At 73.3% G+C, this 56,422-nt stretch carries 47 protein-coding genes, 4 tRNA genes and 1 pseudogene (1 of these 52 cut by a window edge); 29 read left to right on the forward strand and 23 right to left on the reverse strand.

The window, feature by feature from the left end; translation table 11 throughout:
• Positions 1–157 precede the first annotated feature (157 nt).
• Both orn and ACWGIS_RS14970 read left to right on the forward strand, forming a co-directional pair.
• Positions 158–760: an oligoribonuclease gene (gene orn / locus ACWGIS_RS14965; protein ID WP_453362827.1), complete on the forward strand. Its 603-nt coding sequence runs from the start codon at positions 158–160 to the stop codon at positions 758–760.
• Between the two features lie 106 nt (positions 761–866).
• Positions 867–939 (forward strand) — tRNA-His (locus ACWGIS_RS14970).
• 79 nt (positions 940–1,018) lie between these two features.
• Here the strand turns inward: ACWGIS_RS14970 and ACWGIS_RS14975 are convergent.
• Complete coding sequence (locus ACWGIS_RS14975) at positions 1,019–1,846, reverse strand: serine/threonine protein kinase (RefSeq protein ID WP_453362828.1); 828 nt, start codon at positions 1,844–1,846, stop codon at positions 1,019–1,021.
• Positions 1,847–1,871: 25 nt separating this feature from the next.
• On the reverse strand, positions 1,872–2,927 hold the full coding sequence (locus tag ACWGIS_RS14980) for a LacI family DNA-binding transcriptional regulator (protein WP_453362829.1): 1,056 nt from the start codon (positions 2,925–2,927) through the stop codon (positions 1,872–1,874).
• A gap of 326 nt (positions 2,928–3,253) precedes the next feature.
• Between ACWGIS_RS14980 and ACWGIS_RS14985 the strand changes: the two genes are divergently transcribed.
• The 4 genes from ACWGIS_RS14985 (at position 3,254) to ACWGIS_RS15000 (ending at position 8,041) form a co-directional block, all read left to right on the forward strand.
• Positions 3,254–4,570: an ABC transporter substrate-binding protein gene (locus tag ACWGIS_RS14985; RefSeq protein WP_453362830.1), complete on the forward strand. Its 1,317-nt coding sequence runs from the start codon at positions 3,254–3,256 to the stop codon at positions 4,568–4,570.
• A 5-nt stretch (positions 4,571–4,575) separates the two neighbouring features.
• The gene (locus ACWGIS_RS14990) at positions 4,576–5,592 is read left to right on the forward strand and encodes a carbohydrate ABC transporter permease (protein ID WP_453362831.1); all 1,017 of its coding nucleotides are present in this window, start codon (positions 4,576–4,578) and stop codon (positions 5,590–5,592) included.
• A gap of 12 nt (positions 5,593–5,604) precedes the next feature.
• Complete coding sequence (locus tag ACWGIS_RS14995) at positions 5,605–6,513, forward strand: carbohydrate ABC transporter permease (protein ID WP_453362832.1); 909 nt, start codon at positions 5,605–5,607, stop codon at positions 6,511–6,513.
• Between the two features lie 97 nt (positions 6,514–6,610).
• Positions 6,611–8,041, forward strand: a complete 1,431-nt coding sequence (locus ACWGIS_RS15000) for a GH1 family beta-glucosidase (RefSeq protein ID WP_453362833.1) — start codon at positions 6,611–6,613, stop codon at positions 8,039–8,041.
• Positions 8,042–8,163: 122 nt separating this feature from the next.
• Here the strand turns inward: ACWGIS_RS15000 and ACWGIS_RS15005 are convergent, their stop codons facing one another.
• From ACWGIS_RS15005 to ACWGIS_RS15015, 3 genes are all read right to left on the reverse strand, one after another.
• The gene (locus tag ACWGIS_RS15005) at positions 8,164–9,627 is read right to left on the reverse strand and encodes a cellulose binding domain-containing protein (protein ID WP_453362834.1); all 1,464 of its coding nucleotides are present in this window, start codon (positions 9,625–9,627) and stop codon (positions 8,164–8,166) included.
• Positions 9,628–9,847: 220 nt separating this feature from the next.
• Complete coding sequence (locus ACWGIS_RS15010; RefSeq protein WP_453362835.1) at positions 9,848–11,224, reverse strand: sensor histidine kinase; 1,377 nt, start codon at positions 11,222–11,224, stop codon at positions 9,848–9,850.
• Positions 11,225–11,258: 34 nt separating this feature from the next.
• Positions 11,259–11,963, reverse strand: coding sequence for a response regulator transcription factor (locus ACWGIS_RS15015; RefSeq protein ID WP_453362836.1), 705 nt, complete (start codon positions 11,961–11,963; stop codon positions 11,259–11,261).
• Between the two features lie 110 nt (positions 11,964–12,073).
• Here ACWGIS_RS15015 and ACWGIS_RS15020 point away from each other — a divergent pair, with 110 nt between their 5' ends.
• On the forward strand, positions 12,074–12,595 hold the full coding sequence (locus tag ACWGIS_RS15020; protein ID WP_453362837.1) for a hypothetical protein: 522 nt from the start codon (positions 12,074–12,076) through the stop codon (positions 12,593–12,595).
• A gap of 75 nt (positions 12,596–12,670) precedes the next feature.
• Here the strand turns inward: ACWGIS_RS15020 and ACWGIS_RS15025 are convergent, their stop codons facing one another.
• Positions 12,671–13,546: a spermidine synthase gene (locus tag ACWGIS_RS15025; RefSeq protein WP_453362838.1), complete on the reverse strand. Its 876-nt coding sequence runs from the start codon at positions 13,544–13,546 to the stop codon at positions 12,671–12,673.
• Positions 13,547–14,096: 550 nt separating this feature from the next.
• Positions 14,097–14,534, reverse strand: coding sequence for a hypothetical protein (locus ACWGIS_RS15030; protein WP_453362839.1), 438 nt, complete (start codon positions 14,532–14,534; stop codon positions 14,097–14,099).
• Between the two features lie 298 nt (positions 14,535–14,832).
• Between ACWGIS_RS15030 and ACWGIS_RS15035 the strand changes: the two genes are divergently transcribed.
• The gene (locus tag ACWGIS_RS15035) at positions 14,833–16,302 is read left to right on the forward strand and encodes a hypothetical protein (protein ID WP_453362840.1); all 1,470 of its coding nucleotides are present in this window, start codon (positions 14,833–14,835) and stop codon (positions 16,300–16,302) included.
• Positions 16,303–16,338: 36 nt separating this feature from the next.
• Here the strand turns inward: ACWGIS_RS15035 and ACWGIS_RS15040 are convergent, their stop codons facing one another.
• On the reverse strand, positions 16,339–16,935 hold the full coding sequence (locus ACWGIS_RS15040; RefSeq protein WP_453362841.1) for a histidine phosphatase family protein: 597 nt from the start codon (positions 16,933–16,935) through the stop codon (positions 16,339–16,341).
• A gap of 190 nt (positions 16,936–17,125) precedes the next feature.
• Between ACWGIS_RS15040 and ACWGIS_RS15045 the strand changes: the two genes are divergently transcribed.
• From ACWGIS_RS15045 to ACWGIS_RS15075, 7 genes are all read left to right on the forward strand, one after another.
• Positions 17,126–18,079, forward strand: a complete 954-nt coding sequence (locus ACWGIS_RS15045) for a phosphatase PAP2 family protein (RefSeq protein ID WP_453362842.1) — start codon at positions 17,126–17,128, stop codon at positions 18,077–18,079.
• Positions 17,976–19,193, forward strand: coding sequence for a hypothetical protein (locus tag ACWGIS_RS15050; protein ID WP_453362843.1), 1,218 nt, complete (start codon positions 17,976–17,978; stop codon positions 19,191–19,193). The genes ACWGIS_RS15045 and ACWGIS_RS15050 overlap by 104 nt, the downstream gene beginning before the upstream one ends.
• Complete coding sequence (locus ACWGIS_RS15055; protein ID WP_453362844.1) at positions 19,184–20,812, forward strand: hypothetical protein; 1,629 nt, start codon at positions 19,184–19,186, stop codon at positions 20,810–20,812. Before ACWGIS_RS15050 ends, ACWGIS_RS15055 begins: the two co-directional genes overlap by 10 nt.
• Positions 20,809–22,155 (forward strand): AAA family ATPase, encoded by a 1,347-nt coding sequence (locus ACWGIS_RS15060; protein WP_453362845.1) that lies wholly within the window; start codon positions 20,809–20,811, stop codon positions 22,153–22,155. Before ACWGIS_RS15055 ends, ACWGIS_RS15060 begins: the two co-directional genes overlap by 4 nt.
• Positions 22,156–22,608: 453 nt before the next feature.
• Entirely contained in the window at positions 22,609–22,995 is a 387-nt protein-coding gene (locus ACWGIS_RS15065; protein WP_453362846.1) for a hypothetical protein, read from the forward strand.
• A 183-nt stretch (positions 22,996–23,178) separates the two neighbouring features.
• Positions 23,179–23,853, forward strand: coding sequence for a bifunctional DNA primase/polymerase (locus tag ACWGIS_RS15070; RefSeq protein ID WP_453362847.1), 675 nt, complete (start codon positions 23,179–23,181; stop codon positions 23,851–23,853).
• Positions 23,844–23,917: transfer RNA gene (locus ACWGIS_RS15075), tRNA-Lys, on the forward strand. The genes ACWGIS_RS15070 and ACWGIS_RS15075 overlap by 10 nt, the downstream gene beginning before the upstream one ends.
• A gap of 198 nt (positions 23,918–24,115) precedes the next feature.
• On the opposite strand, the gene ACWGIS_RS15080 is transcribed toward ACWGIS_RS15075, so the two are convergent.
• Complete coding sequence (locus ACWGIS_RS15080; protein WP_453362848.1) at positions 24,116–25,645, reverse strand: M6 family metalloprotease domain-containing protein; 1,530 nt, start codon at positions 25,643–25,645, stop codon at positions 24,116–24,118.
• A gap of 355 nt (positions 25,646–26,000) precedes the next feature.
• Between ACWGIS_RS15080 and ACWGIS_RS15085 the strand changes: the two genes are divergently transcribed.
• Positions 26,001–27,965 carry a putative bifunctional diguanylate cyclase/phosphodiesterase gene (locus ACWGIS_RS15085; RefSeq protein WP_453362849.1) on the forward strand — a complete coding sequence of 655 codons (1,965 nt, stop codon included), beginning with the start codon at positions 26,001–26,003 and terminating at the stop codon, positions 27,963–27,965.
• Here ACWGIS_RS15085 and ACWGIS_RS15090 read toward each other — a convergent pair.
• Positions 27,941–29,035: an LLM class flavin-dependent oxidoreductase gene (locus ACWGIS_RS15090; protein WP_453362850.1), complete on the reverse strand. Its 1,095-nt coding sequence runs from the start codon at positions 29,033–29,035 to the stop codon at positions 27,941–27,943. The two genes, ACWGIS_RS15085 and ACWGIS_RS15090, sit on opposite strands and share 25 nt — an antisense overlap.
• A 246-nt stretch (positions 29,036–29,281) precedes the next feature.
• On the opposite strand from ACWGIS_RS15090, the gene ACWGIS_RS15095 reads away from it, so the two are divergent.
• The 7 genes from ACWGIS_RS15095 to ACWGIS_RS15125 all read left to right on the forward strand — a co-directional run bounded on the left by ACWGIS_RS15095 (position 29,282) and on the right by ACWGIS_RS15125 (position 34,736).
• Positions 29,282–30,241: a D-2-hydroxyacid dehydrogenase gene (locus ACWGIS_RS15095; RefSeq protein WP_453362959.1), complete on the forward strand. Its 960-nt coding sequence runs from the start codon at positions 29,282–29,284 to the stop codon at positions 30,239–30,241.
• Positions 30,242–30,433: 192 nt separating this feature from the next.
• Positions 30,434–31,357, forward strand: a complete 924-nt coding sequence (gene ehuB, locus ACWGIS_RS15100) for an ectoine/hydroxyectoine ABC transporter substrate-binding protein EhuB (protein ID WP_453362851.1) — start codon at positions 30,434–30,436, stop codon at positions 31,355–31,357.
• A complete protein-coding gene (ehuC, locus tag ACWGIS_RS15105) occupies positions 31,354–32,085 on the forward strand; it encodes an ectoine/hydroxyectoine ABC transporter permease subunit EhuC (protein WP_453362852.1) in 732 nt (243 codons plus the stop codon). Before ehuB ends, ehuC begins: the two co-directional genes overlap by 4 nt.
• Entirely contained in the window at positions 32,082–32,732 is a 651-nt protein-coding gene (gene ehuD / locus ACWGIS_RS15110) for an ectoine/hydroxyectoine ABC transporter permease subunit EhuD (protein ID WP_453362853.1), read from the forward strand. Before ehuC ends, ehuD begins: the two co-directional genes overlap by 4 nt.
• The gene (gene ehuA, locus ACWGIS_RS15115) at positions 32,722–33,555 is read left to right on the forward strand and encodes an ectoine/hydroxyectoine ABC transporter ATP-binding protein EhuA (RefSeq protein WP_453362854.1); all 834 of its coding nucleotides are present in this window, start codon (positions 32,722–32,724) and stop codon (positions 33,553–33,555) included. The genes ehuD and ehuA overlap by 11 nt, the downstream gene beginning before the upstream one ends.
• Positions 33,556–33,781: 226 nt before the next feature.
• Positions 33,782–34,540, forward strand: coding sequence for an IclR family transcriptional regulator (locus tag ACWGIS_RS15120; RefSeq protein WP_453362855.1), 759 nt, complete (start codon positions 33,782–33,784; stop codon positions 34,538–34,540).
• A gap of 122 nt (positions 34,541–34,662) precedes the next feature.
• Positions 34,663–34,736: transfer RNA gene (locus ACWGIS_RS15125), tRNA-Lys, on the forward strand.
• Between the two features lie 152 nt (positions 34,737–34,888).
• Here the strand turns inward: ACWGIS_RS15125 and ACWGIS_RS15130 are convergent.
• From ACWGIS_RS15130 to ACWGIS_RS15160, 7 genes and pseudogenes are all read right to left on the reverse strand, one after another.
• Entirely contained in the window at positions 34,889–35,542 is a 654-nt protein-coding gene (locus ACWGIS_RS15130; protein WP_453362856.1) for a response regulator, read from the reverse strand.
• Positions 35,527–36,771, reverse strand: coding sequence for a sensor histidine kinase (locus ACWGIS_RS15135; RefSeq protein WP_453362857.1), 1,245 nt, complete (start codon positions 36,769–36,771; stop codon positions 35,527–35,529). Before ACWGIS_RS15135 ends, ACWGIS_RS15130 begins: the two co-directional genes overlap by 16 nt.
• A gap of 227 nt (positions 36,772–36,998) precedes the next feature.
• Positions 36,999–38,660 (reverse strand): annotated as a pseudogene (locus ACWGIS_RS15140) (AMP-binding protein).
• 114 nt (positions 38,661–38,774) lie between these two features.
• On the reverse strand, positions 38,775–39,200 hold the full coding sequence (locus tag ACWGIS_RS15145) for a hypothetical protein (RefSeq protein ID WP_453362858.1): 426 nt from the start codon (positions 39,198–39,200) through the stop codon (positions 38,775–38,777).
• Positions 39,201–39,314: 114 nt separating this feature from the next.
• A complete protein-coding gene (locus tag ACWGIS_RS15150) occupies positions 39,315–39,932 on the reverse strand; it encodes a lytic polysaccharide monooxygenase auxiliary activity family 9 protein (protein WP_453362859.1) in 618 nt (205 codons plus the stop codon).
• A gap of 160 nt (positions 39,933–40,092) precedes the next feature.
• Positions 40,093–41,274, reverse strand: coding sequence for an SPFH domain-containing protein (locus tag ACWGIS_RS15155; protein ID WP_453362860.1), 1,182 nt, complete (start codon positions 41,272–41,274; stop codon positions 40,093–40,095).
• Between the two features lie 170 nt (positions 41,275–41,444).
• Positions 41,445–42,791, reverse strand: a complete 1,347-nt coding sequence (locus ACWGIS_RS15160; RefSeq protein WP_453362861.1) for a peptidoglycan-binding protein — start codon at positions 42,789–42,791, stop codon at positions 41,445–41,447.
• Positions 42,792–42,978: 187 nt separating this feature from the next.
• On the opposite strand from ACWGIS_RS15160, the gene ACWGIS_RS15165 reads away from it, so the two are divergent.
• From ACWGIS_RS15165 to ACWGIS_RS15175, 3 genes are all read left to right on the forward strand, one after another.
• A tRNA-Lys gene (locus tag ACWGIS_RS15165) sits at positions 42,979–43,052 on the forward strand.
• A 556-nt stretch (positions 43,053–43,608) separates the two neighbouring features.
• A complete protein-coding gene (locus ACWGIS_RS15170) occupies positions 43,609–45,570 on the forward strand; it encodes a glycosyltransferase family 2 protein (protein WP_453362862.1) in 1,962 nt (653 codons plus the stop codon).
• Positions 45,567–47,504: a galactose oxidase-like domain-containing protein gene (locus tag ACWGIS_RS15175; RefSeq protein WP_453362863.1), complete on the forward strand. Its 1,938-nt coding sequence runs from the start codon at positions 45,567–45,569 to the stop codon at positions 47,502–47,504. Before ACWGIS_RS15170 ends, ACWGIS_RS15175 begins: the two co-directional genes overlap by 4 nt.
• A 68-nt stretch (positions 47,505–47,572) precedes the next feature.
• On the opposite strand, the gene ACWGIS_RS15180 is transcribed toward ACWGIS_RS15175, so the two are convergent.
• The 4 genes from ACWGIS_RS15180 to ACWGIS_RS15195 all read right to left on the reverse strand — a co-directional run bounded on the left by ACWGIS_RS15180 (position 47,573) and on the right by ACWGIS_RS15195 (position 51,476).
• Positions 47,573–48,607, reverse strand: coding sequence for a glycoside hydrolase family 6 protein (locus tag ACWGIS_RS15180; RefSeq protein WP_453362864.1), 1,035 nt, complete (start codon positions 48,605–48,607; stop codon positions 47,573–47,575).
• 405 nt (positions 48,608–49,012) lie between these two features.
• Entirely contained in the window at positions 49,013–49,681 is a 669-nt protein-coding gene (locus ACWGIS_RS15185; RefSeq protein WP_453362865.1) for a class F sortase, read from the reverse strand.
• A 313-nt stretch (positions 49,682–49,994) separates the two neighbouring features.
• On the reverse strand, positions 49,995–50,582 hold the full coding sequence (locus ACWGIS_RS15190; protein WP_453362866.1) for a hypothetical protein: 588 nt from the start codon (positions 50,580–50,582) through the stop codon (positions 49,995–49,997).
• Positions 50,583–50,696: 114 nt separating this feature from the next.
• The gene (locus ACWGIS_RS15195) at positions 50,697–51,476 is read right to left on the reverse strand and encodes an HAD-IIA family hydrolase (RefSeq protein ID WP_453362867.1); all 780 of its coding nucleotides are present in this window, start codon (positions 51,474–51,476) and stop codon (positions 50,697–50,699) included.
• A 226-nt stretch (positions 51,477–51,702) separates the two neighbouring features.
• Here ACWGIS_RS15195 and ACWGIS_RS15200 point away from each other — a divergent pair, with 226 nt between their 5' ends.
• On the forward strand, positions 51,703–52,602 hold the full coding sequence (locus ACWGIS_RS15200) for a hypothetical protein (protein ID WP_453362868.1): 900 nt from the start codon (positions 51,703–51,705) through the stop codon (positions 52,600–52,602).
• Between the two features lie 297 nt (positions 52,603–52,899).
• Here the strand turns inward: ACWGIS_RS15200 and ACWGIS_RS15205 are convergent, their stop codons facing one another.
• Positions 52,900–54,063, reverse strand: a complete 1,164-nt coding sequence (locus ACWGIS_RS15205) for an ROK family transcriptional regulator (protein ID WP_453362869.1) — start codon at positions 54,061–54,063, stop codon at positions 52,900–52,902.
• 47 nt (positions 54,064–54,110) lie between these two features.
• On the opposite strand from ACWGIS_RS15205, the gene ACWGIS_RS15210 reads away from it, so the two are divergent.
• Both ACWGIS_RS15210 and ACWGIS_RS15215 read left to right on the forward strand, forming a co-directional pair.
• Complete coding sequence (locus ACWGIS_RS15210; protein ID WP_453362870.1) at positions 54,111–55,217, forward strand: Gfo/Idh/MocA family oxidoreductase; 1,107 nt, start codon at positions 54,111–54,113, stop codon at positions 55,215–55,217.
• Positions 55,214–55,687, forward strand: a complete 474-nt coding sequence (locus ACWGIS_RS15215; RefSeq protein ID WP_453362871.1) for a heme-degrading domain-containing protein — start codon at positions 55,214–55,216, stop codon at positions 55,685–55,687. Before ACWGIS_RS15210 ends, ACWGIS_RS15215 begins: the two co-directional genes overlap by 4 nt.
• A gap of 194 nt (positions 55,688–55,881) precedes the next feature.
• Here the strand turns inward: ACWGIS_RS15215 and ACWGIS_RS15220 are convergent, their stop codons facing one another.
• Positions 55,882–56,422 carry the 3' portion of a fumarylacetoacetate hydrolase family protein gene (locus tag ACWGIS_RS15220; protein WP_453362872.1) on the reverse strand. Its footprint extends 317 nt past the window's final position, so the window shows 541 of its 858 coding nt (coding positions 318–858); its start codon lies beyond the right edge, outside the window; its stop codon occupies positions 55,882–55,884.

Here is a 56,422-nt window from a genome sequence, read left to right on the forward strand (position 1 = left end):
GGGGCCCCCCGGCGCGGGGGGGGCCCGCCCGGCCCGCGCCGGGGCGGGGGGGGGGCGGCCCCGCCCCCCCCCGCCCGCCCGCGGGGGCCCCGGGGGGGGGGGGCCCGGGCCCCCACGGGCGGTCCGGCGGGCCGGAGCGGGCCGTAGGGTAAGACACATGAACGATCGCATGGTGTGGATCGACTGCGAGATGACCGGTCTCTCGCTGTCCGACGACGCGCTCATCGAGGTGGCCGCACTGGTCACCGACTCGGAGCTGAACGTACTCGGCGAGGGGGTGGACATCGTGATCCGCCCGCCCGACGCGGCGCTGGAGACCATGCCGGACGTGGTGCGCACCATGCACACCGCCTCCGGCCTCCTCGACGAGCTGGCCGCCGGCACGACCCTGGCGGACGCGGAGGCGCAGGTCCTCGCCTACGTACGGGAGCACGTCAAGGAGCCGGGCAAGGCCCCGCTGTGCGGGAACTCGGTCGGCACCGACCGCGGTTTCCTGCTCCGGGACATGCCGGCCCTGGAGAGCTACCTGCACTACCGCATCGTGGACGTCTCCTCCGTGAAGGAGCTGGCCCGCCGCTGGTACCCGAGGGCGTACTTCAACAGCCCCGAGAAGAACGGCAACCACCGGGCCCTGGCCGACATCCGCGAGTCCATCGCGGAGCTGCGCTACTACCGCGAGGCGGTCTTCGTCCCGCAGCCGGGCCCCGACTCGGACACCGCCCGCAAGATCGCCGCCAAGCACGTCCTGCCCGCCGAATAGCCCCGCGCCCGCCCCGTGGAAAGGCGGGCGCGAGCACCCCTTCGGACCCTGTACACTTTTTCTCGGCCGGTCGGGGAAACCCACTCTCGGAGAACCGCCGGTCATGGTGGGTGTAGCTCAGCTGGTAGAGCACCTGGTTGTGGTCCAGGATGTCGCGGGTTCAAGTCCCGTCACTCACCCTGAGTAGTCAGCCGGTGACCTGTTCGTACAGGTCACCGGCTGACTGCGTTTCCGGGGCCGTCCGCTCGGGTCCGCGGCTCAGGCGGCCCGGCCGGGGCGCACCGCCCGCCACGCCGCGGTGAAGGCGGCCACGTCCTCGTAGCGCTCCGCCGGGTCCTGCCGGGTCGCGCGCTCGACGACCGCCAGCTGCGGTGCCGTACCCCGCCAGGCCCGCTCCTCGTCCCCGGCGTCCAGGAACAGCCGGGCGGTGCGGCCCAGGGTGAAGACCGTCGTCCGGGCGTCGATCACCGCGCCGCGCTCGAACTCCTCGGGCGCCATGTACCGCCGGGAGCCCGGCAGCCGCTCCTCTTCGACGACGAAGGGGCCCGGACGGTACTCGTCGAGGTCGACGAGGTGGGCCACGCCGCCCGCGAAGTCGTAGAGCAGCGCCCCGTCGTAGAAGTCGACGGCGACGTGGCCGGCGCCCTCCACGGCGAGGTGGGCGTCCAGGACGCGGTCGAAGGCACGCAGGACGTCGGCGGTCGGCAGGGCGCGGAAGCGGGCCATCGGGGTGTGCGGGCTCGTGCGGTCGCGCTGCCCGGTGCCGGCGGGGTGGCAGAGCACCTCGCCCTTGCGCCAGGGCATCACGACCGCCCACGTGTCCCGTACCGCGATCCGGTGGACCTGCGGCACGATGGCCGCGTGCCGTACGGCGCGGTGGAACGCCCAGCCGCGCTCCAGCGACCGGCGGGCGCCGTCGGTGACCGCCTCCTTGACGAACCAGCACTGGCCGTCGAGCAGCCGCACCCCGTACGACACGCATCCGGAGTCCTGCTCCCGGAACGCGGTGAACACCTCACCCACCCGGCCCAGATACGGCTCCACGGCGGAGACTTCGTCGACTGCCAGCAAGGGATGGAGGACCATGCACGCCAGCTTGCCCTACCGGAGGTCAGGACGAAGCGCGCGCCACCAGTTCCGTCGGCAGGACCACCTGACGGCTCTCCAGATCGCGCGAGGCGACGGGCCTGCGGTCGGCGATCTCGCCGAGGAGCAGGTCGATCATCGCGCGGCCCATCTCCTCGATCGGCTGGCGCACGCTGGTCAGCGGGGGGTCCATGTGGCGGGCGATGGCGGAGTCGTCGTACCCGACCAGCGCCACGTCGTCGGGTATACGGCGGCCGACCTCGCGCAGCACCTGGCGGGCGCCGGCCGCCATGACGTCGGAGCCGGCGAAGACCGCGTCCAGGGTCGGGCAGCGGGCGAGCAGCTCGGTCATCGCCCGGCGGCCGCCCTCCTCGGTGAAGTCGCCGGCCACGATCAGGTCCTCGTCGACCTCGCGGCCCGCGGCGCGCAGGCCCTCGCGGTAGCCCTCGACGCGGCGCTGGGCGCCGAAGACGTCCATGCGTCCGGCCAGATGGGCTATGGTCCGGCGCCCCTGCGCGATCAGGTGTTCGACGGCGACCCGGCCGCCGCCGAGGTTGTCCGAGTCCACGGACGGAAGCGTCTCCCGGGCGGATCTGCGGCCGCTGATCACGGCCGGGATCTCCAGCTGGGACAGCAGGTCCGGCAGGGGGTCGTCGGCGTGGACGGAGACCAGCAGCACGCCGTCCACCCGGTGCGCCGCCAGGTACTGGGCGAGGCGCTGCCGCTCGCGGTCGCTGCCCGCGAAGATCAGCAGCAGCTGCATCTCGGTCTCGGAGAGCTCGGCTCCCACGCCCCGGAGCATGTCGGAGAAGTACGGCTCCGAGAAGAAGCGGGTCTCCGGTTCGGGGACGACGAGCGCGATGGCGTCGGTGCGGTTGGCGGCGAGCGCGCGGGCCGCCGTGTTGGGGACGTAGCCGAGTTCCGCGACGGCCGCCTGGACGGCGGCGCGGGTGGCGTCGCTGACCCGCGGCGAGCCGTTGATGACCCGGGAGACCGTGCCGCGGCCCACTCCGGCCCGCGCGGCGACCTCCTCGAGAGTCGGCCGTCCGCCGCTCCGGCCCCGCGCTCCGTGGCCTGCCATGGTCCGCCTCCCTTCCCGCCGCGTCACACCGCGTTGGCCTGGAATCTAACAGTCTTGATCCGCGCGCGACGCCCCGAGACGGGCCGCGGCCGGTCCGTCCCGGGGATTAGTTAACAGCCCGATAACCGAAGCGATATCTCGGCGTCCTCACCCTTGACACCCCCGCGTGAACCGACGACTCTTCAACACATCACTTGTGGGAGCGCTCCCACGGTACCTGACAAAACACATCCCGCACGTTCCCCGCCCGAGCCGCAGCGAGAACTAACGGGCCCAACAATGCAGTTGGCCGGGGGGTCGGCACGTCAGGGCAACAGGAGGATGCAATGCGAGCACGTTCCCTTACCGCCCGCAAGGCGGTGGTCGTCACGGCCGTCGCAGCGCTGGGCGCCGGGCTGCTGGCCGGCTGTGCCGACGACGGCGATGGCGACTCTTCGTCGGGCGGCGGCAAGGGCAAGACCACGATCACCCTGGGTCTGTTCGGCACGTTCGGCTTCAAGGAGGCCGGGCTGTACGACGAGTACGAGAAGCTGAACCCGGACATCAAGATCCAGGAGAACGTCACCGAGCGGAACGAGAACTACTACCCGGCTCTCGTCAACCACCTCACCACGGGCAGTGGTCTTGCCGACATCCAGGGCGTCGAGGTCGGCAACATCGCCGAGGTCGTCGACACCCAGGCGTCCAAGCTCGTCGACCTCTCGAAGGTCTCGGGCGTGAAGGAGGGCGACTTCCTCGACTGGAAGTGGAAGCAGGCCACCGCCAAGGACGGCGCGACGGTCGGCCTCGGCACCGACATCGGTCCGATGGCCATCTGCTACCGCAAGGACATGTTCGAGAAGGCCGGCCTGCCCACCGACCGCGACGAGCTCGCGAAGAAGTGGGAGGGCGACTGGAACAAGTTCGTCGACGTCGGCGAGGAGTACAAGAAGAAGGCGCCGAAGGGCACCACCTTCCTCGACTCCCCCGGCGGCCTGCTGAACGCGGTCCTCGGCAGTGAGACGGAGAAGTTCTACGACGCCTCCGGCAAGGTCATCTACAAGGACAACCCCGCCGTTAAGTCGGCCTTCGACCTGACCGCGGGAGCGGCGAAGGACGGTCTGACCGGCAACCTCACGCAGTTCCAGCCGACGTGGGACCAGGCGTTCGCCAACGGCAAGTTCGCCGCGGTCTCCTGCCCGCCGTGGATGCTCGGTTACATCGCGTCCAAGGCGAACAAGGAGACCAAGGGCCAGTGGGACGTCGCCAAGGCGCCCAAGGGCGGCAACTGGGGCGGCTCGTTCCTCGCCGTGCCCAAGGCCGGCAAGAACGTCGAGGAGGCCTCGAAGCTCGCCGCGTGGCTGACCGCGCCCAAGCAGCAGGCCACCCTGTTCGCCAAGCGGGGCAGCTTCCCGAGCGCCCAGAGCTCGTACGAGCTTCCCGAGGTGACCGGCGCCAAGAACGACTTCTTCGGTGACGCGCCGATCGGCACCATCTTCGCGGCGGCCGCCAAGGACAGCCCGGTCCAGGTGATCGGCCCGAAGGACCAGATCATCCAGCAGGGTCTGACCGACAACGGCGTGTTCCTCGTGACGAAGGGCAAGTCCCCCGCGGACGCCTGGAAGACGGCCACGAAGACCATCGACAACAACCTGGAGAAGTGACCGGTATGGCCACCCGGCACGACACCGCCGCGCCCCCCGTGAAGGAGGGGGGCGCGGCCCCGGCCGACCGCGTACCGGCCGTGGCGCCCACGGAGGCGGACATCCGCCGCCGGGCCCGGCTCTCGCGCCGCTGGCAGCGGGACCTCCGCTGGAGCCCGTACGTCTTCGCCTCCCCGTTCTTCCTGCTCTTCCTCGCCTTCGGCCTCTTCCCGCTGATCTACACGGGCTGGGCGTCGCTGCACACGGTCGAGCTGACGGCGCCCACCGACATGGAGTGGGCGGGCCTGCGCAACTACACGCGCATCTTCGACGACGAGTTCTTCTGGAACGCGGCGAAGAACACCCTGACCATCGGCATCATCTCCACCGTCCCGCAGCTGCTGATGGCGATGGGCCTGGCCCACATCCTCAACTACAAGCTGCGCGCCTCCACGTTCTACCGGGTGGCGATGCTCGCGCCGTACGCGACCTCGATCGCCGCGGCCTCCCTGGTGTTCGTCCTGCTGTTCGGCCGCGACTACGGCATGATCAACTGGGCGCTGCACTTCGTCGGCGTCGACAGCATCGACTGGCAGAACGACAAGTGGCCGTCGCAGATCGCGGTCTCCACGATCATCGTCTGGCGCTGGACCGGCTACAACGCGCTGATCTACCTTGCGGCGATGCAGGCCATCCCGCAGGACCTGTACGAGTCGGCCGCCCTGGACGGCGCCTCGCGCTGGAAGCAGTTCCTGCACGTCACGCTGCCGCAGCTGCGCCCGACGATCCTGTTCACCGTGGTCGTCTCGACGATCGGGGCGAGCCAGGTCTTCGGTGAGCCGCTGCTGTTCGACCAGAACAAGGGTGCCTCCGGCGGCGCCGAGCACCAGTTCCAGACGCTCGGCCTCTACCTGTACGAGCAGGGCTGGGTCAACCAGCACCTCGGGCGGGCCTCGGCCATCGCCTGGACCATGTTCTTGATCCTCATCGTGATCGGGATCGTCAACTACGTCATCTCGCGCCGGCTGCGCGCCAGTACCTAAGGAGAACCGGCCGTGACGACGACCCTGACGACCCCGCCCGCCGACGCCGTGCCCAAGGAGCCGAAGCGCAGTCGGCGCCCCAAGTCGGCGCGCGCGGGCGGACAGCTGCACGGCGGTCCCCTCGCCTATCTGATCCTCGCCCTGTTCACCATCGGCTCGCTGTTCCCACTGGTGTGGACGGCGATCGCCGCCTCGCGCGACACCAACCGGCTGGCGCAGACCCCGCCGCCGCTCTGGTTCGGCTCCAACCTGTTCAAGAACCTGGACCTCGCCTGGGGGGACGCCAACCTCGGCGAGGCGATGTTCAACACCACGCTCGTGGCGGGGATCTCGGCGGCGACCGTCGTCTTCCTGTCCACGATCGCCGGGTTCGCCTTCGCCAAGCTGCACTTCCGGGGCCGCAGCGCGATGATGCTGATCGTCATCGGCACCATGATGGTGCCGCCGCAGCTCAGCGTGATCCCGCTCTACATGATGGTCGCCAAGCTCGACTGGACCGACCAGCTCCAGGCGGTGATCTTCCCGTCCCTGGTGAGCGCCTTCGGTGTCTTCTTCATGCGGCAGTACCTGATCCAGGCGCTGCCCAACGAGCTGATCGAGGCCGCCCGGGTGGACGGCGCGAGCAGCTGGCGCGTGGTGTGGCACATCGTGTTCCCGGCGGCGCGGCCCGCGATGGCCGTCCTCGGCATGCTGATCTTCGTGCAGACGTGGAACGACTTCCTGTGGCCGTTCCTGGTCCTGACCCAGACCGGCAACCCGACGGTGCAGGTCGCGGTGGCGGGTCTCGGCCGCGGGTACACGCCCGACCAGTCCCTGATCATGGCCGGCGCGCTGCTCGGCACCCTGCCCCTGCTGCTCGTGTTCGCCCTGTTCGGCAAGCAGATCGTCGGCGGCATCATGCAGGGCGCCGTCAAGGGCTGACCCCTCTGCTCCGGGGGCCGGGTCATCGCCGCCCCGGCCCCCGCCTCTCCGTTTCTCTTCACCGTCGGTCTCCCCGACCTCCTATGGGAGCGCTTCCATGCCCGATTCAGTGACGCCCGTGACCTTTCCTCCCGCCTTCCTCTGGGGTGCGGCGACCTCCGCGTACCAGATCGAGGGGGCGGTGCGTGAGGACGGCCGGACCCCCTCGATCTGGGACACCTTCAGCCATACGCCGGGCAAGACGGCGGGGGGTGAGACGGGGGACGTGGCGGTGGACCACTACCACCGCTACCGCGACGACGTGAAGCTGATGGCGGAGCTGGGCCTGGACGCGTACCGCTTCTCGATCTCCTGGCCCCGGGTGCAGCCGACCGGGCGGGGCCCCGCGGTCCAGCGCGGCCTGGACTTCTACCGCCGGCTGGTCGACGAGCTGCTGGCGCACGACATCAAGCCCGCGGTCACCCTCTACCACTGGGACCTGCCGCAGGAGCTGGAGGACGCGGGCGGCTGGCCCGAGCGGGACACCGCCCTGCGGTTCGCCGAGTACGCGCAGATCGTCGGCGAGGCGCTGGGCGACCGCGTCGAACAGTGGATCACCCTCAACGAGCCCTGGTGCAGCGCCTTCCTGGGCTACGCCTCCGGTGTGCACGCCCCCGGCCGCACCGACCCGGCGGCCTCCCTGCGGGCGGCCCACCACCTCAACCTGGCGCACGGACTCGGCACGTCGGCGCTGCGCTCCGCGATGCCCGCCCGCAACACGGTGGCGGTGAGCCTCAACTCCTCGGTGGTCAGGCCGCTTTCGCAGAGCCCGGCCGACCTGGCGGCGGCGCGGCGCATCGACGACCTCGCCAACGGTGTCTTCCACGGCCCGATGCTGCACGGCGCGTACCCGCAGAGCCTGTTCGAGGCGACGGCCTCCGTCACCGACTGGTCGTACGTGCTCGACGGCGACCTCCAGCTGATCCACCAGCCGCTGGACGCGCTCGGCCTCAACTACTACACGCCCGCGCTGGTCTCGGCCCCCGAGGCCGAGCCGACCGGCCCGCGGGCGGACGGGCACGGCGCGAGCGCCTTCTCGCCGTGGCCGGGCTCGGAGGACGTCGCCTTCCACCAGACGCCGGGCGAGCGCACGGAGATGGGCTGGACCATCGACCCGACGGGCCTGCACGACCTGATCATGCGCTACACCCGTGAGGCGCCGGGTCTGCCGCTCTACATCACCGAGAACGGTGCCGCCTACGACGACAAGCCGGACCCCGACGGCCGCGTGCACGACCCCGAGCGCATCGCCTATCTGCACGGTCACCTCGCCGCGGTGCGCCGCGCGATCACCGACGGCGCCGACGTCCGCGGCTACTTCCTCTGGTCCCTGATGGACAACTTCGAGTGGGCGTACGGCTACGGCAAGCGCTTCGGCGCGGTCTACGTGGACTACGCGACCCTCGCGCGCACGCCGAAGTCGAGCGCCCTCTGGTACGGGCGGGCGGCCCGGACGGGCGCCCTGCCGTCGCCGGTCGCGGCCGAGTAGACCACCCCGCACGGGGGCGGGGAACGGGGGAAACGGGGGAAGCAGAGCGCGCCCCGGCCGGGTGGGGGGAGGTCCGGCCGGGGCGCGCTCGCCCCCGTGGAGGAAGGGCCTACTGGTGGGGGTTACTTGTAGGCGCCGAAGGCCTTGGAGAAGGCGTTCTGGTCCTGGACGACCGAGCTGCAGGTGGCGTCGGCGTAGTTCTTCGCCCCGCCGGCGCACTGCTTGTCGCGGGTCGCGGACCACATGGAGAGCCAGCCGAGCCCCTTCGCCTTGGCGAAGTTCACGAGCTGGGTCGCGTCGTCGACCTTGAAGATCTCGCTGGTGACGTCGTTGACGCCGATCATCGGGGTGACGGCGACGGCCTTCCAGGCCGCGCTGTCGGAGAGCCCGAGGACGCCCTTGACCTGGGCCTGGGTCGCGGTGGCGGCCTGCTCGGCGTAGGTGCCCATGTCGCCGCTGTACGCGGGCCCGTAGTCCATCGCCATGATGTTGACGGTGCTGACGGCCACGCCGTTCGCCTTGGCGTTGGAGAGCAGGCTCACGCCGTCCTGGGTCAGGCCCTCGGGCATCACCGGGAGCGTGAAGGAGACGTCGATGCCGGGGTGGGCCTTCTGGAGCTTGGCGATGGCCTGCGCCCGCCGGGTGTTGGCGGCCGTGTCCGGCAGCGCGCCGCCCTCGACGTCGAAGTCGACCTTGGTGAGCTTGTAGGCGTCCACGACCTTGCCGTACGCCGTGGCGAGCGCGTCCGCGGACGAGCAGGTGGTCGCCAGCTCCGAGCCGGCCGCGCCACCGAACGAGACCCGGACGTCGCCGCCCTTGGCCCGCAGCGCGCCGATCTGCCCGGCGACCGCGTCGCTGCCGAGGTCGGTGACGCCGCCCCACTTGGGGGTACAGCCGCCGCCGTCGGTGACGAAGGCGAGGTTGTAGTCCTTCACGCCGGTGGCCGTGGCGGTCGCGACGAGGTCGAAGGCCGGGTAGAGGGACGTGTCGACGTAGGGCGCGAAACCGGCGTTCGTGGTGGTGCCGCTGCCCGAACTCTGCGTGGGCGCCGGGCTGGTGGGGGCCGAGGTGCTCGGGCTCGGGCTCTTCGTGGGGGTGGCGCTCGGCTCGGGCGTCGCCGTCTCGGACGGGCGGCCGCTGGGCTCGGGCGTCGCCCCGCCGTCCACGGAGCACTTGGCGTCGTCGATGAGGCAGCCGCTCGGGTCGGCGGTGCCGCTGACGACGAAGCCGACGGTCACGGACTTGCCGGCGGCCAGGCCGTCCGTGTCCCAGGACGGCGGCGTCACGGTGACGTGCCGTCCGCTCACCTCGGACCGGCCGTTCCACAGCGAGCTGAGCTCGGCGCCGACGGGCAGGTCGAACTCCAGTGTCCAGTTCTTCTTGGCCTCGGTGCCGTCGTTGGTGATGACGTACTGACCCGTGTAGCCGGTGGACCAGTCGCTGGTCCTGGTGTACGCGGCGCCGACGCCGGCCGCCTGCGCGGTCCCGGTGAACAGGAGGGCGCCGCCGCCGATCACGGCCGCGGCGACGACGCCGCCTATCGCCTTGTTCCTGCCACTGACCTTGCGTCGGTGCGTACTGCTCATCGCGTGCCTGCTTTCGCGGTCTCACGGGGGGTGGGGTGCGAGCAGCACGCTAGCGACCGGCAAAGGGGCAAAACGCCTGATCCGGGCGGCGGCCGGGGATCTTAGGGTGCGCTTAAGGAAGGCATCGGGGACGGTTAAAGGTCGAGACCAATCCGGCCCGTCGCGGCGCCGCAGCGGGCCGGCGCCGCGAGGCCGTCAGCCCACGCCCGCGCCCGCGCCGTCAGCCCACGCCGGCGCCGCGCCGGCGGCGCCGGACCGATCCGCGGTGGCCGCGGCGGACCGGGGCGCGCCCGTCCAGCTGGATCCAGATCCGCACCTCGGTCCCGCCGAGCACCGAGGAGCCGATGCGCACGTCGCCGCCGGTCGACTCCGCGAGGCGCCGCACGATGTCCAGGCCGAGCCCGGTCGACCCGTCGCTGCCGGAACCCCGGCCGCGCGCCATCGCCGCGTCCGGGTCCACGATGCCGGGGCCCGCGTCGGAGACCAGCACGATCACCGCGTCCTCGCCGTTGTGCACGTCGACCGCGAAGGCCGTGCCCTCGGGGGTGTGCCGGAAGACGTTGCCCAGGAGGGCGTCCAGGGCCGCCACCAGGTCGGCGCGGGCCACCGGTATGCGCACCGGCCGGTCCACGCCCGCGAGACGGACCTTGCGGCCCTCGTCCTCCGCGAGCGCCGACCAGAAGTCCATCCGCTCCCGGACGACCTCGGACGCGTCGCAGCCGGCGCCCACGCCGATCGCCGCGGTCTGCGGCTTGGCCTCCCGGGCGGTGCGGATGATCGTGTCGACCTCGCGCTCCAACTGGGCGACGGCGGCCCTGGTCTGGTCGGCGGCCGGCCCGTCGCCGAGCGAGGCCGTGTTCAGCCTGAGCACGGTCAGGGGCGTGCGCAGCCGGTGGGAGAGGTCGGCGGCCAGCTCCCTCTCGTTCGCGAGGAGTTGGACGACCTGGTCGGCCATCGAGTTGAAGGCGACGGCGGCGAGCCGCAGTTCGGTGGGTCCCTCCTCCGGCACCCGGGCGCCGAGCTTGCCCTCGCCCAGCTCGTGGGCGCCCTCCACCAGGCGCTGGGCGGGCTGCACCATCCGCACGCCGAGCCGGTCGGCCACCGCGACCGAGCCGATGATCAGGGCGATGCCGACGGCGGCCAGGACCGCCCAGGCCGTCCCGACGCCGTTGCTCGTCTCGGACTCGGGGACGTACACCTCGACGACGGCTATCTCACCGGAGCTGAGCGCGGTCGGCTGGAGCAGCGTGGAGCCGCCGGGCACCCCGGTGGTGGAGGCCCGGCCGAGCTCGCGGGTGGTGGTGATGTCCTCGTCGGCGGCGCGCTGCCTGCCGAGGTCGACGGCCGGCGCGTCACCGGAGGCGGGGATGTGCACGGCCATCCCCGCGTCGGAACCGGCGGAGGCGACGACCCGCTCCAACTCGTCCCGGTCGGTGGTGATGGAGAGCGCGGGGGCGATGGCCGCCGCCTCCCGCTCCGCGTTCGAGAACGCCCGGTCCCGGGCCATCTCCTTGACGACCAGCCCGAGCGGAACCGCGAAGGCCACCACGACCATCGTGGTCACCGCCACGCACACCTTGACCAGCGCCCACCTCATCGCGGCCGCCCCACGGCGCCGGCCCGGCCCGCCGTCACGGCGCCGACTCCGCCCGCGGCGGCTCCAGCTTCACGCCGACCCCGCGCAGCGTGTGCAGATAGCGCGGCTTGGCCGCCGTCTCGCCCAGCTTCCGCCGCAGCCACGACAGATGGACGTCTATGGTCTGGTCGTCCCCGTACGCCTGCTGCCACACCTCGGCGAGCAGCTCCCGGCGCGCCACGACCACGCCCGGCCGGCCCGCCAGGAAGGCGAGCAGGTCGAACTCACGGCGCGTCAGGTCCAGCCGTACGCCGTCCAGTTCGGCCTGGCGGCGCAGCGGGTCGACCGAGAGGCCGCCGACCCGGATCACCCGGGACGGGGGCGCCTCGCCCACGGCCGCCCGCGAGCGCCGCAGGACGGCCGCCATGCGCGCCGACAGGTGCTCGACGGAGAAGGGCTTCGTCAGGTAGTCGTCCGCGCCGTCGTTCAGCAGCCGGACGATCTCCGTCTCGTCGTCCCGCGCGGTGGCGATGATCACGGGGACGTCCGTGATGCCACGGAGCATCTTCAGGGCCTCGGAGCCGTCCAGGTCCGGCAGACCGAGGTCCAGGATGACCACGTCGAAGGAGTGATGGGCGACCTCGCGCAGCGCCTCCAGGGCGGTGCCGACACTGCGCACGGTGTGCGCGGCGTCGGTCAGATGCCGGATGAGGGCGGAGCGCACGAACTGGTCGTCCTCGACCACGAGCACACTTGCCATGGGCGGCACCGTACGCCATCCGGGGGACGCCGGTCCGGCGCCTGTGGACAACCCGGTGCGGGACGCACCCGTGAGACACCGGTGGGGCGCGTTTTGCAGTATGGCCCGCGATGCACAGAGGTCTCGTACACGTACTCGCGTGGTCGCTCGCCACGGGCGCGGCGGTCACGCTGTCGTGGTGGGGTGTCCACACGGTGATGGCGGGGACCGCCTACGACCCGCCGCGCGCGCTGCCCATCACCGCGGCCGACGCCACCACGCAGGAGTCGAAGCCGCTGGCCTCCTCGACCAGCCGCCCCTCGCCGCCGAAGAGCGCCACGAGGAAGCCGCGGAGGACTCCCGGGCCGACCACGACGCCCTCCCCCGCGCCTTCCCGGTCGGCGTCCCCCGGCCCCGGGCCGAGCGCCTCCGGGCAGGTCAAGAGCTACGGCACGGACGGCGGGCGGGCCGTCTTCGACCTCGGGAAGACCTCCGCGACGCTGGTGTCCGCGACGCCGGCCCCGGGCTGGTCGATGCAGGTGTGGAAGACGGAGACGTGGATCCGCGTGGAGTTCGGCTCCGGCGCGGACCGGGTGTCGGTGTTCTGCACGTGGCACGACGGGCCGCCCCGGGTGGAGATCGGCACGTACTGAGGCAGTCCGCCGGTCGCGTGCGGCGCTCCCGCCCGCGACGCCCGTCGGTTCAACGCGGTGTCCGCGAGGCGGGCCTCAGCGGAACACGGACGGGGGCGGTGCGGGCGAGGCCACGGCCGACGCGTCCGTGACCGGGACCGCTCCGCCGGTGAAGTCGGCGAGCGCCCTGCCGTGTTCGACCCGGCCGGGGTGCGGGTCCGAGGCCGCGCGCCGGGTCAGTTCGGCCACCGGCAGCGGCAGCGCGGAGGCGACGAGGACGGCGTTCCCGAAACGCCTGCCGCGCAGCACCGTCGGATCGGCCACCAGGGCCAGCTCGGGGAAGACGCTCGCGGCGGTGGCGATCTGACCGCGCAGGTGCGCGAGCGGCGGCCCGTCGGCCAGGTTGGCGGCGTACAGTCCCGCGTCCCGGAGCACCCTGCGGACGTCGCCGAGGAACTCGACCGAGGTGAGGTGGGCCGGGGTGCGGGCGCCGCTGAACACGTCGGCGATCACCAGGTCCGCCCAGCCGTCCGGCACCTTGCCGAGTCCTTCGCGGGCGTCCGTGGCGCGCACCCGGATGCGGGCGTTCGGGTCCAACGGGAGTTCGCGGCGCACCAGTTGCACGAGGGCCCCGTCGCGCTCGACGACCTGCTGGGTGGAGCGGGGGCGGGTGGCGGCCACGTAGCGGGCGAGGGTGAGGGCCCCGCCGCCGAGGTGCACGGCGTGCACGGGTCTGTTGGGCGGGGCGGCCAGGTCGATGACGTGGCCGAGGCGCCGCTGGTACTCGAAGCCGAGGTAGGAAGGGTCGTCGAGGTCGACGTGCGACTGCGGCGCCCCGTCGACGAGCAGGGTCCAGGCGCGGGCCCGGTCCGGGTCGGGTATCAGCTCCGCGAGCCCGCCGTCGACCGGCTCGACGACGGCGTCGGCCCCCTGCCCGCGCCGCGCGCTCCTGCCGCTCTTCGACTTGCCCATCCCGTCATTATCGACGCGCGCGAGGAGGTCGGCCCACCGGCGGGCCCGCACGGCGGCCGGGGGGACATCGGGGGCGGCGGTGACGGAGTCCGGGTGCGAAGGCGCCGGGGGCGCAAAGGGCCTTCGCGGGCTCAGGAGTGCGGGGCGGCTTGTGCCGATCCGGGGAACCCGGGCGCGAAGGCGCCGGAGCCCGGGGCGCACTCGGTGAACCGGGAGTCCGAGGGGCTGCGCCGGTCGACGGCACGGAAGGCGCGGGTACCTCGGCGGACGCACGGTTCCGGGGTCGGCCGTGCCGAGCGGGAGAGGCGGGGAGGGCGGCGGCGGGCCGGCATCTGCGGGGCAGACGGCCGGGCCTGCGCTGTGGCCGGGGTACGGCGGGGCCGGGCGAGACCGGCGGGACCCGGGGTGACGCGCTCGGGTGCCGGGGCGGCCGGCTCGGGGGCGGAGCGTACGGCTGGGGGCGTCCGGTGGCCGGTACCACCTGCTCGGGGCGGGGGCGGTCCGGTGGGCGGGCGGTCGGCGCGGGGAGCGTACGGCTCGGGAGCCGGGGTCAGCGGCAGTTGTCGGCGGCCTCGATGAGGCGGGCGGCCTCCCCGAGCGCCGCGCGCAGCACCGCCGGGTCCGTGGCGAGGTCCGCGTCGCCCGGCGGGAGCAGCCAGTCGGAGCCCTCGACGGGCGGCTCCGGCGCGAGGCTCACCCCGCGTCCGTTGGTCTGCGTACAGGTGCTGCCCGGCAGGTCCCAGGCGTCCGCCGTGCCGGGCGGCACCAGGAAGCCGAGGGTGTCGCCGTTGTCGTCGTGCAGTACCGGTCCGACGGACTCGGAGGAACCGCGGCGGAGGATGTCGACCGCCTCCAGTCCCTGCCGCGCGGGAACGGTCACCAGATCCAGGTCGCTGTCCCGCCCCGGCGGGGCGGCGCACTCGGCGTGCGGTCTGGATCGCGCCGCGGCCGACGTCGTACGGAACTCGGTGCTCTGCCTGGTCTTCATCCCGGCCTCCAACACGGAACCCTCCTCCTGACGAGTAGGTCGGGAGTTCGGGCGGCTCCCGGTCCACCGGGTTCAACGCGTCAGGGCGTCAACGGCTACGGCGGAACTCCGCCGCAAAGGATGGCAGTTCATGGCAGATCGGGTATGGGATATCCGGTTTGTAGCCAAACCCCGGATATCGGGCCCGGCACAGCAGGTACGTTCTTGCCCGCCGGAACCAGAGCGACGATCGGGCGGTTAACGGACAACTCGCCTCGGGTCCGGCAGGGTTCGACGGTTCGCAAGAGAGGGCCCGGCCATGACGTCGTCAACGGTGACCTCGTCCGAGTACCCCCGGCCGCCACGGCCGAACCTCGCCTTTCGGCGGCTGCGCGGGCACCGCTCACCGGGCGAGTTCGCCGCCGCGGTGCGCAGGGCGGCGCGGGAGATCGGCGAGGGGGTCAGCTGCGACGCGCGGTACATCGGGCGCGTCGAGGCGGGCGAGATCCGCTGCCCCAACTACGCCTACGAACGGGTGTTCCTGCACATGTTTCCCGGCCGCACCCTGGCCGACCTTGGCTTCGCGCCCCGCTCGTCGGTGCGCGGCCGGGGGGCGCGTCCGTCGGACAAGGCGCCCCCCGCCCACCTCACGAGCCTGTCCCCCGCCCCGCTTGAGTCGGACGGGCTCCGGGACCCGTATGACCCGCAAGACACGTGCGCCGCGCACGAGTACCACGATCAGAACCACAAGGAGAGCGACGTGCAGCGTCGCGCATTCATGACCGGCGGCACCGCCACCGTGGCCGCCGCCTCCCTGAGCCCGCTGGGCCCCCTGGGGCTCGCCCTCGGCGCGCCCGCGTCGGCCGCGGACGGGCCGGTGCGCCGGGCCGGGACCCCCGAGGCGGGGGCGCTGGAGGAGGCCGTCCGCAACATCAGGCTGCTCGACGACCGGCACGGCGCCGACGGCCTGTACCGGAGGGCGGCCACCCCGCTGCGCACCGCCTACGCGCTGCTCGACGCCGGAACGATGCGGCAGTCGACCGCGGACCGGCTGTACTCGGGCGCCGGCGAACTGGCCATCTCCGTCGGGTGGCTGGCCCACGACTCGGGCCGCTTCGACGACGCGCGCTCGCACTACGCGGAGGCGCTGGCGACCGCCCGGATGTCCGGGGACGCCGGCCTGGAGGCGCACGCCTTCTGCAACACGGCGTTCCTCGCCCGGGACGCGGGCCGCCCCCGCGAGGCGGTGCGGGCGGCGCAGGCGGCGCAGCGCGCCGCCCTGGGCCTGGGCTCGCCCCGGCTGCTGTCCCTGCTCGCGCTGCGGGAGGCGGGCGGCTGGGCGGGGCTCGCCGACCGCACCGGCTGCGAGCGCGCCCTGGCCCGCGCGCAGGCCCTCTTCGCGCGGGGGTCCTCGGCGGCCGACCCCGAGTGGATGAGCTTCTACGGGGAGGCCGAGCTGGAGGTGCTGGAGGCGCAGTGCTGGTCGACGCTGGGCGACTGGCCGCGCGCGGCCCGGCACGCCCGGCGCGCCGCCCACCTCCAGGACCCGCACTTCACCCGCAACATCGCCCTCTACACGGCCGAGCTGGCCGACGACCTCGCGCGCGGCGGCCGTCCCGACGAGGCCGCGGCGGCGGGCTCGCGCGTCCTGGACCTCCTCGACGAGGTCCAGTCCTCCCGCATCCAGACGATGCTGGCGGGCACGGCCCGGGTGCTCCTCCCGCACCGGCGGGCGTCGGGGGTGTCGGCGTTCCTCGACCGGCACGCGAGCCTGCCGCGCACGGCGTGAACCGTGAGCGGGCGCCGCGGCGGAAGGGGCGGGAGGCTAGCCCGCCAGGTGGCCGCAGTCGTTCCAGGCCTCGATCGCGGGCTCGCCGTAGGCCCAGCCCAGGACGGACAGGGACGTCGGGTTGAGGCGGACGCGGGCGGCGAAGTCGATCGGCAGGCCGAGCCAGCGGGCGCCGATGGCGCGGAGGATGTGCCCGTGGGCGAAGACCAGGACGTCGCGGTCCTCGGCGCGGGCCCAGGCGACCGTCTCGTCCGCGCGCGCGGAGACCTGCTCCAGGGTCTCGCCCCCGGGGACGCCGTCGCGCCAGATGAACCAGCCCGGCCGGACCGCCTGGATCTCCGCCGGGGTCATGCCCTCGTACTGCCCGTAGTCCCACTCCATGAGCGTGTCCCAGGTGCTCGCGCGCTCACCGAAGCCGGCCAGTTCGCACGTCTCACGCGCGCGTGAGAGCGGACTCGTGCGCACTTCGAGACCCGGCAGAGCGCCGAACGGCGCCCGGTGAAGCCGTTCGCCCAGTAGTTTGGCACCGCGCCGGCCTTCCTCCAGGAGCGGGATGTCGGTCCTGCCGGTGTGTCTGCCGGACAGCGACCATTCCGTCTGTCCGTGCCGGGCCAGCAGGATGCGCGGTGCCATGAGGAGCCCTTCCGGGGGAAGTGAGAGGCGGATGACTCCATCATCGCGCACACTCGCACGGGGCAACCCGCAGGGCGATCCCGGCGTCTTCGAGGGCCGGGGGCGCCGCTCGACGGCGCGCACATACACCGTAAAGTGGACGAGCGGGCCATCGGCCCCAGGACTGCAGTAGAAGGGGGAGGGCGATCGGATGCCGCAGACCGAGGCACCCGGCACCGGGGCGATCGCACGTACCCGATTGCGCTGGTGGACCGAGCTCCCGCTGATCGTGCTGGTGTACGCGTGCTACTCGGCGGGCCGCCTGCTCGCCCGGGGCGACGTGGCCGGCGCCGTCGACCACGGTCTGGCGATCCTGCGCGTGGAGAAGGTCCTCCACCTCAACGCCGAGCATCCGCTGAACCGTCTCTTCACGCACCACGCCTGGATCGGCGTACCCGCCGACTTCTGGTACGCCTCCCTGCACTACCTGGTCACCCCGCTGATCCTGGTGTGGCTGTTCCGCTCCCGCGCGGTGCGCTACCGGGCGGCCCGCACCTGGCTGATGACGTCCACGTTCATCGGCCTGATCGGCTTCACGCTGCTGCCCACCTGCCCGCCCCGGCTGCTCGCGGCGAGCCACGGCTTCGTGGACACGATGGCCCAGTACAGCGACTACGGCTGGTGGGGCGGCGAGGCGAGCGCGCCGCGCGGGCTGGGCGGCATGACCAACCAGTACGCGGCGATGCCCAGCCTGCACGTCGGCTGGTCGCTGTGGTGCGGAGTGATGCTCTGGCGCCACGGCCGGACCCCGGCCGCCAAGGCCGCGGGCGTCGCCTATCCGCTGCTCACCACGATCGTCGTCATGGGTACCGCGAACCACTACTTCCTCGACGCCGTCGCGGGAGCCGCCGTGATGGGTGCCGGACTGGCGCTGACCCCGCTCGTGCTGCGGTGCGCGGAGTCCGCCAGGGCCCGGCTGGGATCCCGTTTCGCTCCCGTCGCACTGGTCTCGCGGGGCGCGGGTTCCTCGATTGTCAGTGGAGAGTGCAAGACTTCCGCGGGTGAGCGAATTCCCCGACAGCGCGAGTCCCGAACCGGACCGGGAGCCGAGCCGGACGCCTCTCCCGCCGACGCGGGGGAAGGCGCTGCGGCAGCGGCTCGCTGAGCTGCGCGGCCCGGACGTCCCGCCGAAGGCACTGGACGCACGGGCCCTCGCGGCGCTCGCCGCCAACCCCGGCTGTGAGCGCCGCGCCCTGCTGGACGGCGCGGGAGTCGACAAGGCGAGGCTGGCCGACGCGCTGGGTTCGCCGTCCGCCTTCGGCCAGTCGCAGTTCGCCTTCACGCGGGGCAACGCGTTCGAGGCCCGGGTGAAGGCCGACGGCGGCGCCGAACTGCTGCGGCTCGTGCACGAGACGCTGGACCCGCGGGCCGAGCCGCCCGCCGCCGGTGTCGTCCCCGACCTCACCGCCGCGGGCCCCGAGGGACGCGCGGCGCGTACGGCGCTGGCGCTGCGCGAGGCCACCGGGTCCGGGGCCTGGACCCTGCTCGACCATCCGATGCTCGCGCTGGACGTGGCGGGCTCCCCCGCCTTCCTTGAGCCGGACGCGGTGGTCGTGCACCCCGACGGCGGCTGGACGGTCGTCGAGATCAAGTCGTTCCCGATGCTGGACGGTTCGGCGGACCCGGCGAAGGTGGGCGCAGCCGCCCGTCAGTCCGCGGTGTACGTGCTGGCGCTGGAGCGCGTCGCCGCGCTGATCGACCCCGCCCCCGAGGTGCGGCACCGGGTGCTGCTCGTGTGCCCCAAGGACTTCTCGAACCTGCCGACGGCGTCCGCCGTGGACGTGCGCAAGCAGCGTGCGGTCACCCGCCGCCAGCTCGCCCGCCTCACCCGCGTCGAGGACATCGCGGGCGCCCTCCCGGAGGGCACCTGCTTCGCCCCGGACCGCCCGGCGCCCGACCTGACCGCGGCCGTCGAGGCGGTTCCCGCGGCCTACGCGCCCGAGTGCCTGGCCGCCTGCGAGCTGGCCTTCCACTGCCGGGACCGCTCGCGCGGCGAGAGCGCGGTGACGTCGCTGGGCCGTTCCCTGCGCGCCGAGCTGGGCGGCCTGACGACGGTCGGCGACGTGCTGGCCGCGGCCCACGGCGAGGCCGGCGACCCGCGGGATCCCGCGGTGGCCGCCCTGCGCAGGGCGGCAGCGCTCCGGGCCGAGGCGCTGCGCTCCCGCACCGTGCCCCACCAGGGCCAGGAAGCGCTTCCGGAGGTGGCCCCTTGTCGCTGATCACCACGCTGGCCCGCCTGGAGGCCGTCAGCAGCGGGCGCGCCCAGCCGGCCGCCACGGTGCGGCACCGGCACCTGTCGGAGCGGCCCCTCGTCTTCGTCCCGCTGACCACCGCGGGCGAGGCCGGTGCCCCGCTCGGAGCGCTCGTCGGCACCGACCGGGACGCGCCGCGCCTGCTCGTCGTACCGCAGCCCCGGGACCGTGACCTGCGGTTCGCGTTCCTGGCCGAACTGGCCGCGGTCGTCCTGCCGTACATCGACGCGTACGCCGGTGTGGTGGAGGCCGCCGAGCGCACGGAGACCGACCCGGAGACCGGCAAGCGCGTCAAGGTCGAGGTCGAACTGTGCGCGGACGCGCCCCAGTTGATCGTGCCGAGCCGGGCGGGCGTGGAGTTCGTACGGCTGCTGGGGCGCTCCATGCGGTTCCGGCGCACCGCCGAGGAGGAGCCCGAGGCGCCTCATCCGGCGCCGCCCCGGGTGCCGTTGCTCGGGCGGTGGCTGACGCACTACGGGGAGCGGGCGCGGGTGCCCGGTTCCTCCCTGCTGCTAGCCCTGTCCGACGTGCTGTCCCGGCACTGGGCGACCGGGCAGAGCAGCCTGGAGGACCAGCACCTGGGTGCCCTGCTCGCGTGGATCGACCCGGCGCCGGGCGAGTCCGGCGCCGAGGCGGCCCTGCGGGCGGAGCTGACGCGCGATTCCGGGGGGCAGCTGCTGTGCCCGCCCGCCGGACCGGCCACCGACCCCGCCTTCGACAACAAGCTGCTGGCGCCCGCCATCGAGCGCTACGACCGCGCGCGTACGGCACTGGCCGCCGCCGAGGACGGTCTGGAGGCCGACGACCGGCTCGGTGAACTGACCGCGGCCGAGGGGCGGATCCGCGCCCTGGTGGAGAGCCGGACCCGGCCCACCTGGGACGCGGTGTGGCGCGGACTGGACCTGCTGCGGGCGCTGCCCGAGGGGGCACACGTCGCCGACCGGTGGACCCGGGACCGCTGGTCGTTCACGGGCCACCGCGACCGGGTCGTCGCCGGCGAGCCCCCGCAGCCGCGCCGCGACGACGCCGTCACCGCCGCGAACAAGCTGGCCACCCGCGAGCGCGAACAGGCCCGCCTGGAGGCGCAGGAGGCCCTGGACGACCCGCTGGTGATGGCCGGACGGCGGCTCGCGGGCGAGGCGTTCGCGGGCGAGGTGACCGATGTCGTCATGGCGTACAGCGAGGGCAAGCGGCCCAGCCCGCGCCCCCTGGTGACCGTGCGCACCGACGACCGGCCTCATCTCGGGGAGCGTGCGAAGGTCTACCGCTCGCTCGGCGGCAAGCCGCAGGCCGCCGAGTTCGTGGGATACGAGGACCACGGGGAACGCGCGGAGCCCGGGGAGGCGGATTCCGGTGGGCTCGTGGTGCTGCGGATCGTCGACAAGATGGGGCGCGGCAAGGAGCCCGAGGCCGGGTCGGTGCCGGAGAAGGGGGACCTCGTCTGCTTCACCCTCTTCGAGCACGAGCAGCGCGGCGGGGCGAAACTGCCCGACCCGGAGGAGACGCCGTGGACCCACGGCGGCCCGCCGGGCGAGTCCGTCGCCGCTCCCGCCCCCGACCCGGTGACCGAGGAGGACGTCCTGTGACCGGCCTTTCCGCCGTCCCCACCGACCCGGGTGCCGCCGCCGGCCGCGCCACCGACGCGATCCTGCGCGACACCCTGCACGGCACGCACCGGGGGGTCGTCGTGGACTCGCCGCCCGGTGCCGGCAAGTCGACGCTGGTGGTGCGGGCCGCGCTCGAACTGGCCGCCGCGGGACGGCCGCTGATGGTCATCGCCCAGACGAACGCGCAGGTCGACGACCTGGTCCTGCGGCTCGCCGAGAAGAATCCCGAGCTGTCCGTCGGCCGCCTGCACAGCAGCGACCCCGACCCGTACGACAAGGCGCTCGACGACCTGGCGAACGTCCGCAAGTCCGCGAAGGCCGCCGACCTCGCCGGGCTGTCGGTCGTCATCTCGACGGCCGCCAAGTGGGCCCACGTCAAGGGCGTGGAGCCCTGGCGGCACGCGATCGTCGACGAGGCGTACCAGATGCGCTCGGACGCGCTGCTCGCCGTGGCGGGACTGTTCGAGCGGGCGCTGTTCGTGGGCGACCCGGGGCAGCTCGACCCGTTCTCGATCGTGGGGTCGGAGCAGTGGGCCGGCCTGTCGTACGACCCGTCCGCGTCGGCCGTGACGACCCTGCTGGCCCACAACCCCGAGCTGCCGCAGCACCGGTTGCCGGTGTCGTGGCGGCTGCCCGCCTCGGCCGCGCCGCTCGTCTCGGACGCGTTCTACCCGTACACGCCGTTCCGCAGCGGCACGGACCACGGCGACCGCCGGTTGGGCTTCGCCGTCCCCTCGGACGGTTCGGGCCCCGACCGGGTGATCGACGAGGCGGCGGAGGCGGGCTGGGGCCTGCTGGAGCTGCCCGCCCGGCACACTCCGCGCACCGACCCGGAGGCGGTCCGGGCGGTGGCCCTGGTCGTGCGCCGGCTGCTGGACCGGGGCGGTGCGGCCACCTCGGAGCGGTCGCCCGACCCGGTGCCGCTGACCGCCGACCGGATCGCCGTCGGCACGGCACACCGCGACCAGGCCGCCGCCGTACGGGCCGCCCTGACCGGGCTGGGCGTCACGGACGTCACGGTGGACACGGCGAACCGGCTCCAGGGCCGCGAGTTCGACGTGACGGTGGTCCTGCACCCGCTGTCCGGGCGGCCCGACGCGACGGCGTTCCACCTGGAGACGGGCCGGCTGTGCGTCCTGGCCTCCCGGCACCGGCACGCCTGCATCGTGGTGTGTCGGGCGGGTGTCTCGGACCTGCTGGACGACCACCCGTCGACGGAGCCCGTCCAGCTCGGCGTCACGGTCAAGTTCCCGGACGGCTGGGAGGCGAACCACGCGGTGCTGGCGCGGCTGTCGGAGCACCGGGTGGCCTGGCGGCCGTGATCGCCCCGGGGACGACCACCGCGACGCCGCGCGACCCGCCGGACGGAGTCCGGCACGCCGCCGCAGGCGGCCCATCGTCACAGCCCGGACGGCTGGGAGGCGAATCACGCGGTGCTGGCGCGGCTGTCGGAGCACCGGGTGGCCTGGCGGCCGTGATCGCCCCGGGGACGACCACCGCGACGCCGCGCGACCCGCCGGACGGAGTCCGGCACGCCGCCGCAGGCGGCCGATCGTCACAGCCCGGACGGCTGGGAGGCGAACCACGCGGTCCTGGCGCGGCTGTCGGAGCACCGGGTGGCCTGGCGGCCCTGATCCGGGCCTCCGCGGGCCCCGTTCACGGTGCCGTGGGCGGTCGCACACGAGTGCCAAGGGCCCACTTGCACCGTCGGGAGACAATGGACGGTGGCCCATGCTCGCCGCGGGGCCACCGGAACCGTACGAGGAGGAGAAGACATGGCGGAGCCCACGCCGCGTCATAACGAACCGCGGCTACGCCCCGCGCCCCTGCTCTTCGAGCCGGCCCAGGCGGCGGCCGACCCGGAGCACTTCTTCGACCTGGAGTCGATGGACGACCCGCGTGCCCTGCTGACGCGGGCGACGGAGCTGACCCAGGCGTTCCGTGCCGCGGCCGACCGGGCCGTGGAGTTCCAGGCCATCGCCGCCGCCCAGCTCGCCGACCCGCGCCGCTTCGACCGGCTCACGCACGCCGCGATCGCCGAGCGGGCGCAGTGGACCGAGGACTACGCGAGGAAGATGGTCGAGTTCGGCCGCGACCTGCTGCGCGGCGGTGACGACGGAGGCGGCCGGAGCCACGGCCACGGGATCAGCGACCACGCCTGACCCCGCCGCCGGACGGAGAGCCGCTCCCCCGGGCCGGAGCTCGCGCCGGAACACCCGGTCGACCGGTCCGCAAGGCGTCCTGGCATATGCCAGGCGGGCAAGATACTCCCCTCCCCGCCTCTCTGTCCCGGATTCCGGCAACTCTCCGAAACAGGCCGCTCACCCCCGGTAGATGTAGACGGCATGAGCGACACACGGAACCAGGCAGGCACCTTCCCTCGCGGCTCCTCCGTGGACGCGCCGACCCCCGGCCGCTTCGAGGTCACGGACGTCACCTCGGAGGGCGCCGCGTGGCTCGCCTCCGCCGGGACGTATCCGCGCAGCACGCTCGCCCTCTGGGAGGAGCGCCCCGGCGCCCCGGTGGCCCTGCCCTGCGGCGCCGCCTTCGACGTCGTCAACGCCCCCGCCGTCTTCGGGCGCCGGATGCTCGACCGGCTCTGGGACGAGGGACCCGGCTCCGGCCCGGTGGCCTTCTACCGGGGGCGCATGCTCCTCTTCGCCGCGCCCGGCACGGCGCAGCGCCTGCCCTCGCTCCTGGCGTGGGAGGACTGGGGCTCCCGAGCCGACGCGGGACCCGGCCGGTGCGGTGCGGTCCCGCCGCTGCTGTGTCACGGGACCGGAGACGCCGTCACCGTGCCCGCCCTGCGCCCGACGGTGGCCGGCGAGGGCCCTGACCGGCCGGAATCCCGCTGGCTCGTCGCTCCCGACTGCCGTCGGCCGTGGCTCCCGGGGCCCGAGATCCTGCTCTGGGCGGCCGTCCGCGCGGCCCGCGCCGCGGCCTCGGCGGCGGTGCGGATATCGATTTTTCCTCCCGCCGATCAGGATGCTAAGGTCTACGACGTCAGCAGGCGCCGCTAGCTCAGTTGGTTAGAGCAGCTGACTCTTAATCAGCGGGTCCGGGGTTCGAGTCCCTGGCGGCGCACGTTGTCGATGGCGAGACAAGTTCACGAACTTGTCTCGCCATCGTCGTTTCCGCCCCCGTCGCCGCCCGCCGCCCGCCGCCCGCCGTGCGGGACCACGAAGACGCCCTCCATCGCCGTCCGGCCCGCCGGATCCGCGGAGACGCCCCCAGGACGCGAGTGTCCGTCGCCGCGCGGCTCCCGACGCCCTCCCCCCTGCCTCAGCCGGGTGTGATCTTCACCGTCCAGGAGCCCGACGCCGTACGGTCCTCCACCTCGACCCGGACGTTCTCGCCCGGCACCGTGAAACTCTCGCCCAGACCGACCGGCGCGTCCGCCAGCGGCGGGTAGACCGAGTCGTCCCAGCACCCCTCGGACCGGGGATGCGCGTCGAGCACCTCGATGGGACCGCCGCCGGACTCGGTCTCGCTGCGGACGCGGTACACGAGGACGCCCTGCGTGCAGCTCGCGCCGTCGTTGCCCGCCGGGGCGCGCACCTCGACGGCGAGCGCGCTGTCCGGCCCCGTGCGCACCACGGCCAGCTTCGTGCCGCGCCCCGTCGTCAGTGTGCGGGCCCCCAGGCCGAGAGCGGGACCCCCGGCACCGGCCGGCTGCCCGGCGGTGCCGACGGTCCGCCCGCCCGCGCCGACGGACCGCTCCCCCGGCTCGGGGGTCCGGTGGTCCGGTCCTGCTCCTCCGGTGTCCGTGCCGGGGAGCTGTTCGTCCGCACCCGGGATCCGGGCGGCGGGCCACGGCCGGGCGCCCGGCATGCCGGGCTCCGCCGCGGCGTCCGCCGGCGGCGGGCCCGCGGCCGCCGTCCCCGCCGGCCCCGTGCCCAGCGGTTCCAGGGTGAGGCGCGTGCTGCCCGGCCCCGAGACGCAGCTGACCTGCCGGGGTTCGAGCCAGCCCAGTTTCCACTTGTGCCAGCCGAACAGGTCGGGTGACAAACCGAACTGACTGCCCATCAGGTCCCAGTCGCCGACATGGGTGTCCCAGTCGCCCTTGCCGTCGGAGGGGCGGTGGTAGAGGTCCGGCAGGTCGAAGACGTGGCCCGTCTCGTGGGCGAGGACCAGCCGGTCCGGCGGGTGCTTCTCGAACACCGTGACCACCCGCCGGATCTCCTTGCCGTCGGCGCGCAGCGGAGTGTCGAGGTTGACCACCTTCGTCGCGTCCGAGTCGACGCCCGGCGCGTCCGGATCGGCCACGAAGTAGACGATGTCGTAGCGCGAGAAGTCGACCCCGCCGTCGGCCGCCCGCAGCGCGTCGCGAAGGTAGGCGCCGCGGTGCGCGGCGTTCCAGTCGCGCTGTATGGCGTACGCCGTGGAGGGGCGGGGCATCCGGATCCACCGGCGCTGCGGATGGGGGCGCAGGGTGAACTTGCCGTAGGAGGCGCGCTCGAAGAACCGGGTCGTGGACGGGAAATAGTCGGCGGTGAGTTCGGCGGGTGTGGTCGTGGGCTCGGAATCGGGGAATGAAAGAAACACCATGACCGCGTCGAGGGCGCGGGTGGGGCGCGGATAGGAGGCGTTCCAGGTGTCGACGCCCTCCGAGTGGTGCGCCGGGGTCCGCTTCAGGACACACGGCGCCGCGAGCGGTTCGGCGAGTGCCGGAGCGGTGACCAGTGAGGTGGCGGCCAGAGCGGTCATCGACGTGAAGGCGGCCGCGGTACTGCGCAGGCGGGGCGCCCCGTCACGGGTGAGACTCCGCAGGGCCTCGCGAGTGAGCCCCTTCAGTGGCAGCGGACGCGGCACGTCGACCTCCGGATGCGGTTTTCAGGACACCGCACCCAGCCTGTGTGTATTTGTACTATTACGCCCTGTTTGTCTGCACCAGAAGAGTGAGAGTGCTCGGAGGGCGACACCCCGAGCACTCACAGAACGTCACAAGCGATCGCCGCAGGAAGGAAGCTGTCCAGGGGCGGGCAGAAACGATCTGCCAGAAGGGACGGTTCTGCCGCGACGCCGGGCGGTGGCTGGAAGGCCCCGGGGTCAACCTCTATGATCGGCACACTTTCCTGCACGGGCCCGGCTTGTGCGGCCGTCCCCCGTTCGGCCGAGTACCCCGACGAGACCCATACGAAGAACGAGTGCACTGCGGGAGCGAGCGGTGAGCGGAACGTCCGAAGGGCCGGCGACCGCGGCAGACCTCATCCGGCCGGCCGTCACAGAGCGTCACATCGACCCATCTCCTCGTACGCCCATGTCGTCCCACCCCGCGGCCGGCGCGCCGCCGGGCACGGCGACCGCGGAGGACCCGAGCGACCCCCAGGAGACGCTGCACGAGGCGGTCGCCGACGCGCCGCTCGACGCCGTGTCCGCCCTGCGGCCCGGCCGGACCTTCGGTGCCGCCTTCGCCGCCGCACCGCTCGCCATGGCCGTCGTGGACCGCGCGGACCTGGTGGTCGTCGCCAACGACACGCTGGGCCTGCTGCTGGGCACCGGCTCCGAGGCGCTCGTCGGACGGACCGCGTCCGACCTGGTGGACCTGGCGACCGACCCACGGACCTGGCACGCGTACCGCGAGGTGCTGGGCGGCCGGCAGGCACGGCTGCGCTGCACGCGCCGGATCAAGCACCCCGACGGCTACAGCCTCTGGGCCCAGGTCACGGTGACCCCGCTGCCCCAGGAGGAGACGGTCCTGATGTCCGTCGCCGACGTCAGCGCCCGGCGTGAACTCCAGGCCCGGCTGCGGCATTTGCAGATGCACGACCCGGTGACCCGGCTGCCCAACCGCACCCTGTTCTTCGAGCGCCTGACGGCCGCCCTCGAGGCGGAGGCGTACGAGGAGAGCGGCACCGGCCGGATCGGCCTCTGCTACCTGGACCTCGACGGGTTCAAGGCGGTCAACGACACCCTCGGCCACCGCGTCGGCGACCGGCTGCTGGCGGCCGTCGCCGAACGGCTCACGCGCTGCGCCGAACAGGCGGGCCACGCCCGGGCCGCCACGCCCCTGGTGGCCCGGCTCGGCGGCGACGAGTTCGCCCTGCTCGTGGAGGACTCCACCGGCACCGAACAGCTCGCCGACCTCGCCGAGTCCGTGCTGCGGGCGCTGGAGGCGCCCTTCGACCTGTCAGGACGGCGGCTGTCGGTGTCGGCGTCCATCGGCGTGGTCGAGCGGCACGCGGCGGGGACCACCGCGACGGGGCTGATGCAGGCCGCGGACACGACGCTGTACTGGGCCAAGGCCGACGGCAAGTCCCGCTGGACCCTCTTCGACCCGGAGCGCAACGCCCACCGCATGACGCGCCAGGCGCTGTCCTCCACCCTGCGCCCGGCCGTCGACCGCGAGGAGTTCGTCCTCGAGTACCAGCCGCTGGTGAGCATGGAGGACGGCGGGGTGCGCGGGGTCGAGGCGCTGGTGCGCTGGAACCACCCGCAGTTCGGGATGCTGACGCCGAATCGGTTCATCGGACTCGCCGAGGAGGACGGCTCGATCGTGCAGCTGGGCCGCTGGGTGCTGGCCACGGCCTGCCGGCAGGCCCGGCGCTGGCAGCTCGACCATCCGGACACGGAGCCGATCTTCGTCAGCGTCAACGTGGCGGTGCGCCAGGTGTGGGACTCGGACCTCGTCGAGGACGTGGCGCGGGTCCTCGCGGAGACCGGACTCGCCCCGCACCTGCTCCAGTTGGAGCTGACGGAGTCCGCGGTGATGGGCTCGGCCGGCCGTCCCCTGCAGACCCTCCAGGCGCTCAGCGACATGGGCGTACGCATCGCCATCGACGACTTCGGCACCGGGTACTCGAACCTGGCCTACCTCAGCCGGCTGCCGGTGTCCGTGCTGAAGCTGGACGGCTCCTTCGTCCGGGGCTTCCAGTACGAGAACCCCGACGGGGCGGACGGCCACCCCAACCCCGCCGACGAGGTCATCGTGGAGGCCCTCATCCAACTCGCCCACCGGCTCGGCCTGACGGTGACCGCCGAGTGCGTGGAGACCTCGGCGCAGGCGGGCCGGCTGCGCGGGATCGGCTGCGACACCGGGCAGGGGTGGCTCTACTCCCGCCCGGTGGCCCCGGACCGCATCGCCGAGCTGCTGACGGCGCCGTCCGTTCAGGCGGGCGCCGGCAAACCGTAGGCGTCCGCGATGAGTTCGTACGAGCGCAGGCGCACGTCGCCGCCGTGCGCGTTGCCCGTGATCATCAACTCGTCGGCGCCGGTGCGCTTCTGGAGGTCGTCGAGGCCGGCCCGCACCTCGTCGGCGGTGCCGTGGATGACGTTGGCGTTCCAGCTGTCGACGAACTCCCGCTCCATGGGCGAGAAGTCGTAGGCCTCCGCCTCCTCGGGCGTCGGGACCAGGCCGGGGCGGCCGGTTCGCAGCCGCACCATGTTGAGGGCGGCGGCGAGGACCTGGCGGCGGGCTTCCCGCTCGTCGTCCGTGGCGAGGGCGGAGACGCCGATGAGGGCGTACGGCGCGTCCAGGACGGCACTCGGCCGGAAGGACTCGCGGTAGAGGTCCAGGGCCGGGACCGTGTTCTGGGCCGAGAAGTGGTGGGCGAAGGCGAACGGGAGGCCGAGGACGCCGGCCAGCCGGGCGCTGAAGCCGGAGGAGCCCAGCAGCCAGACGGGGGGCCGGTGCGGGGACTGCACGCCGCCGGGCGAGGTCGCCTGGACCGGTCCGGGGACGGCGTGGATGCGGCCGTAGGGGTGCCCGTCGGGGAAGTCGTCGTCCAGGAAGCGGACCAGCTCCGCGAGCTGCTCGGGGAAGTCGTCGGCGCCCTCGTTCAGCCGGTCCGTGCGGCGCAGGGCGGCGGCGGTCGCGCCGTCGGTGCCGGGGGCCCGGCCGAGGCCCAGGTCGACCCGGCCCGGCGCCATGGCCTCCAGCGTGCCGAACTGCTCGGCGATCACCAGCGGGGCGTGGTTCGGCAGCATCACGCCGCCCGAGCCCAGCCGGATGCGGTCAGTGTGGGCGGCCAGGTGAGCGAGGATCACGGCCGGTGAGGACGAGGCGACGCCCGGCATCGAGTGGTGCTCGGCCACCCAGTAGCGGTGGAAGCCGCGTGATTCCGCGAGACGGGAGAGGGCGACGCTGGTGCGCAGCGCGTCGGTCGCGGTGCGGCCCGCGCCGACCGTGACGAGGTCCAGTACGGAGAGGGGTACCGGGGCGGTGCCCTGCGCCCTGCCTCGGATTTCGTCCGTCTCTGCCACCGGGGTGCCTCCTGTTTGCTCCGTCGCGTACTCCTCGTTGCACGAACAGGAGGGTGTCCCCGGTTATTCCCGGCGGCCGGGCGGCGGTCACGCCGGGCCGCTGTTTCCGTGGGTGGGCGAGGGAGCCCGCGGGGGCCGTGTTGACGAAGGCGGTCCCGGGTGCGAGCGTGAACGATCCGCGCATCTCGGGCGGCCTTTCCCCCTGTTCAGAGGAGCGGACGCGTGGTGCGAAACGGTGCCTCCCCGATGACCGGCGACCGGTCCGGGACGACCCTGCTCGTCCTGGACGCCGAGCCGCTCCCCCGCCTCGGCCGGCTGACCGGACGGGTGCGGATCGAGCACGCCGACGAGTCCACGCTGGCCGAGCGGCTGCCCCGGGCCGACGTTCTGCTCGTGTGGGACTTCACCTCGCACGCCGTGCGCCGCGCCTGGCCCGGCGAGGGCCCGCGACCGCGCTGGGTGCACACGGCGAGCGCCGGCGCGGACCATCTGCTCTGCCCCGAACTCGTCGCCTCCGACACCGTGGTGACCAACGCGCGCGGCGTCTTCGAGCAGCCCGTCGCGGAGTACGTCGCCGCCCTCGTCCTCGCGATGGCCAAGGACCTGCCGCGCACCTGGGCGCTCCAGCGCGAGCGCGAGTGGCGCCACCGCGAGTCCCAGCGGGTGGCGGGCACCCGGGCGTGCGTGGTGGGTTCCGGGCCGATCGGGCGCGCGATCACCGCGACCCTCAAGGCGCTCGGCGTCACGACCGCGCTGGTGGGGCGCACCCCCAGGACCGGCGTCCACGGCCCCGGCGATCTGGACCGGCTGATGGCGCGCGCCGACTGGGTGGTGGCCGCCGCGCCGCTGACCGGGGCCACGCGGGGCATGTTCGACGCGCGGCGCTTCGGGGTGATGCAGCCGTCGGCGCGCTTCGTCAACGTGGGGCGCGGTCAGCTCGTCGTGGAGGACGCGCTGGCCGAGGCGCTGACGAAGCGGTGGATCGCGGGCGCCGCGCTGGACGTCTTCGCGCACGAGCCGCTCGGCCCGGACAGCCCGCTGTGGGACGTCCCCGGGCTGATCGTGTCGCCGCACATGAGCGGGGACACCGTCGGCTGGCGGGACGAACTCGGCGCGCAGTTCGTGGAGTTGTTCGACCGCTGGGAGAGCGGGAGACCTCTGCGGAACGTGGTCGACAAGGAGCGCGGGTACGTACCCGGGCATTGAGGGCCGAGCGGGGTCACCGGCCTTAGGAGTCGCCGTCCCCGAGCGGGCCGGATTCCGTTCGCACACCGGACGTCCCGGGACGGCGGGGAGCCGTGCGCCGCACGGCTCCACCGGGGTCCGGGGGGCGCCTCCGCCCGCGAGCGGATGGAATCGGTCCGAATAACCCGGGTGGTCTCGGGTAGCCGCGCCGCCATGGCTCCACCACTTGAGAACGACACTCAGGACGTACACATAAGAAAACCCGGCCGGCGGTCGCTGCTCACGGGCGTTTCGGCGCTCGGCGCGGCCGCCGCGCTGGGGGCCGCCGGCTGCAGCCGGGTGGCCACGGCCTCCGCCACGGGAGGCGGTGACCTCCTCGGCCGGCTGAGGGCGCAGGGCGTCGTACGGCTCGGCATCGCGGGAGAGATTCCCTTCGGGTACATCGACAGGGACGGCGAGCTGACCGGCGAGGCGCCGGAGCTGGCGAAGGCCGTCTTCAAGCGGCTCGGCGTCGACCGGGTGCAGCCGGTGCCGACGGAGTTCGGCTCGCTCATCCCGGGGCTCAACTCCCAGCAGTTCGACGTGGTCTCCGCCGGGATGTACATCAACCCGGAGCGCTGTGAACAGGTCATCTTCTCCGACCCGGACTACCAGATGCTGGACGCCTTCGTCGTCCGCAAGGGCAATCCGAAGGGGCTGCACGACTACAAGGACGTCGTCGAGAAGAAGGCCAGGTTCGCCACCGGCACCGGGTACGCGGAGATCGCGTACGCCGTCGAGGCCGGTTACAAGGAGAGCGACATCCTGATCGTGCCGGACCAGGTGGCCGGGCTGAACGCCGTGGAGGCGGGCCGCGTCGACGTGTTCGCCGGTACGGCGCTCACCGTGCGCGAGGTGGTCAGGAAGTCCGCGAAGGCGGAGAGCACGAAGCCCTTCGCCCCGCTGGTGAAGGGCAAACCGCACGTGGACGGGGGCGGGTTCGCCTTCCGGCCGACGGAGACCCGGCTGCGGGACGCCTTCAACGCCGAGCTGAGGAAGCTCAAGGCGAGCGGCGAGCTGTTCCGCATCCTGCGGCCGTTCGGCTTCACGAAGGCCGAGATGACCGACATGACCGCGAAGGAGCTCTGCCGCGGATGACCTCGGGACTCTGGGAACTCGTACTGAAAGGCATCTGGACCACCGTCCAGCTGCTGGTGCTCAGCGCGCTGCTGGCCGCGGCCGTCTCCTTCACCGTGGGCATCGCGCGCACCTCCCGGCTGTGGATCGTCCGCTTCCTGGCGGGCTTCTACACCGAGGTGTTCCGGGGCACCTCCGCGCTGATCATGATCTTCTGGGTGTTCTTCGTGCTGCCGCCCGCGTTCGGCTGGCAGCTGGTGCCCCTGTGGGCGGGCACGCTCGCGCTCGGCCTCACCTACGGCGCGTACGGCGCCGAGGTGGTGCGCGGCGCCCTGAACTCCGTCGACCCGGCGCAGCGCGAGGGCGGGATCGCGCTCAGCTTCACGCCCTGGCAGCGGCTGCGGCTGATCCTGCTGCCGCAGGCCGTGCCGGAGATGATGGCGCCCTTCTCGAACCTGCTGGTGGAACTGCTCAAGGGCACCGCGCTGGTCTCCGTCATGGGCATGGGCGACCTGGCGTTCAGCGGCAACCTGGTGCGGCTGGCGCTCCAGGAGAGCGCGGAGATCTACACGTACGTCCTGCTGATCTACTTCGTGATCGCCTTCCTGCTCACCCGCGTCATGCGCGGCCTCGAGCGACGGCTGAAGGCGGGGCTCGGCCGGACGCCGGCGCCGAGGAACACATGGTCGCTGCGGCGTGACGCGGCGGACACCGCGACCGTCGGCGCCGGGACCGGAGGTGCGCGATGACGTGGGACTGGAGTGCCGTCGGCGACTTCATGCCGCAGTTCTGGGACGGCCTGCTGATCACCCTCCAGGCGCTGGTGCTCGGCTCGCTGATATCGTTCGCCCTCGGGCTGGTGTGGGCGCTGCTGATGCGCACGCCCTCCCGCTGGGTGCGCTGGCCGGTCGGTGCGGTCACGGAGTTCGTCCGCAACACCCCGCTGCTGGTGCAGCTGTTCTTCCTCTTCTACGTGCTGCCCGAATGGGGTCTCACCTTCTCCGCGCTGACCACCGGTGTGGTCGCGATCGGGCTGCACTACTCGACGTACACGATGCAGGTCTACCGGGCCGGTATCGAGGCGGTGCCCGCCGGCCAGTGGGAAGCGGCCACGGCGCTCAACCTGCCCCGCACGCGCACCTGGACCGCGGTGGTCCTGCCCCAGGCGATCCGCCGGGTGGTGCCCGCGCTGGGCAACTACGTCATCTCGATGCTCAAGGACACACCGCTGCTGATGGCGATCACGGTCCTGGAGATGCTCGGCGAGGCACGGCTGTTCTCGCAGGAGCACTTCCAGTTCACCGAGCCCCTCACGGTGATCGGCGTGGCCTTCATCCTCATTTCCTATCCGGCTTCCCTCCTCATGCGAGCCCTGGAGCGACGTCTTGTCCGCTGACACCCATTCCACGCACACCGCCGAGGACGCCCTCAAGGCGGCCAATCCGCCGGTGGACGGCAGCGAGCTGATCCGCTTCGACAAGGTCACCAAGCGCTTCGGGGACAACACCGTCCTCGACGGGCTCGACTTCTCCGTCGATTCGGGCAAGCACGTCACGCTGATCGGCCCGTCCGGCTCCGGCAAGACGACGATCCTGCGGCTGCTGATGACCCTGACCAGGCCCGACGAGGGCACCATCAGAGTGGGCGGCGAGTACCTGACCCACGAGGAACGCAACGGCCGACTGGTCCCGGCCGGCGAGAAGCACGTCCGCGAGGTCCGCAAGAACATCGGGATGGTCTTCCAGCAGTTCAACCTGTTCCCGAACATGAAGGTGCTGCGCAACCTCACCGAGGCGCCCGTCACCGTCCTCGGCATGTCCAAGGACGCGGCCGAGGAGCGGGCCCGGGAACTGCTCGACCTGGTCGGGCTGACCGAGCACCTGGACAAGTACCCGAGCCAGCTCTCCGGCGGCCAGCAGCAGCGGGTCGCGATCGCCCGGGCGCTGGCCATGCGCCCCCAGGTGCTGCTGCTGGACGAGGTGACGTCGGCACTCGACCCCGAGCTGGTCGCGGGCGTCCTGGACGTACTGCGCGACATCGCCCGCACCACCGACATCACGATGCTGTGCGTGACCCACGAGATGAATTTCGCCCGTGACATCTCCGACCAGGTGCTGATGTTCGACGCGGGCCGGGTCATCGAGGCGGGTCCGCCGGAGCGGATCTTCGGTGATCCGGAGCAGGACCGGACCCGGGAATTCCTCAGCGCGGTCCTCTGATCACGGGAAGTGAACAGGGCAAGGCGCGAGGTCCCGCGCCCGGGGCATGACCGCTGTGGATGACGGAGGCACATGCCAGGGTGGCGCGTTCCTGCTGAGCCAGGGGAACGCGCCATCAATCTCATCAACGGACGCTCTGCGCAAGCGCTTTGGCGGTTATCGTGAAGGGGAGCCCACTGTCCGGGCTCCCGCTCTCCGAGACGGCCGAAAAGCGCAGGGGGAAACCGTGGCGCTGAAGAACGAGCCGACCGCACCCCACCACTCGGCCCAGGACGCCCTGCGCGTCCTGGAGACGGTGGCGGGGCACACGACCGGCATCACCGACATCCGACTCGCCCGCCTGACCGGCCTCGGCCCGGAGCGCCTGACCACGCTCCTGCGGATGCTGCGTCGCGAGGGATACGTCGAGCAGATCACCGACGGCGCCTACGTCGCCGGTGCCGCCCTCGGCAGGCTCAGCTCCGCGCACGGCCGCGACCAGGCCCAGCGGGAGAAGCTCCAGCACACCCTGGACCGGCTGCGCGACTCAGTGGGCGCCGCCGTCTACATCAGCCGCTACATCGACGGCGAGGTGCACGTCACCCAGTGCGCCGAGGGCCCGGCGACACCCGCGGTCAACGAGTGGGTGGACTTCCGCTCGTCCGCCCACGCCAGCGCCGTCGGCAAGAGCCTGCTGGGCCAGCTCGACCTGAACGGGCGCCGCGACCATCTGGCCCGCCACAAGATGGCCCGGCTGACCTCGCGCACCATCACCAGCGAGCGGGCGCTGCTCAGCAGGCTGGACGCCCAGCCGCCCACGGTCCCGGTGCTCGACCTCCAGGAGTACGCGGTCGGCACGGTCTGCGCGGCCGTCCCCATCACCGCGGGCTCCTCGGTCGGCTGCCTCGCGCTGTCGCTGCCGGTCGAGCACGCGCACCGGCTCCGCCGGGCCGCGGACACGCTGAACCGGGGCGCGGCCCCGGTGCTCCTCTCCCTGGCCCTCTAGGGGTGACCGGACCGCCCGCGCGCCCGGTCGGCCGGGCCGGCGCCGGGTGGTCGGAAGCACCCCCGGGGACCAGGTATTATTTTTCATGTCGCCACCCCGCGAGAGCGGGAGGCGAGAGTCACGCGCCGCTAGCTCAGTTGGTTAGAGCAGCTGACTCTTAATCAGCGGGTCCGGGGTTCGAGTCCCTGGCGGCGCACATCGCCGATGGCGAGGAGTGTTCACGAGGAATCGTGGACGCACCTCGCCATCGCTGTTTTCCCGGCGACCCGCCCGCGCGTCTCCGCCCAGCCCGTGCGCGTCCGCCCCAGCCGTGCGCCTGCGACTCGGCCCCGCGCGGGCGTCCGCGGGTCAGCCGCGGAGATAGGCCAGCACCGCGAGGACCCGCCGGTGGGTGTCCTCCGCCGGGGGCAGGTCCAGCTTTCCCAGGATGTTCCCGATGTGCTTGCCGACGGCGGCCTCGGTGACGACCAGCTCCCGCGCGATCGCCCCGTTCGACCTGCCCTCCGCGACCAGCCCGAGCACCTCCCGCTCGCGGGGGGTCAGCGCCGCCAGCGGGTCACGACGGCGCCGCAGCAGCTGGCGTACGACCTCGGGGTCGACGACCGTGCCGCCGGCCGCGACCCGCTGCACCGCCTCCGCGAACTGCTCGATCTGCCCGACGCGGTCCTTGAGCAGATAGCCGACGCCGGTGCCGTCGCCGGTGTCGAGGAGGTCGGCGGCGTAGGCGCGCTGCACGTACTGGCTGAGCACCAGGACCGGCAGCGCCGGATCGTCCGCGCGCAGGGCGAGGGCGGCGCGCAGTCCCTCGTCCTGGAAGTCCGGGGGCATCCGTACGTCGGTCACGACGAGGTCCGGTGCGTGCTCGGGCACCGCCCGCCGCAGGGCGTCAGCGTCCCCGACCGCCGCGACGACCTCGTGCCCGAACCGGGCCAGCACGCCCACGAGTCCCTCGCGCAGCAGCACACTGTCCTCGGCCAGGACGACTCTCAGCGGGGCAGGCACGGGATCTCCAGGCACAGGACGGTCGGCCCGCCGGCCGGGCTCGTGACGGTCAGTGTGCCATCGAGGGCCGCCAGCCGGTCGGCCAGTCCGGTCAGGCCCGAGCCGCCCGCCGGGTCCGCGCCGCCCCGGCCGTCGTCCCGCACCTCCACCCGCAGCCGCCCCCGGGCGTGCCGGGCGGTGATCCGGGCCTGCCCGGCGCCGCTGTGCCGCCCGACGTTCGCTAGCGCCTCCCGCACCGCGAAGTACGCGGCCGACTCCACCGGCTCCTCGAACCTCGGCAGCTCCACCGCCACCTCGACCGGGACGGCGGACCGGTCGGCGGCGTCCGCGATCGCGTCCCCGAGCCCGTAGTCCGCGAGCACCCGTGGATGGATGCCGTGGATCAGCTCCCGCAGCTCCAGCAGGACGTGCTCCGACTCCCGCTGGGCGGCGGCGAGCCGGGCTGCCAGCTCCGGCGGGGCGTCGAGCCGCAGCAGCCCCAGGTTCATGCCGAGCGCCACCAGCCGCTGCTGCGCCCCGTCGTGCAGGTCCCGCTCGATGCGCCGCCGCTCCGCCTCGAACGCGGCCACCAGCCGGGCCCGTGACCGGGTCACCTCGGCAAGCCGCCGCTCCGCCTCCCGCGGGGCGAGCAGCAGCCGGGCGAGCGCGGCGCGGGCCCGGGCGTACCGGTCGAGCGGCCACAGCAGCAGAAGGAGGAGGACGATGCCGGTGGCGGCGCAGAGGGCCGCCGAGGCGTAGGAGTCGATCAGCCAGAGTTTGACGACGCGGGTGTCGCCGCCGGAGAGCGCGAGCTGCACGGGCGCCACGGTCAGGGCCGCCGGGATCACGACCGCCGCGGTCAGCACGAGCAGGTCCAGCGGCCACAGGACGGACGCGAGCAGCACGGTGTACGCCAGTTCGCGCCAGGTCGCCGGCTCGGCCAGCCGCAGCCGGGCCCACGCGGCGAGGCCCGGCTCGTCCGGGGTGCGGTGGGGACTCCCCCCGTCCGGCGGGCCCGACCCCGCGGACGCCGGTCCGGCCAGCCGCAGCCGCCGTCGCTCCACGGCTCCGACGGGCACGCCGGACAGCGCGAGCAGCACCAGCAGGGGCAGGCCCACCAGCAGCGGGGTGAGCGCGACGCCGACGGTGCCGAGGACCAGCAGGCACACCAGGAGCGGGGCGCCGAGCAGGACGCCGGTGACGAGATGGGCGAACGCGCGTACCGGGCCCCGGCGCAGGTTGCTGATCATGCGCCCACGGTAGGCGGCGGCGGGCGGCGCGGACCATACGCGCAGGGGGCGTCCCGGGGGTGGGGCCAGACCTACCCCCGGTGCCGGTCGCCGACGTCGCGCGGGGCCGGACGACGCCGTGCGCGGGCCCGCGTCCTGGTCGCGCGACCCGGCATCCCGGCCCCGGGGCCGTCACAATGCGCGACCCGGCGTCCCGGGCGCCGGAGCCGTCGTACCCGGGTCCCGCCTCACCTCCGCAGCAGTTCCTCACGGCCGCGGGCCCGGTACTCCTCCTCCAGGCGGGCCAGGTCCGGGGCCCGCAGTCTGCGGTAGGCGTCCCCGCCCGCCGGCCGCCACCAGACGGGGTCGGGGCAGCGGAAGCCCTGCCGCCGCAGCCCCGCCCGGTGGATCTTGTTGGTGGCGGTGACGGGCATGCGGTCGACGGTCCGCACGAACCGCGGGGCCATCTTGGTGCCGAGGTCCGGCTGGGCGAGCAGGAACGCGGCGAAGGCCCGCGGGTCGAAGGAGGCGGCGCCGGAGCGCAGGGCGAGCGCCGCCATCACCTGGTCGCCCGCCACCGGGTCCGGCACGGCGTAGACGGCGACGGCGGCGGCTTCCGCGTACCGGGCGAGGATGTTCTCGATCATCGCGGCGGCGAGGTTCTCGCTGTCGACGCGCAGCCGGTCGTCGGTGCGGCCCGCGAAGTACAGGAAGCCGTCCGGGTCGCGGTAGAAGAGGTCGCCGGTCCAGTACCAGCCGTCGCGCCGCCGGGCGCGGTCCGCCTCGGGGTTGCGCCAGTAGCCCTCGAAGGGGCTGGGCCCCCGGTTCACCAACTCCCCTATCGCCGCGTCGCCGTTGAGCAGCCGTCCGTCGGCGGCGAACCGTGCCGCGGGGCACTCCTCGCGGGTGCGCGGGTCGACCACGGCCAGGTCGTCGCCGGGTGCCGCCCGGCCGACGGCGCCCGGCGGGGTGCCCGGCGTCCACTGGACCGCCGCGCCGCCCTCCGAGGAGCCGTAGCCCTCCACCAGCCGTACGCCGAAGCGCCGTTCGAAGGCCGCCGCGTCGACGGCGCCCGCCTCGGTGCCGAAGCCGAGGCGCAGCGGGTTGTCGCGGTCGTCGGGCCGGGCGGGGGTCGCGAGGAGGTACTGGACGGCCCGTCCGACATAGGTGAAGTAGGTCGCCCCGCAGGCCCGTACGTCGGTGAGGAACGCGGAGGCGGAGAAGCGCCGGCGCAGCGCGACACCGGCGCCGGCCGCGAGCGCGGGCGCCCAGTCGGCGATCACCGCGTTGCCGTGGAACATCGGCATGCAGATGTAGTGGACGTCGTCGCGGCGCACCCCGAAGTGGCCGGCGAGCGAGAGTCCGGCGGCAGCCAGGCGCCCCTGGGTGCAGATCGCCGCCTTGGGGGCGCCGGTCGAACCGGAGGTGAAGTACAGCAGGAGGCGGTCGGACGCGGTGGCCCGGGAGGCGTCCGGCCGGGCGCCCTCGTAGGGGGCGAGCAGGGCGGCGTACGCGTCGGTGCCGGTCACCAGGACGCGTACGTCCGGGAGTTCGAGGCCGGCCAGCAGCGGCAGGTGCGCCTGTTCGGTGACCAGGACACGGCAGTCGGTGTGGCCGATGTCGCGGGCCAGTTCGGGGCCGCGCCGGGTCGGGTTGATCCCGGCGACGGCCGCCCGGGCGAGGGCCGCCGCGCCCAACCACATCGGGTACTAGGGGGTGTTGTCGAGCAGCACGGCCACGTGCGGTGGCGCGCCGGGCGGCAGCAGGTCGGCCAGCAGCGCCGCCCGGGCCGCCGCGCCGGCGGTCACCCGGTGGTGGCTGAGTACGCGGCCCTCGAACCACAGCCCGGGCCGGTCGTCCCCCCAGCCCGCTGCCACGAGCTCCGCGACGGTGCGCCTGATGGACCCCATGGCAGCGCACCATAACTGACGACGCGTCAGATGGCGACGGTCACGACGGCCCCGGCGACGACGAGGGCGAGGGCGACGGCCGTCACCGGACAGGGGCCGTCCGACGCCGCGGCCTCACCAGTACTCGGCCGCCACCTTCGTGAGGATGACGACCGCCACCCCGAGGACGACGAGACAGACCGCCGTCACGAACGTGTCCTTGCCGGGCCGGGGCTCCGAGGCGGTGGCCTTGTCGGGCTCGTCGCCCGCGTAGTACACGAGCACCTCACCGCCCGCGTCCAGGCCCGGAGGGCCTCCCGCCTCCTTGAAGCGGACGGCCACGCCGTCGGCCGTGGTGAAGTCGTACTCGTGCCACTGGGTGCGCTGCGGCACGTTGTTGACCATCCGGACGGTGACCCAGGCGCGCACCACCCGCGCGCGTGCGGTGAGCCCGCTCTCCCAGGCGGCGCGGCGTTCCCGCGTCCGGCGCACGATCGCCCAGGCGGCCCAGAACAGCACCACGATGAGCAGCGGGAAGACCATGTGGAAGACGAAATCCATGCGGTACGTACCCCCGTACGTGAGAAAGGGTTCCACGTGCGGCGCGACCGGAGCCGGTCACGGCGCACGCGGACCCTATCCCGAGCGTTGTCGGGAGCATGGCACCCGGGTGGCTCAGAAGGTGACGTCCGAGCAGGCGTAGAAGGCGTTCGTCGTGTCCGCCACGGTCCACACCGCGAGGATGACGTGGTGGCCGCTGCGCCCGCCGGGGATCGTGCCGCTGTGCGAGAGCGTGGACGGCGGGCGCTGGTTGTTGTAGGGGACGGTGAGGAACGGCGTGGTCTCCAGGTCCGAGCGGCTGAGCGCGTGGTTCTGGTTCCACCCGTTCTTCGTGATGTAGTACTTGAAGTCGGTCGTGGCGTGCATGGCCGTGAACTGCCACCGGAAGGTGTAGCTCTGGCCGCCGGTGACCCTGGTGGTGGGCCAGGCGCCGCCGCCGGGCTTCGTCGGCTGGTTCAGCGCGCCGAAGTTGGTGTGGTTCGCCGAGCAGATCTGGCCGTCGGCGGGCCCGCCCGCGGGGAAGCCCTTGGGGCCCTCGACGCTCTGCGGCTCCCACTGGATGTCACCGCACCCGCTCACGGTGCCGTTCTGGCAGAGCTTCTGCCGGCTGACGGGCAGGTCGGTGTAGCCGTGGCCGGTGGCGCCGCCGCTGGAGAGCACCAGCGCTCCGGTCGTGGCGAGACCGACCACGCCCGCGTACCACTTGGCTTTCTTGGTCGTCCGTATTCGCATGCTGCCGCTCCTGGAGAACGTGGGGGAGGTTCCGTGAGCCGTACGCGCATACCGCCGTGTTCAGGTCTAGACCAAGTCCCAGATTATTACCGGTAGTTGAACATGTCCATACCAATCTCGGCGCCGGTTCCCGCACCGGCGAGGCTGCCCCGGCCGCCGCTCAGTCCCCGTCGGCGGTCCGCCCCGTGCAGAACGCCACCGTCAAGTCCTTGACCAGCGCCTTGCGTTCGTAGTCGTCGAGGTCGACCAGGCCCCGCACGGTCAGCCGGGTCACCGTGTCCTCGACGGAGTCGACGACGGAGGTCAGCACGGAGTCTCGGTGCTGGGCGTCCAGTGCGGCGAGCCGGCGGCGCTGCATCCGGGACGCGACCTCCGGGGCGTACTCGACCCGGGTCGGCTGCACGGAGAACACCTCGATGCCCACCGGCGCCGTGTCCGCGGCCACCAGCCGGGTCAGCGCGTCGCCCGCCGCCTCGGTGTCCCGCAGCGTCGCACCGTCCTTGCCGAGCCCGCCGCGCCCACCGGCCGGCGGGTCCGCGGGCAGCCGGGACAGCACCCGGGACAGCGCCGCCTCCACGCACTCGCGCAGATAGCCCTCGTGGTCCTCGACGCCGAGCGCGGCCCGCGCGGTGTCCTTGACCCGCCACACCACGAGGACCACCACCCGCAGCGCGACCCCGTTCGCGTCGACCGCGGGCATCGGCTCGCTGCGCCAGTGCCGCAGCCGTACGTCGACCCGGCGGCGCAGCACCAGCGGGTTGACCCACATCAGGCCGGTGCGCCGGACCGTTCCCCGGTAGCGCCCGAACAGGCCGAGCACCCAGGCCCGCCCGGTCCGGCCGCGGGCCAGCCCGCCGAAGCCGAAGAGGGCGAGCGCGCCGGACGCCGCGTACCCGGCCCACTGCGCGGGACCCGGTCCCGCGCCCGCGAGGCCGGGAGGCAGCCCCGGCGTCACGGCGGCCGGCAGCACTCCCGCCCACCACGAGGTCAACAGGCAGCCGGCCACCCCGCAGACCCCGGCGAGCACCCCCGCGGCACCGGGCAGCACCCGCGCCGGGCGTTCCGCCAGGTCGGGGTCGACCTCCGGCACCGGGCGCGCCCGTACCGGCGCGGGGCGCCTGACCCGCGGCTGTTCGCCGGTGCCGCGCCGGCGTCCCACCACGGCGGGCGCGACCGGCACGGCGACCGGGTCGGGGTCGTCCCGGAAGAGCAGGTGGACGGGGATCTCCGTGGTCGCCTCGTTGTGGATGAGCCGGGCCGGCCGCAGCACGGCCTCGGCCGCCGCCAGGGATGCGGACGGCGCTCCCTCGGACTCCGGGGTGTGTGACGTCGTCGTGGTCATACGTGCCTCCATGCCTCCGCGCCTGGAAGGGTTGTCACGAGATGCGCCGGCACTCCGCCGGAACGGCACGGAGCCGTGCCGGTGCGGGTGCCGCCGTACCGGCACGGGGGCGCACCGGCGCGCGGGCCGGTGCACGGACGCGTGCCGGGTGGTGCGTCCTGCGGGATGCGTCAGGAGAACAGCCGCCGCCAGGTCTCCGGGCCCGGATAGCCGTCCGCCGCGCCGCCGCGCCAGCCCTGGGCCCGCTGGAACGCCTCGACGTTGCGCCGGTCCGCCTCGCCCCAGCGCGGCCCCGGGCCCTTGGTGTAGTGGGTGCCGAACCCCTTCTTGACCAGCCGCTCACCGAGCCGGGTGACGTAGGCGTTGACCGCCCCCGGCCGGAACAGCGCGCGGCCCGGGTAGCCGGGCACCCCGTGCGAGGAGGGGTCCGGTACCGCGGGTCCCGGCGTTCCGGCCGCCGGGATGTCCTTGCCCCGGTGGCCGACCAGGTAGGACCAGGTCGTCGGCCCCGGCAGCCCGTCGGCGTCCGCCCCGCTCCAGCCCTGGGCCCGCTGGAAGGCCCGGGTGGCCCTGCGGTCCGCGTCCGACCAGCGCGGGCCCGGTCCCGTCGTGTAGAAGCGGGCGCCGCCGCGCTCCACCAGGAGCCGACCCAGCCGGGTGACGTGGGCGTTGTCCGCGCCGGGCCCGAAGTAACCGGCGCCCGGGAAGCGCGCGGCCCCGCCGTCCTGCCCGTCGGGTCCGGTGGGCCCCGGGCCGCCCGCCGGCTCCTCGCTGACCCCCTTGGGGCGGTAGGCCACGTAACGGGCGGAGTTGTTCCAGTACGCGTAGGGGGTCGACTGCTTCCGGGTGTGCGGGCGGGTCTGCTCGTAGGCGATGTAGGAGGTGCGCGTGTAGTCGGCCCAGCCGCCGAAGATGACCACGTGCGAGCCGTTCTGCGGGTTGCTCGGGTTGTGGAAGAGCAGGATGTCGCCGGGCTCCAGCTGATCCTTGGACGTCCGGACGCCGTAGGCGGGAAGGCTGCCCGTCCACTCGTTGCCGTCCAGGCCCCAGGCCATCGAGACGAAGCCCGAGCAGTCCTGCCGGTACCCGTCCGACCAGAACGCGGTCATGCTGTACGGCACCTCGGCGGCGACCCACTTCTTGGCCCGGTTGATGATCTCGGCCCGGGTGGTGGCCGGTGCCGCGGCCAGGGTCGCCGGGCCGCCGGGGCGCGCCGGGCGACCGGACGGGCCGTGCAGCGGGGCCGTGCGGCCCTGCGGGGTGTCGGGTTCGTCCCCCGCCGGGACGCCGGGTCTGACGGGGGCGTGGGTGACGGCGACGGCGGGGGCGGGAGGGCCCGCCCCGAGGACGGTGCCCGCCGCCGCGGCGAGTGCGAGAGCCCCTCGCGCCGCGGGACGGACGGGACCGGACGCCGGCGCGCCGGGCGCCTGGGCACCCCCGGCACGGCGCCGGCCGGTACAGCCGGGGCAGTCGCAGTCGCTCGCGGGATCGAATTCCTCGAATACCGGAGTCTCCATGCGATGGCCCTCACACTCCAGGTGGAAATGTCCGCATTTCTGCACGATCGTCAGTTTCTCAACTGTCGGCCGTTGTCGCATGCTGACGGTCCGAATGATGTACGGCACCCTCCGTGCACGCCGACTCACCGGCCGTCCGCGGGCCGGACCACCTCTCGGAATCGGGTAGAGTTCTCCAGGTCAGCACGCGCCGCTAGCTCAGTTGGTTAGAGCAGCTGACTCTTAATCAGCGGGTCCGGGGTTCGAGTCCCTGGCGGCGCACAGACAGACGAAGAGGCCCCTCGCCGACGGCGGGGGGCCTCTTCGGCGTCTCCGCGGCCCGGCATCCCCACGGCGGTGGCGGAATCGTCTCCGCGGCGATGACAGGGACCCTTTTGCGACGCGGGCGGGGGCACTCCGCGACGCCGACCGGGACGCCTTCGCGACGGCGGCGGATCGTCCCGCAGCGGTGACGGAAGGCGCCGTTTTCGCACACACGTCCCCTTCGCGGACGTATGACTGATTGCCACCTCGTTGCGTAGCTTGCGATCATGTCGGGCGGGGAGAACCCTGGGGGACCCAAGGGGCTGGCGGTGCGCGGCGGTTGGGGCGCCCGGGCCGGATGTGCCGTCGTGAGGGATCGGGGGATTCGTCTCATGGACGGATGCCGAGGGGGGCATCATGCAACCGGAAGGCCGTCGTTTTATGTCCATAACGGCGTAAACGATCTGGTTGCGGCAGCCTGCAACTGATACGTCCGGGACGGTCGAGGGGGACCGGAGCGGACCACGGAGACCGACGACCACGCGTCCGAGGGCGCGTGCGGGGGGTATGACTCATGACGTCGACGCCGACGGGCGCCCGACAGGGCCTCGACCCGTCCGAGACGACCCGCCTGAGGGTGCCGCCCCACCGGACCGGCGGCTTCCGCCGGATACGGAGGGCGCTGCCCAGGTACGACTACGAGCACTACAGCCGGCTTGCGGGACCCCTCACTCAGCCGGACCCGGACAAGCCCTACAAGGTGCAGTACCGCTCGCTGCTCTCCCAGGAGCCGCACCGGCTGCGGGCCGCCCTGATGCTGGGCGCCGCCCCGCTGCTGTCGCTGGTCCTGCTCGGCTGGCTGCTCCAGCCCGACCACTGGACCGAACGCGACCACCCGGCCTACGACTTCCTGCCGGCGCTCGACATCGTGATGCTGGTCTCGATCGGCCTGATCGAGTTCTTCCGCTGCATGAACGTGCTGTCGAACGCGCACGCCACCCTGGTCGCCCGCGACCCCGTCCCCGTGGTCCCCGAGACCGGCACGCGCGTCGCCTTCCTCACCTCCTTCGTGCCCGGCAAGGAACCGCTGGCGATGGTCACGAAGACCCTGGAGGCGGCCGTCCGGCTGCGGCACCGGGGCCTGATGCACGTCTGGCTGCTCGACGAGGGCGACGACCCGGAGGTGAAGGAGGTCTGCGAGCGCCTGGGCGTGCACCACTTCTCCCGCAAGGGCGTCGAGAAGTGGAACCGGCCCCAAGGCCCGCACCGGGCCAGGACCAAGCACGGCAACTACAACGCCTGGCTCGACGCGCACGGCGACGACTACGACTTCTTCGCCTCCGTCGACACCGACCACGTCCCGCTGCCCAACTACCTGGAGCGGATGCTCGGCTTCTTCCGGGACCCGGACATCGGCTTCGTCATCGGCCCCCAGGTGTACGGCAACTACGACACGTTCGTCACCAAGGCCGCCGAGTCGCAGCAGTTCCTCTTCCACGCCCTGATCCAGCGCGCCGGCAACTTCTACGGCTCCCCCATGTTCGTCGGCACCTCCAACGCCGTACGCATCAGGGCCCTCAAGCAGATCGGCGGTCTCTACGACTCGATCACCGAGGACATGGCGACCGGTTTCGAGATCCACCGCGCCGAGAACCCGGCCACGGGCCGCAAGTGGCGCTCGGTCTACACGCCCGACGTGCTGGCGGTCGGCGAGGGGCCCAACGCCTGGACCGACTTCTTCACCCAGCAGCTGCGCTGGTCGCGCGGGACCTACGAGACGATCCTCAAGCAGTACTGGAAGGGCTTCTACTCGCTGCCTCCGGGCAAGCTCTTCAACTACACCATGATGATCATCTTCTACCCGATGTCCGCCCTCAACTGGATCCTCGCGGCGCTCAGTTGCGCGCTGTTCCTGGGCCTCGGCGCCTCGGGCGTGAACATCGACCCGACGATCTGGCTGATGCTCTACGGCAACGCCTCGGCGCTCCAGATCGGGCTGTACATCTGGAACCGCCGGCACAACGTCTCGCCGCACGAGCCCGAGGGGTCCGGCGGGGTGGCCGGCATGGCGATGTCCGCGCTGTCGGCGCCGGTCTACGCCCGCTCCCTGCTGGACGCCGTGCTGCGCCGCAAGAGCAGCTTCGTGGTGACGCCCAAGGGGGACTCCTCCAGCCCGGACACCCTCTTCGGGACCTTCCGCATCCACCTCTTCTTCATCGCGGTGTTCGCCGGCTCCATCACCGCGGCCTTCCTGTACGGGCACGCCCACCCGGCCATGATCACGTGGGCGTCCTTCGCCCTGCTGATCACCGCCTCGCCGATCCTCGTCTGGCGCTGGACGCTGCGGCAGGACCGCGCGAAGCCGCCGGCCGCCGAGCCACAGGACGCGGTGCCGCGGGACGCCGTGCCGTCCGCCGCCGTACCGGCCCCGCACGCGCCGCGGCACCGGCCCGCCTGGGCCGCGCCGGACGAGCCCGGGGGCGGCGACAGCTCCGACCGGACCATCCAGACCGCACTTGGGGGACGCAAGAAATGAAAGACCGTGCAGGCCGCCGTCGCGCCCGTCGCCTCGCGATAGGCGGGGCGGTGGTCCTCGCGCTGGCCGGGATGAACGGCCCGTGGCTGTACCGCGTCGGGACGGAGCAGTACCACGAGTACACGATCGGCAGAGCGGAGTACAAGGCCGCCAACGGGCACTGGGACCTCGTCGAGTTCCCCGAGGAGTACCGGCAGAACACCATCCACGCGGCCCTGCTGCACACCGGCAAGGTGCTGCTGATCGCGGGGTCGGGCAACGACCAGGACAACTTCGACGCCAAGAAGTTCGACACCCGGATCTGGGACCCGGTCAAGGGCACGGTCAAGAGGGTCGCGACACCCAAGGACCTCTTCTGCACCGGGCACACCCAGCTCGCCGACGGCAGGCTGCTGATCGCGGGCGGCACCAAGCGGTACGAGAAGCTCAAGGGCGACGTCACCAAGGCCGGCGGCCTGATGATCGTCCACAACGAGAACCCGGACGAGCCGGTGACGCTGCCCGCCGGGACCCGGTTCACCGGGAAGAAGAACGGCCGGACGTTCGTCTCCAAGGACCCGGTGCTGGTGCCCCGGGCGAAGAAGGTCTTCGACAAGGACACCGGGCGGTTCCTGCGCAACGACCCCGGCCTCGGCCGGATCTACGTGGAGGCGCAGCGGAGGGGCGCCCGGTACGAGACGGGGACGCAGGACAACTACCGCGTCCGGGGCCTGACCGGCGCCGACGCCCGCAACACCTACGGCATCGCGCAGAAACTCGCCCTCGACAAGAAGGACTTCCAGGGCATCCGCGACGCCTTCGAGTTCGACCCGGTCGCCGAGAAGTACGTCAAGGTCGACCCGATGAACGAGGCGCGCTGGTACCCGACGCTGACCACGCTGTCCGACGGGAGAATCCTCAGCCTCTCCGGGCTCGACGAGATCGGCCAGCTGGTCCCCGGCAAGAACGAGGTCTTCGACCCCGGCACCGGCACGTGGACCTACACCGAGGGCACCCGCCAGTTCCCGACCTACCCGGCGATCACGCTCATGCAGAACGGCAAGCTGTTCTACTCGGGCTCCAACGCCGGGTACGGGCCGGACGACGTCGGCCGCGACCCGGGGGTCTGGGACCTGAAGAGCAACAAGTTCACCAAGATCCCCGGGATGAGCGACCCGAAGCTCCTGGAGACCTCCGGCACCGTGCTCCTGCCGCCCGCGCAGGACGAGCGGTACATGGTCATCGGCGGCGGCGGGGTCGGCGAGTCGGACCGGTCCAGCAAGAAGACCCGGCTGGTCGACCTGCTGGCCGAGCACCCCCGCTTCACGGACGGACCCGAGCTGGAGAAGGGCACCCGCTATCCGCAGTACTCGATCCTGCCCGACGACACCGTGCTGGTGTCCGGCGGCTCCGAGGACTACCGCGGGCGCGGGGCGTCCGACATCCTCCAGGCCCGGATCTACGACGGCCGCAGCAACTCCTTCGACCGGGTGGCCGACCCGCTGGTGGGCCGCGACTACCACGCCGGGTCGATCCTGCTGCCCGACGGCCGGGTCATGTTCTTCGGCTCCGACCCGCTGTACGCCGACGAGGGCAACACCGAGCCCGGCGAGTTCGAGCAGCGCATCGAGATCTACACCCCGCCCTACCTGTACCGGGGCGCGCGGCCCTCGCTCTCCGGCGGCCCGACGACCGTCGCCCGGGGCGCCTCGGCCGAGTTCCGCTCGGCACACCCCTCGTCGGTGAAGGCGGCGCGGCTGATCCGGCCGAGCGCGTCCACGCACGTCACGGACACCGACCAGCGTTCCGTCGCGCTGGACTTCGTCACCACGAAGGACGGGATCAGGGTGACGGTCCCCAAGAACCGGAACCTGGTGCCGTCCGGCTGGTACATGCTCTTCGTGACGGACGGCGAGGGGACGCCCAGCAGGGCCCGGTGGCTGCGGGTGCCGTAGCGCCGCGCGTGAGCGGGGGCGCCCTCCGACGGGTCGGGTGGGCGGCCCCGCTCGGTCCCGCGCCGGGGTCAGCCGGTGGCCTGCGCCAGCTTCAGCGCGTACGAGGGCCACCAACGCCCGGCCTCCGGGCCGCCCTTGCAGGTGCCGTCCGACTCCCCGGGCCGCTTGACCCACAGGTAGGCGTCGACGAGCGGATCGCCGGTCTTCGTGGTCGGCGGCTCCCCGAGCGCACGCCCCGGCGGGTTGCACCAGTTCTCGTCCGCCTCGCCGCCCGTGTACGGCCCGTTGCCGTTGCGGCTGGTGTCGATGACGAAGTGCTTGCCGCCCACCTTCGCGGACAGCTTCCGGCCGTAGGCGAGGGAGTCCTTCGTCGAGTAGAAGTTGGAGACGTTGACGGCGAAGCCGTCGGCCCGGTCGACGCCCACGCGCCGCAGCGGTCCGAAGATCTCGTCGGGTCGGCCCCAGCCCGCGTTGCCCGCGTCCACGTAGACCTTCGTGTTCTTGAGGGCCTTCAGCTCCGTGACGGCGCCGGCCAGCAGGTCGTAGCGCTCCTCGTGGAACTCCTGCGGGGTGCACCGGTCGACCAGGTGCAGGAGCGCGTCCGGCTCCAGGATCACCGTGGCGGGCCGGTCCCCGATGCCCCGGGCCACGCCCTCGACCCACGTCCGGTAGGCGTCGCCGTCCGCGGCGCCGCCGCGGGAGAACTGGCCGCAGTCGCGGTGCGGGATGTTGTAGAGGACGAGCAGCGCCGTGCGGTCGGCCTTCCGCGCGGCGACCGTGAAGCCGCGTGCCTCCCGCTCCGGGTTCTCCGGGCCGATCCACTCGGCGGTGGGCTGCTCGGCGATCTTGCGGATCTGCCGGGCCTCGTCCTTCCTGCCCGCCTTCTCGTACCTGGCGGCCTGCTCGGCCGCGTTGCCGTGCGGGTTCACCCAGAAGGGGTTCGAGTCCTTCGGCCGCTGGGCGATCCCGGGGCCGGACCCGCCCTCCTCGCCGCCCCCACCGGAGGAGGAGCACCCCGCGAGCACCAGCGCCGTCCCCGCCGCCACGGACAACCGTGCCGCCCTGGAGGCGAATGAGGAGACCGCCCCCGTGCTGCCGTACATGCAACTCCCCCTAGGTGCCCGTCCGAAGCACCAATCCTGACATAGGCGGCGGGTCGTCACATGGTCACCGCTTCCTTTCGGGGGACTGTCGCAGCGCACCCGTCCGGCCGCCGGGACGGAACGCTCCGCATGCCGGACGGCCCCGCCGCCACCTGCGGCGGTCACACACAGCCACCACGGCCGGACCTGGCGTCAAATCCCCTCTAGGCCGGAGCGCTCATCCGTTCTAGAGTTTCCTCAAACGGCCCCAGCCCCCGGCCGGTCGCAGCACCGTGAGGTCAGGACGGCTCCCAGAACCTCCCGCGCCGGTCGCCGGGTTACTCCCGCAGCCCGAGCGCGCGCGGTCGAGGACCAGCCCGGCCGGCGGCTCCGGGGGGAGCACGTCGCCGGCCGGGCCGGGCGGGTTCACGCGCGGGTACCGGTGAGGTACGCCGACACGACCACGTTCGCCGTGTACGAGCGGCTGGCCCGGTCGAAGGAGCCGCCGCAGGTCACCAGCCGCAGCTCCGCCCGCCCCGGCTTCCGTGCCCCGTAGGCCTGCCGGGCGTCGAAGCGCTCGCGGGGGACGACCTGGACGTCGTCGACCGTGAACTCGGCGACCCCGCCGTCGTCGCGGACCACCCGGACCTTGTCGCCGGGCCGTGCCGAGCTGAGCCTGTAGAAGACGGCGGGGCGGGTCTCGGTGTCGACGTGGCCGACGAACAGGGCGGTTCCGGCCGCCCCGGGTCGCGCGCCGGCCGCGTACCAGCCGACCACGCCCGGCCGGTCGTACGGCGGTGGCTGGATCGCTCCTTGCCCGTCCAGGCCGCGGGCGACCACCGGCGCCTGGATCCGCAGGGCGGGCACGTCCACGCGCAGCGGCCGAGCCTGCCCCAACGGCGGGTGCGCGGGCGGCAGTTCGACGCCTCCCCAGGGGCGGCCGACCGCGGCCACGTCGCCCGTGGTCGGCGTCGCGATCCCCTGCCGTACGTCGGTCACCTCGCGGCCCCAGAGCCACAGCCCGAGCAGCAGCACCGCCCAGGCGGCGCACGTCGTCAGACGCCCGGCACCCGAGGAACGCTCCCGGTCGGACATGTGAACTCCCTGAGCCTGTCGAGCGGTTCGGTCCGGATGCGACCGGCGGGGCGGCTCGGCCCCGACCGGCGGACCGGATGGTCCGCCGGACCTCGCGATGCCGGCCGCAAGGTGCCGACGAGAGGGCTAGGGTCTGTCGTCTGGATCAGGCCGGCCTTTGACGAACGGTTCGTCTTGGCCGACCCGAGCGGGGTCTGGTGCGTGCAGCTGCAAGGCGGAGGAGGGAGTCGAAGCGGAGCTTCGGCGACCGACGACAACGCCGCAGATGTGCGTGCCAGACCCCGCGACGCCGGCATGATCCAGACGACAGGCCTTAGTCGCCGGCGCGGCTCCGGCGGGCGCTGCGGACCGCGACGGCGATGGCGGCGGCGCCCGCGAGGACCAAGCCGGTGACGGCCTGCCGGGTGCCGGGGCCGGTGGAGCGGGTGTCGACGGACGCGAAGTGGGCCGTGCCGCCGCCGCCCGCCTGGACTGGGGCGACCGGCGAGGCCGGGACGGCCGACTCGGGCCGCTCGGGCCGGTCCGCCGGGCGGTGCGGCCGGTCCGACGCCGGAGGGCTCGCCCCGTCGGCGCGGGCGACGGTCAGCGTGCCCTTGACCTTGTCGTCGACGCCGTCGCAGGTGACCCTGACGGGGTAGGTGCCGGGCCGCAGCGAGGAGCGCACACGCGTCTCACCGACGAGCGCGCCGTCCCGGCCCGTGAGCCGGGCGTCCGCGACGAACGCCGGGGACTTCGCGGTGGCCGTCCTGGCCTCGCAACCGGTCGCCCGCAGCGTGATGTCACCGCCGGGGGCCGGGGGCGAGGGGGTGACGGAGACGGCCGCGTCGGCCGCGTGGGCCGCGGGAGTGAGGGCGGCGGCGAGCGCCGCACCGGCACAGAGAGTGAGTCGCAAAGAACCCATCGTGAACCTCCAGACACCTGGAGACTCCTCTCCTGGGACGCCGGCCGCATCCCGGGGAGGCCGCCCACTGCTCCGTTCGGGCGGATTTCCGCCGCCCCACGCATGGAACGCGGCTCAGACGCGGTCGACCAGGTCCGCGATCGAGTCCACGACCTTGGACGGGCGGTAGGGGTACCGCTCGATCTCGGCGGGCGTGGTCAGCCCGGTGAGCACCAGGAACGTCTCCATCCCGGCCTCCAGTCCGGCGAGGACGTCCGTGTCCATCCGGTCGCCGATCATCGCGCTGCTCTCGGAGTGAGCCCCGATGGCGTTCAGGCCGGTCCGCATCATCAGCGGGTTCGGCTTGCCGGCGAAGTACGGCTGCTTGCCGGTCGCCTTGGTGATGAGCGCGGCGACCGCTCCGGTGGCGGGCAGCGGGCCCTCCGTCGACGGGCCCGTCTCGTCGGGGTTGGTGCAGATGAAGCGGGCGCCGCCGTTGATCAGCCGGACCGCCTTCGTCATCGCCTCGAAGGAGTACGTCCGGGTCTCGCCCAGCACCACGTAGTCCGGCTCGTGGTCGGTCAGCACGTACCCGATGTCGTGCAGCGCGGTGGTCAGCCCGGCCTCGCCGATGACGTACGCCGTGCCGCCGGGCCGCTGGTCCTCCAGGAACTTGGCGGTGGCGAGCGCGGACGTCCAGATGTTCTCGACCGGCACGTCCAGGCCCATGCGCTGGAGCCGGGCGTGCAGGTCACGGGCGGTGTAGATCGAGTTGTTGGTCAGCACCAGGAACGGCCGGCCGGAATCCCGCAGCTTCCTGATGAAGGCGTCGGCGCCGGGGATCGGCACGCCCTCGTGGATGAGCACACCGTCCATGTCGGTGAGCCAGGATTCGATGGGCTTGCGGTCTGCCATGCCGTTCTCCTGCCGTACGCGGTGCTGCGTCGCCCTCAGCCTAGCGATCAGCAGTGGGCCGGGGGCCGCCGGTCACGAACCTCAGTTCGGTGGTTCCGGTCGATCGCGATATCGGGCTCGATGGGCGGCGTCGGGCTCCGCCGATCGAGGGGACCTCGGAGCCCGTCCGGGGCGTGGTGGGCGTGGCGGCAGCGGAGGTCCGGCACCCATGGCAGGTCATATGTTCATGCGACTGTGTACGTCCCTGCCCCTCACCGTTGCCGCCACGGCCGTCCTCTGCTGCGGTCCCGTCCCGGCCGCCGCCGGCGTCGGCGCCCCCGCACCGGTGCCCGGCGCCGACCGCCGCCCCTCCTGCGCCGAGCCCGACGCCCGTGCCTTCCCCCTGACGACCCGCATCCACGGCGGCCCCGACGTCTACGAGACCGGGGGCGCCGAGGGAACGTGGTCCATCGACCTCACCAACAAGACCGCCCACCCCTGCGGGAACCTCCACCCCGTCGTGATCCTGGTCGACGCGGAACGCCGGCTGCGGCCGTCCGAGGTGCGGCTGGAGTTCTTCGAGGGGACGCGGGCGCACCCCGTCTCCCTCGTGCGGACGGACGACGACGAACTCGTCGGCGTCTTCGGGGGGTTCCCCGGCTTCACCGTGGCGCCCGGGCGCACCCTGAGCGTGAAGGTGCGACTGACCGTCACGTCGGCCGCCGCGGCGCCGAACGACGTCGTGGCCAACGCGGCGCTGGTGCGCCGGCACAGCGACGACGGCGACTGGGTGGGCCAGTCGAACGACTACCGCTTCCGCATCACCGGCGGCCCCGACAGACCCGAGAAGGGCCGTACGGACGCCCCCGAGGACGGCGGTACGGAGACCACCGGCCCCAAGGCCACCACGCCGCCCCCGTCCGCCGAACCCTCCGCCCCGGGTACCGGGACCGACGCGGAGGCTGCCGCGAGCGCCGGGGCCACCACCGGGTCGGACGCCCCTGACGATGTGCCCGCCGCCGAGGAACTGGCCAGCACCGGCTCGGGCGCCTGGCGCGGCACCTGGCTCCTGATCGGCGCCCTCCTGCTCACCACGGGCAGCACACTCCTGCTCGCCTCCCGCCGCCTTTTGCGCGGGGGTCGGTAGGGGGCTGGAGACGGTAGGGCGGAGGGGGCGGTAGGGCGCGGGGCGGAGGGACGTGCGGACGGGTCGGGAGCCGGGGACGTTCAGGGCCGCGCCCCGTCGGACCGGCCGTCGCCGGCCACGTCGTCGGCGTCCGCGCCGCGGTTCCGGACCGGGTCCACGCGCCGTCGGACCGGCCGCCGCCCGCGTCGGCGTTCCCGCCGCGGGTCCGGTTCCGGCTCCGGTTCTGGTTCCGAGTCCGGGCGGTCCGGGTCCACGTCCAGGTCCGGACCCGGGCGGCTGTACGCCCCAGCCGTACCGTCAGCCGTCGGCGCGCCCGAACAGGGGCGCGAGGAGGAGCTGCGCCGCGCCCTCGGCCACCGCGCGGGCTCCCCCGGGCGCCGGGCGCACCGGGACCGCCGCGTCGAGGCCCCCGCGCCGGGCACGCTCGTCGAGGACGGCGCCGACCCCCCGTACGAAGTGCTCCTCGTGGGCGGCGACGGTACGGCCACCGAGGAGCACGAGGTCGATGTCGAGCAGCCCGGCCAGGTTGGCGGCGCCCGCGCCGAGGACCTGTGCCGCTTCGTCGACGGCGCCGCGTGCCACCGCGGAGAGGCACAGCACCTCGATGCAGCCGTGGTTTCCGCAGTCGCACCGGGGCCCGCCGAGCTGGATGACCTGGTGCCCGAACTCCCCCGCGCCGGTACGCGCCCCCCGGTGCACCACCCCGCCGAGGACCAGCCCCGCACCGAGTCCCGTACCGAGGTGCAGGTAGGCGAAGGACGCCTGACCGGACCCGGCGGCGCCGCCCACCGCGAGGTTCAGCGCGGCCGCGTTGGTGTCCTTGTCGACGACCACCGGCACCCCGAGCCGCCCGGCCAGTGCCTCCCGCAGCGGGTACCCGTCCCACTCCGGGAAGCCGGTGACCCGGTGCAGCACCCCCCGGGTGTGGTCGAGCGGGCCCGGCAGCGCGACCCCGGCGCCGAGCACGGAGGTGATGCCCGGCGCCCCCGCGAGCAGGGCGGCCACCTCGCGGGCCGCCCCGGCGACGACCGCCTCCGCCCCCGATCCGAGGTCCAGCGGGGAGCGCCGCTCGGCGACCACCGCGCCCGTCAGGTCGCTCAGGACGGCCGTCAGCTCGTCCCGGTCCACGTGCAGGCCGACCGCGTGGCCCGCCTCGGGGACCAGGCGCAGCACCGTGCGCGGTTTGCCGCCCGTGGACGCGCGCCGGCCCGCGTCCGCCGCCAGGCCGTCCGCCCGCAGCCGCGCGGTGATCTTGCTGACGGCCTGCGGGGTGAGCCCGGTCCGCTCGGCGAGTTCGAGGCGGCTGATGCCCGCCGGGCCCGCCTCGCGCAGCAGGTCGAGCACCAGCGCGGCGTTGTGGCTGCGCAGCGCCAGCAGGTTCACCCCCGCCTCCGCACCGCGCCCGCGCACCCCCGACCGGTTCACTTCCGACTCCGCGCTGGTCCTGTTCACGTACGCCATTGTCCCTCGCGCTTGCACTTTGGCAACAGCGTTGCGAAAGTGGAGGCATGACAGGCACCAGCACCGGCACAGGATCCGGCCCCGGCACCCCCCTCCGCGTCGGCCTCATCGGCTACGGCCTCGCGGGCTCCGTCTTCCACGCGCCGCTGATCGCCGCGACCGAGGGCCTCGCCCTCGACACGGTCGTCACCTCGAACCCGGAGCGCCGGGAGCAGGCGCGGGGCGAGTTCGGCGACGGTCTGCGGTTCGCCGACGCGCCCGACGACCTGTGGGCGCGCGCCGGCGAGCTGGACCTGATCGTCATCGCCTCGCCGAACAGGACGCACGTCCCGCTCGCGACCGCCGCCCTGAAGGCGGGCCTGCCGGTCGTCGTCGACAAGCCCGTCGCGGGCACGGCGGCCGAGGCGCGCGAGCTGGCCGCCCTCGCCGACGAGCGCGGCCTGCTCCTGTCGGTCTTCCAGAACCGCCGCTGGGACAACGACTTCCTGACCCTGCGCAAGCTCGTGGAGGGAGGCGAACTCGGCGACGTGTACCGCTTCGAGTCGCGTTTCGAGCGCTGGCGCCCGCAGCTCAAGGGCGGCTGGCGCGAGTCCGGCGACCCGGCAGAGATCGGAGGTCTCCTCTACGACCTCGGCAGCCACGTCGTCGACCAGGCGCTGACCCTCTTCGGCCCGGCCGCGCAGGTCTACGCCGAGTCGGACGTGCGCCGCCCGGGCGCCGAGACCGACGACGACACCTTCCTCGCGATCACGCACGTGAACGGCGTCCGGTCGCACCTCTACGTCTCCGCGACCACCGCCCAACTCGGCCCGCGCTTCCGCGTCCTCGGCTCCCGGGCCGGCTACGTCAAGCACGGCCTCGACCCGCAGGAGGCGGTCCTGCGCGAGGGCGGGCGCCCCGGCAGCACGGCGGAATGGGGCATCGAGCCCGAGACCCTGTGGGGACACGTCGGAGCGGGCGAGTCCCCGCTGACCGGCGGCGGCCGTCCCGAGCCCACGCTGCGGGGCGCGTACCCGGCGTACTACCAGGCGGTGGCCGCGGCCCTGCGCGACGGCGGCCCGAACCCGGTCACGGCGTACGAGGCGGCCGACGCCCTCGACGTCCTGGAGGCGGCGCGACGCTCCGCCCGCGACGGCGGGACGGTGACGCTGTGAGCACCCCGACGGCCACTCCCACGATCCCCGAACTGGAGGAGCAGGAGCGCCGTCTGACGCTCCCTCACTTCACGTACGAGGACGCCTGGACCCTCGGCTCCCTGCTGGTCGAGCTGGCCCGGGAGCGCGGCGCGCCCGTCGCCGTCGACATCCGCCGCGGCGGCCAGCAGCTGTTCCACGCAGCGCTGCCCGGCTCGACCCCGGACAACGACGCCTGGATCGACCGCAAGCGCCGGGTCGTGGAGCGCTACGGCTGCTCCTCGTACCTGGTCGGCGCCCGCTTCCGCGCCAAGGGCACCACGTTCGAGGAGTCCTCGCGGCTGGACCCCGACCTGTACGCGGCGCACGGCGGCGCGTTCCCGATCACCGTCGAGGGCGCGGGCGTCGTCGGCACGGTGGTCGTGTCCGGCCTGCCGCAGGTCGAGGACCACCGGATGGTCGTCGAGGCCCTGGAGCACTTCAAGGGCTGAGCCCCGCAGTGGCCGGGTCAGCGCGGTCAGGGCGTCACGCTTCCCCGCAGGACGTGGTTCCCGCCGGGTCGCCGTCGTCCGGCCGGCACCCGGTCCCGGCCCGCGCACCGCGCTCCGGCGCGGTCACGCGGGCCCGCACACGTACGAGGCCGGGGGCACCCCTTTCCCCCGAGGGCGCACCCGGCCTCGTACTCTCACGCGTCCTTGAGCTCCTGGCGCTGGCGCCCCAGGCTCTCGATCTCCAGCTCCACCACGTCACCGGCCCGCAGGAACGGCTTCGGCTCGGGCTGTCCGAGCGCGACGCCCGCCGGCGTACCCGTGTTGATCACGTCGCCCGGGTAGAGCGTCATGAACTGGCTGACGTAGCGCACCACTTCGGCGACCGGGAAGATCTGCTCCGCCGTCGTGCCGTCCTGCTTCAGCTCTCCGTTCACCCAGAGCCGCAGCGACAGCGCCTGCGGGTCGGGCACCTCGTCCGCGGTCACCAGCCAGGGGCCCAGCGGGTTGAACGTCTCGCAGTTCTTGCCCTTGTCCCAGGTGCCGCCGCGCTCGATCTGGAACTCGCGCTCGGAGACGTCGTGCGCCACCGCGTACCCGGCGACATGGGCGAGCGCCTCCTCGTGCGACTCCAGGTAGCGGGCCGTACGGCCGATCACGACCGCCAGCTCCACCTCCCAGTCGGTCTTCACCGAGCCGCGCGGCACGAGCACCGTGTCGTCCGGGCCGACGACCGTG

This window comes from Streptomyces sp. NPDC054842 (assembly GCF_053611025.1).

What these genes read in the sequence shown, in the direction of transcription:
- orn (WP_453362827.1), top strand. Translation starts at nt 158, where the DNA reads ATGAACGATCGCATGGTGTGGATCGACTGCGAGATGACCGGTCTCTCG.
- ACWGIS_RS14975 (WP_453362828.1), bottom strand. Translation starts at nt 1,846, where the DNA reads ATGGTCCTCCATCCCTTGCTGGCAGTCGACGAAGTCTCCGCCGTGGAG.
- ACWGIS_RS14980 (WP_453362829.1), bottom strand. Translation starts at nt 2,927, where the DNA reads ATGGCAGGCCACGGAGCGCGGGGCCGGAGCGGCGGACGGCCGACTCTC.
- ACWGIS_RS14985 (WP_453362830.1), top strand. Translation starts at nt 3,254, where the DNA reads ATGCGAGCACGTTCCCTTACCGCCCGCAAGGCGGTGGTCGTCACGGCC.
- ACWGIS_RS14990 (WP_453362831.1), top strand. Translation starts at nt 4,576, where the DNA reads ATGGCCACCCGGCACGACACCGCCGCGCCCCCCGTGAAGGAGGGGGGC.
- ACWGIS_RS15000 (WP_453362833.1), top strand. Translation starts at nt 6,611, where the DNA reads ATGCCCGATTCAGTGACGCCCGTGACCTTTCCTCCCGCCTTCCTCTGG.
- ACWGIS_RS15005 (WP_453362834.1), bottom strand. Translation starts at nt 9,627, where the DNA reads ATGAGCAGTACGCACCGACGCAAGGTCAGTGGCAGGAACAAGGCGATA.
- ACWGIS_RS15010 (WP_453362835.1), bottom strand. Translation starts at nt 11,224, where the DNA reads ATGAGGTGGGCGCTGGTCAAGGTGTGCGTGGCGGTGACCACGATGGTC.
- ACWGIS_RS15015 (WP_453362836.1), bottom strand. Translation starts at nt 11,963, where the DNA reads ATGGCAAGTGTGCTCGTGGTCGAGGACGACCAGTTCGTGCGCTCCGCC.
- ACWGIS_RS15020 (WP_453362837.1), top strand. Translation starts at nt 12,074, where the DNA reads ATGCACAGAGGTCTCGTACACGTACTCGCGTGGTCGCTCGCCACGGGC.
- ACWGIS_RS15025 (WP_453362838.1), bottom strand. Translation starts at nt 13,546, where the DNA reads ATGGGCAAGTCGAAGAGCGGCAGGAGCGCGCGGCGCGGGCAGGGGGCC.
- ACWGIS_RS15030 (WP_453362839.1), bottom strand. Translation starts at nt 14,534, where the DNA reads ATGAAGACCAGGCAGAGCACCGAGTTCCGTACGACGTCGGCCGCGGCG.
- ACWGIS_RS15035 (WP_453362840.1), top strand. Translation starts at nt 14,833, where the DNA reads ATGACGTCGTCAACGGTGACCTCGTCCGAGTACCCCCGGCCGCCACGG.
- ACWGIS_RS15040 (WP_453362841.1), bottom strand. Translation starts at nt 16,935, where the DNA reads ATGGCACCGCGCATCCTGCTGGCCCGGCACGGACAGACGGAATGGTCG.
- ACWGIS_RS15045 (WP_453362842.1), top strand. Translation starts at nt 17,126, where the DNA reads ATGCCGCAGACCGAGGCACCCGGCACCGGGGCGATCGCACGTACCCGA.
- ACWGIS_RS15065 (WP_453362846.1), top strand. Translation starts at nt 22,609, where the DNA reads ATGGCGGAGCCCACGCCGCGTCATAACGAACCGCGGCTACGCCCCGCG.
- ACWGIS_RS15070 (WP_453362847.1), top strand. Translation starts at nt 23,179, where the DNA reads ATGAGCGACACACGGAACCAGGCAGGCACCTTCCCTCGCGGCTCCTCC.
- ACWGIS_RS15095 (WP_453362959.1), top strand. Translation starts at nt 29,282, where the DNA reads ATGACCGGCGACCGGTCCGGGACGACCCTGCTCGTCCTGGACGCCGAG.
- ehuB (WP_453362851.1), top strand. Translation starts at nt 30,434, where the DNA reads ATGGCTCCACCACTTGAGAACGACACTCAGGACGTACACATAAGAAAA.
- ehuC (WP_453362852.1), top strand. Translation starts at nt 31,354, where the DNA reads ATGACCTCGGGACTCTGGGAACTCGTACTGAAAGGCATCTGGACCACC.
- ehuD (WP_453362853.1), top strand. Translation starts at nt 32,082, where the DNA reads ATGACGTGGGACTGGAGTGCCGTCGGCGACTTCATGCCGCAGTTCTGG.
- ACWGIS_RS15135 (WP_453362857.1), bottom strand. Translation starts at nt 36,771, where the DNA reads ATGATCAGCAACCTGCGCCGGGGCCCGGTACGCGCGTTCGCCCATCTC.
- ACWGIS_RS15145 (WP_453362858.1), bottom strand. Translation starts at nt 39,200, where the DNA reads ATGGATTTCGTCTTCCACATGGTCTTCCCGCTGCTCATCGTGGTGCTG.
- ACWGIS_RS15150 (WP_453362859.1), bottom strand. Translation starts at nt 39,932, where the DNA reads ATGCGAATACGGACGACCAAGAAAGCCAAGTGGTACGCGGGCGTGGTC.
- ACWGIS_RS15155 (WP_453362860.1), bottom strand. Translation starts at nt 41,274, where the DNA reads ATGACCACGACGACGTCACACACCCCGGAGTCCGAGGGAGCGCCGTCC.
- ACWGIS_RS15160 (WP_453362861.1), bottom strand. Translation starts at nt 42,791, where the DNA reads ATGGAGACTCCGGTATTCGAGGAATTCGATCCCGCGAGCGACTGCGAC.
- ACWGIS_RS15170 (WP_453362862.1), top strand. Translation starts at nt 43,609, where the DNA reads ATGACGTCGACGCCGACGGGCGCCCGACAGGGCCTCGACCCGTCCGAG.
- ACWGIS_RS15175 (WP_453362863.1), top strand. Translation starts at nt 45,567, where the DNA reads ATGAAAGACCGTGCAGGCCGCCGTCGCGCCCGTCGCCTCGCGATAGGC.
- ACWGIS_RS15180 (WP_453362864.1), bottom strand. Translation starts at nt 48,607, where the DNA reads ATGTACGGCAGCACGGGGGCGGTCTCCTCATTCGCCTCCAGGGCGGCA.
- ACWGIS_RS15185 (WP_453362865.1), bottom strand. Translation starts at nt 49,681, where the DNA reads ATGTCCGACCGGGAGCGTTCCTCGGGTGCCGGGCGTCTGACGACGTGC.
- ACWGIS_RS15190 (WP_453362866.1), bottom strand. Translation starts at nt 50,582, where the DNA reads ATGGGTTCTTTGCGACTCACTCTCTGTGCCGGTGCGGCGCTCGCCGCC.
- ACWGIS_RS15195 (WP_453362867.1), bottom strand. Translation starts at nt 51,476, where the DNA reads ATGGCAGACCGCAAGCCCATCGAATCCTGGCTCACCGACATGGACGGT.
- ACWGIS_RS15200 (WP_453362868.1), top strand. Translation starts at nt 51,703, where the DNA reads ATGCGACTGTGTACGTCCCTGCCCCTCACCGTTGCCGCCACGGCCGTC.
- ACWGIS_RS15205 (WP_453362869.1), bottom strand. Translation starts at nt 54,063, where the DNA reads ATGGCGTACGTGAACAGGACCAGCGCGGAGTCGGAAGTGAACCGGTCG.
- ACWGIS_RS15210 (WP_453362870.1), top strand. Translation starts at nt 54,111, where the DNA reads ATGACAGGCACCAGCACCGGCACAGGATCCGGCCCCGGCACCCCCCTC.